General features: G+C 63.3%; 47 protein-coding genes (1 of these 47 only partly in view). 22 read left to right on the forward strand and 25 right to left on the reverse strand.

Translation table 11 applies throughout. The features are described from left to right. Positions 1-199: 199 nt before the first annotated feature. Both CXP40_RS13550 and CXP40_RS13555 read right to left on the reverse strand, forming a co-directional pair. The gene (locus CXP40_RS13550) at positions 200-1,387 is read right to left on the reverse strand and encodes an XdhC family protein (protein ID WP_106734160.1); all 1,188 of its coding nucleotides are present in this window, start codon (positions 1,385-1,387) and stop codon (positions 200-202) included. A gap of 71 nt (positions 1,388-1,458) precedes the next feature. After that, on the reverse strand, positions 1,459-2,433 hold the full coding sequence (locus CXP40_RS13555; RefSeq protein ID WP_106734161.1) for a LysR family transcriptional regulator: 975 nt from the start codon (positions 2,431-2,433) through the stop codon (positions 1,459-1,461). Positions 2,434-2,587: 154 nt separating this feature from the next. On the opposite strand from CXP40_RS13555, the gene CXP40_RS13560 reads away from it, so the two are divergent. Both CXP40_RS13560 and oadA read left to right on the forward strand, forming a co-directional pair. Then, positions 2,588-4,003 (forward strand): acetyl-CoA carboxylase biotin carboxylase subunit, encoded by a 1,416-nt coding sequence (locus CXP40_RS13560; RefSeq protein WP_106734162.1) that lies wholly within the window; start codon positions 2,588-2,590, stop codon positions 4,001-4,003. Between the two features lie 8 nt (positions 4,004-4,011). Next, entirely contained in the window at positions 4,012-5,823 is a 1,812-nt protein-coding gene (gene oadA, locus CXP40_RS13565; RefSeq protein ID WP_106734163.1) for a sodium-extruding oxaloacetate decarboxylase subunit alpha, read from the forward strand. Between the two features lie 250 nt (positions 5,824-6,073). Here oadA and CXP40_RS13570 read toward each other — a convergent pair whose 3' ends face one another. The 13 genes from CXP40_RS13570 to CXP40_RS13630 all read right to left on the reverse strand — a co-directional run bounded on the left by CXP40_RS13570 (position 6,074) and on the right by CXP40_RS13630 (position 21,356). Beyond that, on the reverse strand, positions 6,074-6,802 hold the full coding sequence (locus CXP40_RS13570; protein WP_099526789.1) for a carbonic anhydrase: 729 nt from the start codon (positions 6,800-6,802) through the stop codon (positions 6,074-6,076). 159 nt (positions 6,803-6,961) lie between these two features. Beyond that, entirely contained in the window at positions 6,962-8,626 is a 1,665-nt protein-coding gene (gene pgi / locus CXP40_RS13575) for a glucose-6-phosphate isomerase (protein ID WP_106734164.1), read from the reverse strand. Positions 8,627-8,638: 12 nt separating this feature from the next. Beyond that, the gene (locus tag CXP40_RS13580) at positions 8,639-9,592 is read right to left on the reverse strand and encodes a carbohydrate kinase (protein WP_106734165.1); all 954 of its coding nucleotides are present in this window, start codon (positions 9,590-9,592) and stop codon (positions 8,639-8,641) included. A gap of 29 nt (positions 9,593-9,621) precedes the next feature. Next, on the reverse strand, positions 9,622-11,121 hold the full coding sequence (xylB, locus tag CXP40_RS13585) for a xylulokinase (protein ID WP_106734166.1): 1,500 nt from the start codon (positions 11,119-11,121) through the stop codon (positions 9,622-9,624). 2 nt (positions 11,122-11,123) lie between these two features. Continuing rightward, on the reverse strand, positions 11,124-12,086 hold the full coding sequence (gene tal, locus CXP40_RS13590; protein ID WP_106734167.1) for a transaldolase: 963 nt from the start codon (positions 12,084-12,086) through the stop codon (positions 11,124-11,126). Between the two features lie 16 nt (positions 12,087-12,102). Next, positions 12,103-13,578, reverse strand: a complete 1,476-nt coding sequence (locus CXP40_RS13595) for a mannitol dehydrogenase family protein (RefSeq protein WP_106734168.1) — start codon at positions 13,576-13,578, stop codon at positions 12,103-12,105. Between the two features lie 26 nt (positions 13,579-13,604). Then, positions 13,605-14,708 (reverse strand): ABC transporter ATP-binding protein, encoded by a 1,104-nt coding sequence (locus tag CXP40_RS13600; RefSeq protein ID WP_106734169.1) that lies wholly within the window; start codon positions 14,706-14,708, stop codon positions 13,605-13,607. 15 nt (positions 14,709-14,723) lie between these two features. Next, positions 14,724-15,557 carry a carbohydrate ABC transporter permease gene (locus CXP40_RS13605; protein ID WP_106734170.1) on the reverse strand — a complete coding sequence of 278 codons (834 nt, stop codon included), beginning with the start codon at positions 15,555-15,557 and terminating at the stop codon, positions 14,724-14,726. A gap of 10 nt (positions 15,558-15,567) precedes the next feature. Beyond that, positions 15,568-16,500 carry a carbohydrate ABC transporter permease gene (locus CXP40_RS13610; RefSeq protein WP_106734171.1) on the reverse strand — a complete coding sequence of 311 codons (933 nt, stop codon included), beginning with the start codon at positions 16,498-16,500 and terminating at the stop codon, positions 15,568-15,570. A gap of 228 nt (positions 16,501-16,728) precedes the next feature. Beyond that, positions 16,729-18,039 carry a sugar ABC transporter substrate-binding protein gene (locus CXP40_RS13615; RefSeq protein WP_106734172.1) on the reverse strand — a complete coding sequence of 437 codons (1,311 nt, stop codon included), beginning with the start codon at positions 18,037-18,039 and terminating at the stop codon, positions 16,729-16,731. A gap of 227 nt (positions 18,040-18,266) precedes the next feature. Next, a complete protein-coding gene (locus CXP40_RS13620; protein WP_106734173.1) occupies positions 18,267-19,172 on the reverse strand; it encodes an AraC family transcriptional regulator in 906 nt (301 codons plus the stop codon). 60 nt (positions 19,173-19,232) lie between these two features. Further along, a complete protein-coding gene (locus tag CXP40_RS13625; RefSeq protein ID WP_106734174.1) occupies positions 19,233-20,294 on the reverse strand; it encodes a PA0069 family radical SAM protein in 1,062 nt (353 codons plus the stop codon). Between the two features lie 75 nt (positions 20,295-20,369). Then, positions 20,370-21,356: a bile acid:sodium symporter family protein gene (locus CXP40_RS13630; RefSeq protein ID WP_106734175.1), complete on the reverse strand. Its 987-nt coding sequence runs from the start codon at positions 21,354-21,356 to the stop codon at positions 20,370-20,372. Between the two features lie 81 nt (positions 21,357-21,437). On the opposite strand from CXP40_RS13630, the gene CXP40_RS13635 reads away from it, so the two are divergent. Beyond that, complete coding sequence (locus tag CXP40_RS13635) at positions 21,438-22,229, forward strand: helix-turn-helix domain-containing protein (protein WP_106734176.1); 792 nt, start codon at positions 21,438-21,440, stop codon at positions 22,227-22,229. 189 nt (positions 22,230-22,418) lie between these two features. Here CXP40_RS13635 and CXP40_RS13640 read toward each other — a convergent pair whose 3' ends face one another. Beyond that, positions 22,419-22,706 (reverse strand): YheV family putative zinc ribbon protein, encoded by a 288-nt coding sequence (locus tag CXP40_RS13640; RefSeq protein WP_106734177.1) that lies wholly within the window; start codon positions 22,704-22,706, stop codon positions 22,419-22,421. After that, positions 22,703-24,751 (reverse strand): oligopeptidase A, encoded by a 2,049-nt coding sequence (gene prlC, locus CXP40_RS13645; protein ID WP_106734178.1) that lies wholly within the window; start codon positions 24,749-24,751, stop codon positions 22,703-22,705. Before prlC ends, CXP40_RS13640 begins: the two co-directional genes overlap by 4 nt. 130 nt (positions 24,752-24,881) lie before the next feature. Here prlC and CXP40_RS13650 point away from each other — a divergent pair, with 130 nt between their 5' ends. The 4 genes from CXP40_RS13650 (at position 24,882) to CXP40_RS13665 (ending at position 27,754) form a co-directional block, all read left to right on the forward strand. After that, positions 24,882-25,424 (forward strand): gamma carbonic anhydrase family protein, encoded by a 543-nt coding sequence (locus CXP40_RS13650; protein WP_106734179.1) that lies wholly within the window; start codon positions 24,882-24,884, stop codon positions 25,422-25,424. After that, a complete protein-coding gene (locus tag CXP40_RS13655) occupies positions 25,421-25,921 on the forward strand; it encodes a GNAT family N-acetyltransferase (protein WP_177429665.1) in 501 nt (166 codons plus the stop codon). Before CXP40_RS13650 ends, CXP40_RS13655 begins: the two co-directional genes overlap by 4 nt. A 154-nt stretch (positions 25,922-26,075) precedes the next feature. After that, positions 26,076-27,047 (forward strand): hypothetical protein, encoded by a 972-nt coding sequence (locus tag CXP40_RS13660; RefSeq protein WP_106734180.1) that lies wholly within the window; start codon positions 26,076-26,078, stop codon positions 27,045-27,047. A gap of 59 nt (positions 27,048-27,106) precedes the next feature. Beyond that, positions 27,107-27,754 (forward strand): HAD family hydrolase, encoded by a 648-nt coding sequence (locus tag CXP40_RS13665; RefSeq protein ID WP_106734181.1) that lies wholly within the window; start codon positions 27,107-27,109, stop codon positions 27,752-27,754. Between the two features lie 73 nt (positions 27,755-27,827). On the opposite strand, the gene CXP40_RS13670 is transcribed toward CXP40_RS13665, so the two are convergent. Together CXP40_RS13670 and CXP40_RS13675 are read right to left on the reverse strand one after the other, a co-directional pair. After that, positions 27,828-28,058, reverse strand: coding sequence for a DUF1161 domain-containing protein (locus tag CXP40_RS13670; protein WP_106734182.1), 231 nt, complete (start codon positions 28,056-28,058; stop codon positions 27,828-27,830). Positions 28,059-28,122: 64 nt separating this feature from the next. Further along, positions 28,123-29,184: an aminopeptidase gene (locus tag CXP40_RS13675; RefSeq protein WP_106734183.1), complete on the reverse strand. Its 1,062-nt coding sequence runs from the start codon at positions 29,182-29,184 to the stop codon at positions 28,123-28,125. A 124-nt stretch (positions 29,185-29,308) separates the two neighbouring features. Between CXP40_RS13675 and CXP40_RS13680 the strand changes: the two genes are divergently transcribed. Then, entirely contained in the window at positions 29,309-29,731 is a 423-nt protein-coding gene (locus tag CXP40_RS13680) for a hypothetical protein (RefSeq protein WP_106734184.1), read from the forward strand. 59 nt (positions 29,732-29,790) lie between these two features. Here CXP40_RS13680 and CXP40_RS13685 read toward each other — a convergent pair whose 3' ends face one another. The 3 genes from CXP40_RS13685 to CXP40_RS13695 all read right to left on the reverse strand — a co-directional run bounded on the left by CXP40_RS13685 (position 29,791) and on the right by CXP40_RS13695 (position 32,665). Then, positions 29,791-30,216, reverse strand: a complete 426-nt coding sequence (locus tag CXP40_RS13685) for an OsmC family protein (protein ID WP_099526767.1) — start codon at positions 30,214-30,216, stop codon at positions 29,791-29,793. A gap of 226 nt (positions 30,217-30,442) precedes the next feature. Further along, positions 30,443-31,444, reverse strand: a complete 1,002-nt coding sequence (locus CXP40_RS13690; protein WP_106734185.1) for an LLM class flavin-dependent oxidoreductase — start codon at positions 31,442-31,444, stop codon at positions 30,443-30,445. A gap of 192 nt (positions 31,445-31,636) precedes the next feature. Then, positions 31,637-32,665: an AraC family transcriptional regulator gene (locus CXP40_RS13695; protein WP_106734186.1), complete on the reverse strand. Its 1,029-nt coding sequence runs from the start codon at positions 32,663-32,665 to the stop codon at positions 31,637-31,639. A gap of 171 nt (positions 32,666-32,836) precedes the next feature. Between CXP40_RS13695 and CXP40_RS13700 the strand changes: the two genes are divergently transcribed. From CXP40_RS13700 to CXP40_RS13710, 3 genes are all read left to right on the forward strand, one after another. Continuing rightward, on the forward strand, positions 32,837-33,808 hold the full coding sequence (locus CXP40_RS13700; protein WP_099526764.1) for a TAXI family TRAP transporter solute-binding subunit: 972 nt from the start codon (positions 32,837-32,839) through the stop codon (positions 33,806-33,808). Positions 33,809-33,957: 149 nt separating this feature from the next. Next, entirely contained in the window at positions 33,958-36,516 is a 2,559-nt protein-coding gene (locus tag CXP40_RS13705; RefSeq protein ID WP_106734187.1) for a TRAP transporter permease, read from the forward strand. Between the two features lie 114 nt (positions 36,517-36,630). Continuing rightward, positions 36,631-38,139, forward strand: a complete 1,509-nt coding sequence (locus CXP40_RS13710) for a uracil permease (protein WP_106734188.1) — start codon at positions 36,631-36,633, stop codon at positions 38,137-38,139. Between the two features lies 1 nt (position 38,140). Here the strand turns inward: CXP40_RS13710 and CXP40_RS13715 are convergent, their stop codons facing one another. Together CXP40_RS13715 and CXP40_RS13720 are read right to left on the reverse strand one after the other, a co-directional pair. Continuing rightward, positions 38,141-39,781 (reverse strand): Na/Pi cotransporter family protein, encoded by a 1,641-nt coding sequence (locus tag CXP40_RS13715; RefSeq protein WP_106734189.1) that lies wholly within the window; start codon positions 39,779-39,781, stop codon positions 38,141-38,143. A gap of 87 nt (positions 39,782-39,868) precedes the next feature. Next, positions 39,869-40,999, reverse strand: coding sequence for a PilT/PilU family type 4a pilus ATPase (locus CXP40_RS13720; protein ID WP_106734190.1), 1,131 nt, complete (start codon positions 40,997-40,999; stop codon positions 39,869-39,871). A 164-nt stretch (positions 41,000-41,163) separates the two neighbouring features. Here CXP40_RS13720 and CXP40_RS13725 point away from each other — a divergent pair, with 164 nt between their 5' ends. Beyond that, the gene (locus CXP40_RS13725) at positions 41,164-41,928 is read left to right on the forward strand and encodes an ABC transporter substrate-binding protein (RefSeq protein ID WP_256579432.1); all 765 of its coding nucleotides are present in this window, start codon (positions 41,164-41,166) and stop codon (positions 41,926-41,928) included. 16 nt (positions 41,929-41,944) lie between these two features. Here CXP40_RS13725 and CXP40_RS13730 read toward each other — a convergent pair whose 3' ends face one another. Continuing rightward, positions 41,945-42,811 (reverse strand): AEC family transporter, encoded by an 867-nt coding sequence (locus CXP40_RS13730; protein ID WP_256579442.1) that lies wholly within the window; start codon positions 42,809-42,811, stop codon positions 41,945-41,947. A gap of 107 nt (positions 42,812-42,918) precedes the next feature. Here CXP40_RS13730 and CXP40_RS13735 point away from each other — a divergent pair, with 107 nt between their 5' ends. From CXP40_RS13735 to CXP40_RS13780, 10 genes are all read left to right on the forward strand, one after another. After that, entirely contained in the window at positions 42,919-43,323 is a 405-nt protein-coding gene (locus CXP40_RS13735) for a GFA family protein (RefSeq protein ID WP_106734193.1), read from the forward strand. A gap of 237 nt (positions 43,324-43,560) precedes the next feature. Then, complete coding sequence (locus CXP40_RS13740; protein ID WP_106734194.1) at positions 43,561-44,901, forward strand: SrfA family protein; 1,341 nt, start codon at positions 43,561-43,563, stop codon at positions 44,899-44,901. 68 nt (positions 44,902-44,969) lie between these two features. Then, positions 44,970-47,951 carry a virulence factor SrfB gene (locus CXP40_RS13745; RefSeq protein WP_106734195.1) on the forward strand — a complete coding sequence of 994 codons (2,982 nt, stop codon included), beginning with the start codon at positions 44,970-44,972 and terminating at the stop codon, positions 47,949-47,951. Next, positions 47,948-50,662, forward strand: a complete 2,715-nt coding sequence (locus CXP40_RS13750; RefSeq protein WP_106734196.1) for a putative virulence factor — start codon at positions 47,948-47,950, stop codon at positions 50,660-50,662. Before CXP40_RS13745 ends, CXP40_RS13750 begins: the two co-directional genes overlap by 4 nt. 3 nt (positions 50,663-50,665) lie before the next feature. After that, positions 50,666-51,691 (forward strand): hypothetical protein, encoded by a 1,026-nt coding sequence (locus tag CXP40_RS13755; protein WP_106734197.1) that lies wholly within the window; start codon positions 50,666-50,668, stop codon positions 51,689-51,691. Further along, positions 51,688-53,676: a vWA domain-containing protein gene (locus tag CXP40_RS13760; protein WP_106734198.1), complete on the forward strand. Its 1,989-nt coding sequence runs from the start codon at positions 51,688-51,690 to the stop codon at positions 53,674-53,676. Before CXP40_RS13755 ends, CXP40_RS13760 begins: the two co-directional genes overlap by 4 nt. Before the next feature lie 10 nt (positions 53,677-53,686). After that, positions 53,687-54,400, forward strand: a complete 714-nt coding sequence (locus CXP40_RS13765; protein WP_106734199.1) for an ABC transporter ATP-binding protein — start codon at positions 53,687-53,689, stop codon at positions 54,398-54,400. After that, positions 54,387-55,613: an ABC transporter permease gene (locus CXP40_RS13770; protein ID WP_106734200.1), complete on the forward strand. Its 1,227-nt coding sequence runs from the start codon at positions 54,387-54,389 to the stop codon at positions 55,611-55,613. Before CXP40_RS13765 ends, CXP40_RS13770 begins: the two co-directional genes overlap by 14 nt. Beyond that, positions 55,603-57,159 carry an SUMF1/EgtB/PvdO family nonheme iron enzyme gene (locus CXP40_RS13775; RefSeq protein ID WP_177429669.1) on the forward strand — a complete coding sequence of 519 codons (1,557 nt, stop codon included), beginning with the start codon at positions 55,603-55,605 and terminating at the stop codon, positions 57,157-57,159. The genes CXP40_RS13770 and CXP40_RS13775 overlap by 11 nt, the downstream gene beginning before the upstream one ends. A 15-nt stretch (positions 57,160-57,174) precedes the next feature. Then, positions 57,175-57,671 carry the 5' portion of a hypothetical protein gene (locus tag CXP40_RS13780; RefSeq protein ID WP_106734220.1) on the forward strand. 226 nt of this gene lie beyond the right edge of the window, so the window shows 497 of its 723 coding nt (coding positions 1-497); the start codon lies at positions 57,175-57,177; its stop codon lies beyond the right edge, outside the window.

The raw sequence follows: 57,671 nt of genomic DNA on the forward strand, positions 1-57,671 counted from the left end.
ACACGACGCCCGGGCAATTGCCCGGGCGTTTTGGTTTGTGAAGGCGCGCTTCAGCGGCGAGATTGCTGCAACGGCGTCGCGGCTAAAGCCCCTCCCACGGGAGGAGAGGAAGGTGGTTCTTGTGTAGGAGGCGCTTCAGCGGCGAGCTTTGCGATGGATCGCGGCTGAAGCCGCTCCTACGGAGTCGTGTCGGGTGTGCTCAGAGGGCGGTCAGACGGAGTGCCGCTTCCAGCTCGCTTGCGCCCTGCGGCGTTGGCGTATGTATTGCTGCCTGGCGATGCTTGAGCATGCCGCCTGTGCGCTGGTTAATGGCGGCTGTCATCTCGGCGAGGATCGCCGTGGCCACACTCTCCGGCGTATCGCCGCCGATATCCAGGCCGATGGGGTAATGCAGGCGCTCCAGTGCCGGCAGGTGCGCACTGTGCTGGCGAATCTCGCCCAGCAGGCGTTCGGTGCGATCGCGTGGCCCCAGTTGGCCGATGTAGGCGGGCGAGCCCTGCAGCACGCTGCCCAGCCAATGGCGATCCTGGCTGTAGCTATGGGTCATGATCGCCACCATGGCGTCGTTGGTCAGTGTATGCAGGTCAAAGGGCGGCTGTGCATTGACCTGCAGCACGGCGTCGGCGTCGGGGAAGCGTTCGGCGCGGGCGAAATGGGCGCGGCCATCGACCACGGTGACGTGCCAGTCCAGCAGTTTTGCCATGTGCGTCAGCGGCTGCGCATCATGCCCGGCGCCGAAGATCACCAGGCGCCGTTGCGGCGCCAGGTATTCGCAGAACACCTCTATCTCGCCACGCGCATCACGGTAGCTGCGCAGTGAGGAGCGGCCATCGGTCAGGGTTCGCTGCAGATCGGCGCGAACCTCGGCGTCGAGTGCGGAATCGAGCAGGCGGCCGTTGTCGCTGAGCGATGGATGCAGGCACAGGCGATCGCCGACACGCACGCGGGCGTTGCGATAGCTGCCGATCACCGTGGCAACCGCCCCGGCCTGGCCGCTTTCGCGCACCTGGCGCAGCAACTCGAGCACGGCCAGCGGCTTTTCCGCGCTGTGGCGTTCGAGCAATACGTGCACGGTGCCGTTGCAGCCGAGGCCGAAGGTCAGCGCGGCGTCCTGATCGTCATCGTCGTCCTGGGTCGCGGTGCTGTAGCGGCGGATCACGGCTTCGCCGCTATCGGTCAGCCACCAGGCCTTCTTTGCTACCTCGGACTCCAGGCAGCCGCCGCTGATGGTGCCCACGGTACCGCCGTAGAGCGGGATCAGCATGCGCGCGCCGGGGCGGCGGTAGGCCGAGCCTTCGACCTTGACCACGGTGGCGAGCACGGCCTGGCCGTTATCGCGTTCGAGCGCGCGGATGGCGCCGAGCAGGGCGCTGATTCCCGACAGCATAGGTTTCTCCCAGGCAGGTTTTGGTGGAGCGATCCCAGGCTGCCAATGTCCCGTATGCCAGTTAAGAAGGGTTAGGCCGATCCTGCGAGATTCTTGCCCGATCCTGCGCTGCTGGCCTGAAAGCGTTCGGCCAGTTTGCCGATATGCGCGCGCTCGGTGCGGATGAAGTCGACGAACGCCTGTGCCACCGGGGACAGGCGCCGGCCGCGGATATTCACCACGCACCAGCTGCGTTGCAGTGGCAATTCGGCCACTGGCAGCTCGCGCAGCAGGCCGTACTGCAACTCCAAGCGTACGGCATGGCGCGGTAGCAGCGCGATGCCTAGTCCGGCCAGCACCGCTTCGCGCTGGGATTCCAGCGAGCCGATTTCCAACGTATGCGGGAAGTGTGCGCGTTTCTGGTGACAGTACTCCTCGCAGGCGCGGCGAGTGCCCGAGCCGCTTTCGCGGATCAGCAGCGGGTAGGTGGTGAGGTCCTGCAACTGCAGGCTGTCCGCCTCGCACAGCGGGTGATCGGGCGGCGCCACGGCGATGATCGTGTTGTTGAGGAAGGGCATGAAGTCCAGCGCCATGTCCTGCGGTACCTGACTCATGATCATCAGGTCGTCGCGGCTCTGGGTCAGGCGGCGCACCACCAGAGCGTGGTTGACCACCGTGAGGTTGAGGATGACATCCGGGTATTGGCGGCGAAATTCGGCGAACAGGTGGGGAATGAAGTACTTGGCGCTGGATTCGATGCACAGGTTGAGCTGCCCCTGCAGTGAGCCTTGCAGGTCTGACAGCTGCATATCCAGGCTTTCCAGGCGGCCGAAGATATCGCTGCTGGCCCGTTTGAGTGCCTCGGCTGCTTCGGTCAGGTAAAGCTTCTTGCCGACATAATCGAACAAGGGCTGGCCGACCAGCTCCTCCAGCTGACGAATCTGCAGGCTCACGGCCGGTTGGGTCAGTGACATGTCCTCGGCTGCGCGGCTGTAGGAGCCGTGTTCGCACACCGCCCGGAACACCTGAAGCTGGCGCAGCGTCATGCGCAGCAGGGTTTTACGCACGTTTTCGCCCTCGTTCGATCAATTCATAAGTAATTACTTATGCACGATCAAATAATTATTCATTTTTGTTAATTCGTACAGCCGGATAGGGTTTCACCACGTTTGCAACCAACTGTTGCTGCGGCCCTTGCAGCTCTGCGCTGAGGATTGGATCGTGATAAGAAAAATACTGATCGCCAACCGTGGTGAGATTGCCGTCCGCATCGTGCGAGCATGCGCCGAGATGGGTATCCGCTCGGTGGCGATCTACTCCGATGCGGACCGTCATGCGTTGCACGTCAAGCGTGCCGACGAAGCGCACAGCATTGGTGAAGACCCGCTGGCTGGCTATCTGAACCCGCGCAAGCTGGTCAATCTGGCCGTGGAAACCGGCTGCGATGCGCTGCACCCTGGTTACGGTTTTCTTTCTGAAAACGCCGAACTTGCAGAGATCTGCGCCGAACGTGGGATCAAATTCATAGGGCCGAGCGCGGAAGTCATCCGCCGCATGGGCGACAAGACCGAAGCCCGCCGCAGCATGATGGCCGCTGGCGTGCCCTGCACCCCCGGCACTGAAGGCAACGTCGCCGACCTGGCCGAAGCCCTGCGTGAAGCCGAGCGCATTGGCTACCCGGTAATGCTCAAGGCCACCTCCGGTGGCGGAGGTCGTGGTATCCGCCGCTGCAACAGCCGTGAGGAGCTGGAACAGGCCTACCCGCGGGTGATCTCCGAGGCGACCAAGGCCTTCGGCAGCGCCGAAGTCTTCCTGGAAAAATGCATCGTCAATCCGAAGCACATCGAGGCGCAGATCCTCGCCGACAGCTTTGGCAACACCGTGCATCTGTACGAGCGCGATTGCTCGATCCAGCGCCGTAACCAGAAGCTGATCGAAATCGCCCCGAGCCCGCAGCTCACTCCCGAGCAGCGCGCCTATATCGGCGACCTGGCCGTGCGCGCCGCGCAGGCGGTGGGCTACGAGAACGCCGGCACCGTGGAGTTCCTGCTCGCCGAAGGCGAGGTGTACTTCATGGAGATGAACACCCGGGTGCAGGTGGAGCACACCATCACCGAGGAAATCACCGGCATCGACATCGTTCGCGAGCAGATCCGCATCGCCAGCGGCCTGCCGTTGTCGGTCAAGCAGGAAGACATCATCCACCGTGGTTATGCCCTGCAGTTCCGTATCAACGCCGAGGACCCGAAGAACAATTTCCTGCCCTCGTTCGGCAAGATCACCCGTTACTACGCCCCCGGCGGCCCTGGCGTGCGCACCGACACGGCGATCTACACCGGTTACACCATTCCGCCCTATTACGACTCGATGTGCCTGAAGCTGATCGTCTGGGCGCTGACCTGGGAAGAGGCGATGGATCGTGGCCTGCGCGCACTGGACGACATGCGCGTGCAGGGCGTGCGCACCACCGCGCCTTATTACCAGGAAATCCTGCGTAACCCGGAATTCCGTAGCGGCCAGTTCAATACCAGCTTCGTCGAAAGCCACCCGGAACTGACCCAGTACTCGATCAAGCGCAACCCGTCGCACCTGGCCATCGCCATCGCCACCGCCATCGCTGCCCACGCGGGCCTGTAGGGGACATCATGAGCAAGAAGATCACCGTTACCGATACCGTCCTGCGCGATGCCCACCAGTCGCTGCTGGCCACGCGCATGCGCACCGAAGACATGCTGCCGATCTGCGACAAGCTCGACCGCGTCGGCTACTGGTCGCTGGAAGTCTGGGGCGGCGCCACCTTCGACTCGTGCGTGCGCTTCCTAAAGGAAGACCCGTGGGAGCGCCTGCGCCAGCTCAGGGCTGCGCTGCCCAACACCCGTCTGCAGATGCTCCTGCGCGGGCAGAACCTGCTCGGCTATCGCCACTACAGCGATGACGTGGTCAAGGCGTTCGTGGCCAAGGCTGCGGTCAACGGCATCGACGTGTTCCGCATCTTCGATGCGATGAACGACGTGCGTAACCTGCGCGTGGCCATCGAGGCGGTCAAGGCTGCCGGCAAGCACGCCCAGGGCACCATCGCCTACACCACCAGCCCGGTACACACCAACCAAGCCTTCGTCGCCCAGGCCAAGGCCATGCAGGCGATGGGCATCGACTCCATCGCCATCAAGGACATGGCCGGCCTGCTCACGCCGTACGCCACCTTCGAACTGGTCAAGGCGCTGAAGAGCGAAGTCGATCTGCCGGTGTTCATCCACAGCCACGACACCGCCGGTCTCGGCTCGATGTGCCAGCTCAAGGCCATCGAAGCGGGTGCCGACCATATCGACACCGCCATCTCCAGCCTGGCCTGGGGCACCAGCCATCCGGGCACCGAGTCGATGGTCGCCGCGCTCAAGGGCAGCGAGTTCGACACCGGCCTGGATCTGGAGCTGATCCAGGAAATCGGCATGTACTTCCATGCCGTGCGCAAGAAGTACCACCAGTTCGAGAGCGAGTTCACCGGCGTGGACACCCGCGTGCAGGTCAACCAGGTGCCGGGCGGGATGATCTCCAACCTGGCCAACCAGCTCAAGGAGCAGGGTGCGCTGAACCGCATGAACGAAGTGCTGGAAGAGATTCCGCGCGTGCGTGCCGACCTCGGCTTCCCGCCGCTGGTTACGCCGACTTCGCAGATCGTCGGTACCCAGGCGTTCTTCAACGTGCTGGCCGGCGAGCGCTACAAGACCATCACCAACGAAGTGAAGCTTTACCTGCAGGGTCGCTACGGCAAGGCACCGGGCAAGGTCGATGAGCAACTGCGCAAGCAGGCCATCGGCAGCGAAGAAGTGATCGATGTGCGCCCGGCCGACCTGCTCAAACCCGAGCTGGCGCGCCTGCGTGAAGAGATCGGCAGCCTGGCCAAGTCCGAAGAGGACGTGCTGACCTTCGCCATGTTCCCCGATATCGGGCGCAAGTTCCTCGAAGAGCGCGCGGCCGGCACCCTCAAGCCGGAAGAGCTGCTGCCCATGCCGAATGGTCAGGGCAAGGCGGCGCCGGTGGGCGGTGAAGGTGTGCCGACCGAGTTCGTGGTCGACGTGCATGGCGAAAGCTACCGCGTGGACATCACCGGTGTCGGCGTCAAGGGCGACGGCAAGCGTCACTTCTACCTGTCCATCGACGGCATGCCGGAAGAAGTGGTGTTCGAGCCGCTCAACGATTTCGTCGCTGGCAGCGCTGGCAAGCGCAAGCAGGCCGCTGCACCGGGCGATGTCTCCACCACCATGCCAGGCAACATCGTCGATGTGCTGGTCAAGGAAGGTGACACGGTCAAGGCGGGTCAGGCGGTACTGATCACCGAAGCAATGAAGATGGAAACCGAAGTGCAGGCGCCGATTGCCGGCACCGTCAAGGCCGTTCACGTGGCCAAGGGCGACCGCGTCAATCCGGGCGAAGTACTGGTGGAAATCGAAGGTTAACCTCTATGGAGCCCGGCCTGTTGGATGGGCAAGTTTGACGGGGCGTAACCCGGGCTCCTTTTTTATTCGCAGGCGCTTCGCATGAGGCGCCACAGGGTTTGAGACCCGGGAGCCGCAAGGCTCCTTTTTTACTGCAGTTCTCTGGTCATGCCCCAGGTGCGCAAGCACAGCGCAGGCGATCAGCACCGCTTGCGCGGGGCATGGCCTTTTCCCTTCAGCCGGCCGGAGCCTTGACTCCGGCCGGCGCGTTTCAGTCCTGCGGGAAGCGCGAGCGCGGTGTGGCCATCGGGATCTTGTCGCCGTCGAGCGGCAGGAAGCTGCCCAGCTCGGCATCGTAGGCCTTGATCTGGCTGGTTTCGATGTCGTACACCCAGCCATGGATGAACAACTGGCCGCGCGCCAGCTTGGCCGCTACCGACGGGTGCGTGCACAGGTGGTTGAGCTGCGCCACCACGTTTTCTTCGGTGAGCACTGCCAGGGTTTCCTTGTCGTCGCTGCAGTTGCAGTTCTCTGCCACTACGCTGCGTGCGACTTCGGCATGGCGCAACCAGGCTTTTACCGTGGGCATGGTTTCCAGCGATGCCGGGTTGAGCACGGCCTTCATCGCGCCGCAGTCGGAGTGGCCGCAGACGACGATGTGCTGTACGCCCAGGGCCATCACCGCGTATTCGATGGCGGTGGAGACGCCACCCATCATCTGCCCGTAGGCCGGCACCACGTTACCGACGTTGCGGTTGACGAACAGGTCGCCGGGCGAGCTTTGCGTGATCAGTTCCGGCACCACGCGCGAGTCGGCGCAAGTGATGAACATGGCGCGGGGGTTCTGGGCGGTGGCGAGCTTCTTGAACAGCTCTTCCTGCTGCGGGAAGACCTCGTTGCGAAAGCGTTTGAAGCCGTCGACGATGCTGTGCAGCGCCTGATCGGCGGTCTCGTTGCCCTCGTGGGTCTGAAGCGGAATCACCTGGTGTTTGTAAGGCATGCCCTGAACCTCTTCGTTATCGAAAATACGCTGCTAAAACGACAGCGGCAGCTGGGTGCGAGTCACACGCAAGTGTCGCCTTCGGCAAGCCGAGCGACAACTGGCAGATCTTTGCAATTGATGCACGGCGCTGGCGGCTGGGCCAGCCGCTGCTGTGGGTTAGCCGCGATGGTGACTGCGGAAGAAATTGATCAGACCTTGGGTGGAGGCGTCTTCGGCGCCGCTCGGGTCGCTGCCGACCATGCGCGAGTAGACGCCCTTGCCCAATTCCTTACCCAGCTCCACGCCCCACTGATCGAAGGCGTTGATCCCCCAGATCACGCTCTGCACGAAGACCTTGTGCTCGTAGAGGGCGATCAGTGCGCCCAGGCGACCGGGGCTGACCCGCTCCAGCACCAGGGTATTGCTGGGGCGGTTGCCTGGTACCACCTTGTGCGGCGCCAGGCGCTGCACCTCGTCTTCGCTCAGGCCCTGGGCGCGCAGCTCGGCTTCGGCCTCCGCGTGGCTCTTGCCGAGCATCAACGCCTGGCTTTGCGACAGGCAGTTGGCGAACAGCCACTGGTGATGGTCGGCCACCGGGTTGTAGCTGCTCACCGGAACGATGAAGTCCGCGGGGATCAGCTGCGTGCCCTGGTGCAGCAGCTGGTGGTAGGCGTGTTGGCCGTTGCAGCCGACGCCGCCCCAGATCACCGGCCCGCTGGCGATCTGCAGGGCGCTGCCGTCCTGGCGCACGCGTTTGCCGTTGGACTCCATATCCAGCTGCTGCAGGTGCTTGGTGATGTTTCGCAGGTAATGGTCGTACGGCAGGATGGCGTGGCTCTGCGCGCCCCAGAAGTTGCCGTACCAGACGCCGAGCAGGGCCAGCAGCACCGGCATGTTGCGTTCGAATGGCGCCTGCTGGAAGTGCAGGTCCATGCGATAGGCGCCAGTGAGCAGCTCCTTGAAATTGGAGATGCCGATGGACATGGCGATCGGCAGCCCGATGGCCGACCACAGCGAGTAGCGCCCGCCGACCCAGTCCCACATCGGCAGGATGTTTTCTTCGCGAATACCGAAGGCTTTGGCAGCCTCGACGTTGCTCGACACCGCCATGAAATGCCGGTGCAGTTCTTCCTCCGGGCCGCCTTGGGCCAGGTACCAGCCGCGCGCCGCTTGTGCGTTCTTCAGGGTTTCCAGGGTGCTGAAGGTTTTCGACGAGACGATGAACAGCGTGGTCTCGGCGCTCAGCTTGGCGGCCAGCTCCTGAAACGAGCTGCCGTCGATATTGGCCAGGTAGTGGCAGCGTACGCCGCGCTGGGCGAAGGGCAGCAGCGCCTCGGAGACCAGTTGCGGGCCGAGAAAGGAGCCGCCGATGCCGATATTGACCACATCGGTGATGGGCTTGTCGCTATAGCCGCGCCACAGGCCGTGATGCACGCGCCCGACCAGCTCGCTCATGCGTAGCAGGGCGCGGTGTACCTGGGGCATGACGTCCTCGCCATCGACCAGCACGCGGTCGCCCAACGGCCGGCGCAACGCCGTATGCAAGGCCGGGCGACGCTCCGAGGCATTGACCTGGGCACCCTCGAACAGCGCCGCGATGGCCTGCGTCAGGCCAGCGTCTCTGGCCAGGTCGACCAGCAGGCTGCGCGTGCGCTCGTCGATCAGGTTCTTCGAGTAATCGAGGAACAGGCCGCAGTCATCCAGGGAAAAGCGCTCGAAGCGTTGTGGGTCGTCAGCGAACGCCTGGCGTAGGTTGAAGCCGTCCAGCGCCTGGCGATGTTCGTTCAGTGCCTGCCAGCTGGGCAGTCGGGTGACGTCCTGGGAGGAGGGGGCGTAAGGCATTGGCAATCCTCTTCAGCGCGCTGCCAGGTGATGGCGGTCCAGCTCGTGCAGATAGGGCAGGTCAGGGCCGACTCGCGAGCAGGTCAGCGCGGCCGCCTCGATGGCCAGGCGCAGCATGTCGTTGATTTGCTCGCGGCTCAGCGTCGCCAGCGCCTCGGGAGTGTCCAGCGCGTGGCGGGCGAGGTAACTGAGCAGCGCGGCCTGGAAGGTATCGCCGGCGCCGACGGTGTCGCGGGTGTGTACCTCAACCGCCGGTGCCGACCAGTGCCCATGGCGGCTGTGGACGCTGGCGCCTTTGCTGCCGTGGGTGAGAAACACCAATTGGCAGCGTTCATTGAGCCAGCTTGCTGCGACCTGCTGCGGTTCGCGCTCGGGGTACAAGAGCTGCAGATCCTCTTCGCTGACCTTGATCAGATGCGCGTAGCGGGCGAAGGTCTCGACGCGCTCGCGCCAGTGGGCGATATCCGGCGCCGGGCCGAGGCGCACGTTGGGGTCGAGGCTGATCAGGCGTTGCTGATGTTCGCGCTGTACCAACTGCAGCAGGGTGTTGGCCACCGGCTCCACCACCAGGGAGAAAGACCCGAGATGCAGGCCGCGCACCCGGGCATCCAGTGTTGGCAGGTGCTCGGTGAGTAGCAGGCGGTCGGCGCAGCCCTCGCCGCGGAAGGAATAGTGCGGCGAGCCGGCGGCGTCTAGGCCGACCATCGCCAGGGTGGTCGGCGCATCGCTGGCGATCAGATAGGTATCGCTCACGCCCTCGTCGCGCAGTACCTGGCGCAGACGTTGGCCGAGGCTGTCCGAGGAAATCCCGGTGAACAGCGCCGAGTCGGCGCCCATCCGGCGCAAGCCCAGCGCCACGTTGAACGGCGAGCCACCGGCGATGGCCTTGAAGGCCAGCTCATTGCCACGTGCGCTGTCGCTCTGGATGAACACATCGAACAGCGCTTCGCCACAGACCAGGTACATGTGCGTCTCCGTCTAGAGTCGTGGCGCTCTCACGCCGGTTTGTTATCGGCAAGCAGGCTGACTTGCTCGCGGTAGCGTTGATAGACCATTTCGTACTGCGCCGTGCGTGCTGGGTCTGGCTGCGTCTGAGTGCTGGCATCCAGATGCACGCAACGCTCGCACAGCGCGTCCAGTTGCGCCTGGCGATCCGCGCCGGGCGTCAGGCACCAGGCGGCCTGGATGGCGGCGCCCAGTGCGGCGGCTTCGGTGTGCTGCGGGCAGACCAGCGGCGTGCCCATGATGTCGGCGATCACCTGGCGCCACACCGGGCTCTTCGCCGCGCCGCCGATCAGGCGGATGGTCTGGCTCTGCAGGCCGCTGGCGCGCAGCAGGTCGAGGCCGTAGCGCAGGCCGAAGCTGGTGCCTTCGACCACTGCCCGGCACAGATTGGCTCGGGTCAGGTTGTCGCTGTCCATGCCCAGCAGGCTGGCGCGCGAACTGGGCAATGCCGGCACCCGTTCGCCGTTGAAGAACGGCAGCATGAGCAGGCCTTCGGCGCCGATGGGCGATTGCTTGACCAGCGCGCCGAAGGCTTGTATGTCCAGCTCCAGCAATTGCTGGATCAGCCCGGTGGCGCTGGTCAGGTTCATGGTGCAGATCAGCGGTAGCCAGCCGCCGGATGACGAGCAGAAGGTCGCCACCTGCGCGTGCGGGCTGATCATCGCGTGGTCGCTGTAGGCGTAGAGGGTGCCGGAGGTGCCCAGGCTCATGGTGATCGCGCCCGGGCGGATGTTGCCGGTGCCGATGGCGCCCATCATGTTGTCGCCGCCGCCGCTGGCTACCACGGCATCCGGGTTCAGGCCCAGTTGCCGGGCGATCTGCGGGAGGATCTGGCCCACTGGCTGATCCGGCTCGATCAGCTCTGGCAGCGCGTTGCAAAGGCGCCCGCTGGGGTCGATGAGGTTCAGCAGCTCGCGGTCCCAACTGCGCGTACGCACGTCGAAATAGCCCGTACCGGAGGCGTCGCCGTACTCGCTGCAGGCCCGACCGGTGAGCCAGTAGTTGAGGTAGTCGTGCGGCAGCAGGATATGCGCGATGCGGGCGAACAGGTCAGGGTGCTGTTCTTTCGTCCAGAGCAGTTTGGACACCGTGTAACCGGGCGCGATGGCCACGCCCAGGCGTTGTAGCGAACCGTCCTCGCCACCCAGGTGATCGAGCAGGCGCCGGTTCTCCGGGGTCGATTCGGTGTCGCACCAGAGCTTGGCCGGGCGCAGCACCGCACCCTGTTCATCGAGCAGCACCAGGCCGTGCTGCTGGCCGGAGACGCCGATGCCGAGAATCTGTTCGCCGCTGATGCCGGCGGCCGCCAGCGCCTGTCGAGTGGCCTGTTCGAAGGCCTCCAGCCACTGCTGCGGCTGCTGCTCGCGTCGGCCATTGGCGCCGCTCTGCAGCGTATGGCTGGCGCTGCCGGCACCGAGCACCTGACCGCTGTCGGCATCCAGCACCAGGGCCTTGGTGCCCTGAGTACCGCAGTCGATACCGAGATACATGCTCAGAGCTCCCGCATGCGCTCGAGCAGCAGCGCTTCCAGGGCGAGCTGATCGGCATGGAACTGGCGAATACCTTCGGCCAGTTTCTCCGTGGCCATGGGGTCTTCGTTCATCTGCCAGCGAAATTGCGCTTCGTCGAGGCAGGTCGGCGCGAGTGTGCGGCGGCCGTCATCCGCCAATGCCGGTTGCAGCTCCCCGCTGCTTCGCTCCAGTTCGGCGAGCAGGGCAGGGCTGATGGTCAGGCGGTCACAACCGGCCAGGGCGAGCACTTCGCCGATGTTGCGAAAGCTCGCTGCCATCACCACCGTGGCGTAGTCATGCTGCTTGAAGAAGCGATAGACCTGGCGCACCGACAACACGCCGGGATCGTTCTCGGCGTCGAAGCTGATGTCCGGATTCTGCCGCTTGTGCCAGTCGAGAATGCGCCCGACGAAGGGCGACACCAGATAGATGCCGGCCTCGGCGCAGGCGCGTGCCTGGGCCAGGTTGAAGATCAGCGTTAGGTTGCAGTGAATACCTTCGTGCTCCAGTTGCCGCGCCGCCTGAATGCCTTCCCAGGTGGCAGCGATCTTCACCAGCACGCGCTCGCCGGGAATGCCCAACTGCAGGTAGCGCTGATGCAGCGAGCGTGCTCGTGCCAGCGTGGCCGCGGTGTCGAAGGACAGCGCCGCCGGCACTTCGGTGGAGACCTTGCCGCTGATCGCGGCGAGAATTTCCACACCCATGCTCACCTCCAGCCGGTCGCAGGCATCGGCAATGATCGCCGGGACCGAAATGCCGCTGGCCATTGCCTGGCGCAGCGCGTGGTCTACCTGGTGCTGGTACTGCCCGGCTTGCAGCGCCTTGAGGATGATCGATGGGTTGGTCGTGGCGTCCTCGGGCTGGAAACGATCGATGGCGGCCAGGTCGCCAGTATCGGCGACCACCACGCTGTGCTGCTTGAGTTGCGCGAGCAGGCTGGGCATATGCGTCTCCAGGGCCTCAGGCGTGCAACAGGTTGTGCAGGGTCTGGCTCACGCCCTGCTCGCGCAGGCTGGCCAGGCTGCGTTCGAAGGCGGCGACGAACTCGGCCGAACGCCCTGGTGCGCTGCCGAAGATCGCCTCCTCGCCGAGCACCCGTGCGGTGAGTTGCGCATCGTCGGCCACCAGTGCCTGGCAATGTTCGGCGCGCGGGTCGGGTATGCGGTAGCTGGCGCCGGTTTCGTCCACGCCCTTGAGGTACAACGCCCAGGCTGCGACCACCAGGGCCACGCGGTCCAGCGGTTTGCCGTCTTCAATCAGGCGATGCAGGGTGGGCACGATGAACTTGGGAAACTTCGACGAGCCATCGGAGCAGACCCGCTCCAGCTGGTCGGCGATGGCCTGGTTGGAGAAGCGCTCGATCAGCGTGTCCTTGTAGGTGCTCAGGTCGATGCCCGGCACCGGCGCCAGCTGCGGCGTCACGTCGAGGTCCATGAAGGTGCGGACGTACTGGCGCATCAGCGGGTCGTTCATGGTTTCGTGGACGAAGCGATAGCCTTTGAGAAAACCCAGGTAGGTCAGCGCCAGGTGGCTGCCGTTGAGCAGCTTGATCTTCATTTCCTCGTAGGGTGTGACGTCGTCGGTGAACTGCACGCCGACCGTCTCCCAGGCCGGGCGGCCGCTGACGAACTTGTCTTCCAGCACCCATTGCACGAAGGGCTCGCAGACCACCGGCCAGGCGTCGTCGACGCCGTGCTGCTCGGCCAGTTGCTGGCGATGGGCGGCGCTGGTCATCGGCGTGATGCGGTCGACCATCGCGTTGGGAAAACTCACGTGGTGGTCGATCCAGGTGGCCAGCTCATGGTCGGCCAGGTGGGCGAAGGCCAGCAGCGCCTTGCGCGTGACATCACCGTTGTGCGGCAGGTTATCGCAGGACATCAGGGTGAAGGCCGGGATGCCGGCGGCGCGGCGTTTGGCCAGGGCGGCGCAGAGAAAGCCGAACACGCTCTTTGGCGACTCGGGATGTTGCAGGTCGTGCTGAATGGCCGGCAGCTCGGCGAGAAATTCGCCGGTGCTGTCGTCGATGCAGTAACCACCCTCGGTGATGGTCAGCGAGACGATGCGAATCGCCGGGTCGGCCAGTTTGTCGATCAGCGCCTGCGGCGACTCTTCGGCCAGCAGCATGTCGTTGATTGCGCCGATCACCCGCACCGGCAGGTTCGGCTCGTCGCCCAGTTCGACCAGGGTGTAGAGGTAATCCTGGCTGGCCAGGGCGTCGCGCATGGCGCGGTCCTCACTGCGCACGCCGACCCCGCAGATACCCCAGTCGAGCGCCAGGCCCTGATTCATCAGGGCGTCGGTGTAGACCGCCTGGTGGGCGCGGTGAAAACCGCCGACGCCGAAATGGGCGATGCCGGTGCGGATCATGTCGGCGGTGTAGCTGGGCAGCGCGACGGCGCCGCCAAGCCGGGAAAGCTGCTGGCGATTGAGTTTCATCTGAAAAATCCCGTGGTGGAGCGGCGTCAGGCGGCCTGCTGCAGTGGTTTGGCGACGGCTTGGCCATCGGCGTCGAAGAGGTGGCAGTGCGCCGTGTCGAAGTCCAGTGTCAGGGTGTCGCCGTAGCGCGGCGCGAAGTCGCCACGCACGCGCACCGTGAGCATCTCGCCCGAGGCGCAGGACACATGGCAGAAGGTATCGCTGCCCAGGCGCTCGCTGACGTCGGCAGTCACCTGCATGCGGCCGTTGCCGGTGCTGACCACGTTGAGATGCTCCGGACGTACGCCCAGGGTTACCGTGCTGCCAACGCTGAGGCCGGCGGCGGACAGCGGCAGCGTCAGGTGCGTGCCGCACTCCAGTTGCACGTCGCAGTTGTCGGCCTCGAACCTGTTCAGGGTGCCGCGCAGAAAGCCCATCTTCGGTGTGCCGAGAAAGCCGGCGACGAACAGGTTGGCCGGATGGTGATACAGCTCCAGCGGCGAGCCGACCTGCTCGACACGCCCGCCATTGAGCACCACCACCTTGTCGGCCAGGGTCATGGCTTCGACCTGATCGTGGGTCACGTAGATCATGGTGGCCTGCAGGTCCTTGTGCAGCCGTGCCAGTTCCAGGCGGGTCTGCACGCGCAGGGCGGCGTCGAGGTTGGACAGCGGCTCGTCGAACAGGAAGATCTTCGGGTTGCGCACGATGGCGCGGCCGATGGCCACGCGCTGGCGCTGGCCACCGGAGAGCTGCTTGGGTTTACGTTCGAGCAGGGCGTCGAGCTGCAGGATGCGCGCGGCATTGGCGACCTTGGCCTCGATCTCCTGCTTGCCCACTCGGGCCAGGTCGAGGGCGAAGGACAGGTTCTTGCGCACGGTCATGTGCGGATACAGCGCATAGGTCTGGAACACCATGGCCAGGTCGCGGCGTGCCGGGGCCATGTCGGTGATGTCCTGGCCATCGAGTTCGATGTGACCGCTGCTGACTTCTTCGAGCCCGGCGATCAGGCGCAGCAGGGTGGATTTGCCGCAGCCCGAGGGGCCGACGAAAACCACGAACTCACGGTCGCGGATGTCCAGGTCGACGCCCTTGATGATCGCCGTGCCGTCGAAGCCTTTTTGCAGATTGCGGATCTTCAGATCAGCCATGTGGAAAGTCTCCCGTTATTTCACCGCGCCGAAGGACAGGCCGCGTACAAGTTGTTTTTGGCTGATCCAGCCGAAGATCAGGATGGGCGCACAGGCCAGGGTCGAAACGGCGGAAAGCTTGGCCCAGAACAGGCCCTCGGGGCTGGAGTAGGAGGCCACCAGGGCGGTCAGCGGGGCGGCGGCGGAACTGGTCAGGTTGAGCGACCAGAACGCCTCGTTCCAGCACAGGATCAGCGACAGCAACATGGTCGATGCCAGGCCGCCGCGAGCGATCGGCAGCAGTACGCGGACGATCTCCTGCCAGGTGGTGGCGCCATCCAGACGCGCCGCTTCGAGGATGTCCACGGGGATGTCCTTGAAGTAGGTGTAAACCATCCACACCACGATCGGCAGGTTGATCAGGGTGTAGATGATGATCAGTGCCAGGCGTGAATCGAGCAGACCGAACTGCTTGGCCAGCAGGTAGATCGGCACCAGCACGCCCACCGGCGGCAGCATCTTGGTCGACAGCATCCACAGCAGCGTGCGCTTGGTGTGGCGGGTTTCGAAGAAGGCCATGGAATAGGCCGCCGGTACGGCCAGGCACATGCACAGCAGCGTCGCCGAGACGGAGATCAGCACCGAGTTCCAGGCGAAGGCGAAGTAGTCGCTGCGCTCGTTGATGTGCAGGTAGTTCTCCAGCGTCGGGGTGAAGATGAACTGCGGTGGCGTGGCGAAGGCGTCGATCTCGGTCTTCAGGCTGGTCAGCACCATCCAGAAGATCGGGAAGAAGATCACCGCGGCGATTGCCCAGGCCAGGGCGCCGATGATCAGGCTCTGCAGGCGACGGGATTGTTTCAGCGTCAGCATCTCAGGGCCCTCACTGCTTGTCGGTCAGGTTCTTGCCGATCATGCGGATCAGCACGATGGCAGCGATGTTGGCGATCACCACCGCGATCAGCCCGCCGGCCGAAGCCATGCCGACGTCGAACTGCAGCAGCGCCTGGGTGTAGATCAGGTAGGCGAGGTTGGTCGACTCGTAACCTGGGCCGCCGCTGGTGGTGGTGTAGATCTCGGCGAATACCGAGAGCAGGAAGATGGTCTCGATCATCACCACCACGGCAATCGGCCGCGCCAGGTGCGGCAGGGTCAGGTGCCAGAAGATGGCGATGGGGCCAGCGCCGTCCAGGCGCGCGGCTTCTTTCTGCTCCTGATCCAGTGACTGCATGGCGGTCATCAGGATCAGGATGGCGAACGGCAGCCACTGCCAGGACACGATCATGATGATCGAGAACAGCGGATGGTGGGCCAGCCAGTCCACCGGCTGGGCGCCGAAGAACTGCCAGATGGCGGCGAGAATCCCCGATACCGGATGGAAGATCAGGTTCTTCCACAGCAGCGCGCTGACCGTGGGCATGATGAAGAACGGCGAAATCAGCAGCACCCGCACGATACCGCGGCCGAAGAACTCGCTGGCCTCCAGCAGCGCGGAGATCAGCACGCCGAGCACCACGCTGATCAACAGCACGCTGCCGACCAGCAGCAGGGTATTGCCGGCGCCGGACAGGAAGGCGGCGTCGGTGACGAAGTATTCGAAGTTCTCCAGGCCGACGAAATCGTTCTCGCCGGGGTAGAGCAGGTTGTAGCGGATCAGCGAGAAATAGACGGTCATGCCCAGCGGCACGATCATCCAGATCAGCAGCAAAGCGACCGAAGGGCTGACCAGAAACCAGCCGGGCGCCAGGCGCCGAGGCTTTTGCGCCACCGGCGTGCTGGCCTGCGCGGCGGGGGTATCGATGGCCGGAGAATTCATCATGCCTCCGAAGGCGGAATGGGTGAGGTATGGCGGATGGCGCATTACGTAGGGTGGGTTAGGCGCCCTGTCGAGCATCCCTGTCGCTGCGCGGTCAACATGGCGCCGCAACCCACCATCGACGCAACGCCGACTATCGCCTGGTGGGTTACGCGCCGCGCTTCATTTGCGGCGCCTTGACGGCTGTTGGATGGCGCCGCTAACCCACCCTACGGGACCGCAAGATGGCTACTTCGGATACCCGGCGCGTTTCATTTCTCGGGCCGTGCTCTGCTGGGCGGCCTGCAGCGCCTGCTCAGGCTGCATCTGCCCGGTCAGTGCGGCGGCGAACAGCTTGCCGACGCTGGTGCCGATGGCCTGGAACTCGGGAATGGTCACCAGCTGGATGCCTACGTAAGGCACCGGCTTGGCGCTGGGGTTGGCCGGGTCGGCCTTCTTCAGCGAATCCAGAGTGACCTTGGCGAACGGCGCAGCCTGCATGTAGGCATCGCTGTAGGTCGAGGCGCGGGTGCCTGGCGGTACGTTGGCCACGCCATCCTTCTCGGCGACCAGCTCGGCATAGGCCTTGGAGGTGGCCCAGGCGCTGAAAGTCTTGGCGGCGTCCTTGGACTTGGAACTGGTAGGAATCGCCAGCGCCCAGGAATAAAGCCAGGAGGCGCCTTTGTCGGTGACCTGGGTCGGCGCGAAGGTGAAACCGACCGAGTCGGCCACCTTGCTCTGCGAGGTGTCGGTGACGAAGGAGCCGGCGACGCTGGCATCGACCCACTGTGCGCACTTGCCGCTGTTGAACAGCGCCAGGTTCTCGTTGAAGCCATTGCTGGACGCGCCGGGCGGGCCGTACTTCTTCATGTTGTCGACGTAGAAGTTCAGCGCGTTCTTCCACTCGCTGCCGGTGAATTCCGGTTGCCACTGCTCGTCGAACCAGCGCGCACCGTAGGCGTTGGCCAGGGTGGTGATCAGTGCCATGTTCTCGCCCCAGCCGGCCTTGCCGCGCAGGCACAGGCCGTAGACGCCCTTGTCCGGCTGGTGCAGCTTGCCGGCGAATTCGGCCATCTGCTCCCAGGTCGGTTGCTCGGGCATTTCCAGGCCGGCCTGTTCGAACAGATCCTTGCGGTAATAGGTGATCGAGGCTTCGGCATAGAACGGCAGGGCGTACAGCTCGCCCTTGACGGACAGGCCTTCGCGCACCGAGGGGAAGACGTCGTCGAGGTCGTAGTCGGCCGGCAGCTCGGTCATCGGCTCCAGCCAGCCTTTCTCGCCCCACAACGCGGCTTCGTACATGCCGATGGTGAGCACGTCGAACTGGCCGCCCTGAGTGGCGATATCGGTGGTCAGGCGCTGGCGCAGCACGTTTTCCTCGAGCACCACCCATTTCAGGCGGACGTCGGGGTTCTGTTCTTCGAAGGTCTTGGCGAGCCGCTGCATGCGGATCATGTCGCTGTTGTTGACCGTGGCGATGGTCAGGGTTTCGGCACCCTGGGCGACCACGGTGAGGGACAGGCAGGAGGCTGCAACGAGTGCTTTGATCGAGTTGTTCATGTTTGTGAACTCCTCTCCCGCGCCAGCACGGCTACGGAAGAACGTTATTGTTTTTGTTTCGCTCGGGCCGGATTACACCCCCGCAAGCGCGTGCGGACAAATCCTTGAACGCACAGCTATCGATACTTTTTTGCACTCGAAGAGGAAGCGCAAACCAATCAGGCCGTCGGAGAAACTGCCTGGCATGAGGGTTTTGGACGATATTGGCGCAGAGTGCTGCTGCTGATTCAGTACAGGTTTTGCTCGGTCAGGCGCTGCACCGCGAGCTTGCGATAGCCCGATGGGGTCATGCCCTTGAGCTGCTGGAAACGGCGGTTGAAGTTGGAAATGTTGCTGAAGCCGGACTCGAAGCACACGTCGGTCACCGGCTTGTCGCTCTTGCTCAGCAGCTCGCAGGATTTGCTCACCCGCAGGCGATTGACGAACTCGACGAAGCCGCGGCCGGTGGCCTGCTTGAAGAAACGCGAGAAGTAGGTGGTGGTCATGCCCAGGTGTTCGGCGACTTCTTCCTGGCTGATGCCCTGCGCGTAGTGCTGGAAGATGTAGTCCACCGCCCGGTTGATGCGTTCGACATGCTGCTCGTCGCCCAGCTCCGACGAGGTCACGGCCGAGAGCAACTGGTAATCCTCGCTGCCGGCGAGCAGCTCCATGAGGATGAAGAAATGGCCGAGGCGAGTGATGCCACGGCCACTGGCGATCTTGCCCATCAGCACGCTGGCTTCGCGAATCATCTGTGGGTCACGGAACTCGATGCCGAACTGCGCGCGGGCCAGCAAGGGTTGCAAGACATTGAGCTCGGCGAACACGGCGGTACCGCTTTCCAGTACTTCATCGGTGAAGTTGACCAGCATGTCGCGTGTTTCCACCACCTCGCCTTCCTCGACCTGGCTGATCCAGTTGTGTGGCAGACCAGGGCCGGTGAGGAACAGGGTGTAGGGGGAGAAGTTGCCGATGTAGTCGCCGATGAATACCTTGCCGGAGCTGGCGACGATCAGGTGCAGCTCGTATTCCTTGTGAAAGTGCCAGCGCACCAGGGGCGAGGGAAAGCCGTGCTGACGGTAGATCAGCGAATGGCCTTCGTGGTCGTCCATCAGTTCGTAGGACGGGTCGGCTACGCGGGATGTGCGGTTCATGGTTGTCGTTGGCCAGTACCTCGATCACCACGTTTTAACATATCGAGACGGGCTGCCAAGTCAGAGCAGGCTCAATTGCGCACCCGGCGGGCAGAACTGCGAACAGTCCAGCATCACGCTGCCGCGCCGATCCAGGCCGAGCTTGCGTCGCGCCAGACGAAAACGCTGTTCCAGCAGATTGGCGAACTGGCCCTCGCCACGCATGCGGCTGCCGAAGCGGCTGTCGTAATTCTTGCCGCCGCGGCTCTGGCGAATCAGGCTCATCACGTGTGCGGCACGCTCCGGAAAGTGCACTTGCAGCCACTCCTCGAACAACCCGGCGATCTCCAGCGGCAGGCGCAGCAGCACGTAGCCGGCCGAGCGAGCACCGGCATCACGGGCGGCTTCGAGTAGCGCTTCCAGTTCCATGTCGTTGATCTGTGGAATCATCGGCGCGCACATCACGCTTACCGGAACACCTGCCTCGTGCAGCGTGCGCATGGCACGCAGGCGAGCTGCTGGAGCGGCGGTACGCGGCTCCATGATGCGTTTCAGCTCGTCATCCAGGGTTGTCAGGCTGAAGGCCACGCTGACCAGGTTGTGGTGGGCCAGCTCGCTGAGCAGGTCGAGGTCGCGCAGGATCAGCGAGCCCTTGGTGATCAGGTGCAGCGGGTGCTTGTAGCGCAGCAGGATTTCCAGGGTCTGGCGGGTCAGGCGCTGTTCACGCTCGATGGGCTGGTAGGCGTCGGTATTCATGCCAAGGGCAATCGGCTGGGGCACGTAGCCGGGTTTCTGCAACTGCTCTTCGAGGCGCTCGGCAAGATTGGTCTTGGCGATCAGGCGGGTTTCGAAGTCGATGCCGGGCGACATGTCCCAGTAGGCGTGAGTTGGCCTGGCGAAGCAGTAGATGCAGCCATGTTCACAGCCGCGGTAGGGGTTCACCGAGCGGTCGAAGCCGACGTCCGGCGAGTTGTTGCGAGTGATCGCTGTCTTCGCCTGCTCCTTGCGCACTTCGGTGGCGCGGCTTGGTGGTGTTTCGTCCTGATACCAGCCGTCGTCTTCCTGCTGCGAGCAGGTTGGCGCATAGCGGTTGTGCGGGTTGCTGGCGGTGCCACGGCCACGTGGCGGCAGGCTGACGGACATGCTCGGACTCCAAAATATACTGTATAAAAATACAGTTATTTCGAGCCCGAGCAAGTCCTTCTATCGCGGCGTCGATCAGACGGCCGCGGTCTGCGGTGCCTCCTCACGTTTGGCGTAACGCTGCGCCAGCACCGCGCAGACCATCAGCTGGATCTGGTGGAACAGCATCAGCGGCAGGATCAGCACGCCGATGGCGCTGCCGGCGAACAGCACCTGTGCCATCGGCACACCGGTGGCCAGGCTCTTTTTCGAGCCACAGAAGAGGATGGTGATGCGGTCTTCCAGGCTGAAGCCCAGCCATTTGCCCAGCAGGTGGGTCAGCACCAGGGCCAGCGCCAGCAACACGCAGCAGGCGGCAATCACCAGCAGCAGAGTGGCCAGCGGTACTTGTTGCCACAGGCCGCCAATCACCGCGGCGCTGAAGGCGGTGTAGACCACCAGCAGGATCGAGCTCTGGTCGACGTATTTCAGCCAGCTCTTGTTCTGGTTGACCCAGCCGCCGATCCAGCGCTGAGCGATCTGGCCGAGCACGAACGGCAGCAGCAACTGCAGGCTGATCTTGCCGATGGCGTCGAGGGTTGAGCCGTTGTCGCCGTGCACGCCCATCAGGAAGGCCACCAGCAGCGGAGTGAGGAAGATACCCAGCAGGCTGGAGGCGGCAGCGCTGCAGATCGCCGCCGGAATGTTGCCGCGCGCCAGAGAAGTGAAGGCGATGGCCGATTGCACGGTGGCCGGTAGGGCGCACAGGTAGAGCATGCCCAGGTACAGCTCTTTGCCCAGCAGCGGCTCCAGTGCTGGCCTGAGCGCCAGGCCGAGCAGCGGGAAGAGGATGAAGGTGCAGGCGAACACCAGCAGGTGCAGACGCCAGTGCCCGGCGCCAGCAAGAATCGCCTGGCGCGAAAGCTTGGCGCCGTGCATGAAGAACAGCAGGGCGATGGCCAGGTTGGTGATCCACTCGAAGATCGTGGCGATCTGGCCGCTGGCAGGCAGCAACGTGGCGGCGAGCACCACAGCGAGCAGGGTCAGGGTGAAATTATCGGGCAGCAGGCGGCGCAGGAACATGGCGAATCTCGGACTTGCGATACAGGAGGGCGCCAGACTATCGTCATCGAAAATTTCCGGCTAACGCTAAAGAGCCAGCAAGTGTCGACAAACAGACAGCTCGCTACCCTGCATCGCAGCCTGCCCGAGCTGCCGAGCCTGCCTCGGCCGCTCTATGGCCGCACCGAATCGCTGACCAACCGCGCCCTGACCTTTCGCCATACGCACCCCTGGGTGCAACTGTCCTACGCTATCGCCGGGGTACTCGAGGTGCAGACTCTTGGCGCGCGCTTCGTCGCTCCGCCACAGCGCGCGGTGTGGGTACCGGCAGGTGTCGAGCACCAGGTGTTCAGCTCGCCGCGTACCGAGATGCGCAGTCTGTACATCGACGGCAGCGCGGTGTCCTGGGGGCCGGCCGAATGTCGAGTGCTGGCGGTCAGCCCACTACTGCGCGAGCTGATTCGCGGCTTCAGTGCGTTACCGGCCGAGTATGACGAGCAGGGTGCACCTGGCAGGCTGGCTGCGGTGTTGCTGGACGAATTGCGCGCTGCACCGGACGTGGCGCTGATGCTGCCGCTGCCGCAAGACGCGCGGCTGCGTGAGGTGTGTCAGGGGCTGGAGGATGCGACGCTGCGTCAGCTGGGGCTGGCCGAATGGGGCGAGCGCCTGGGGGTGTCGGAAAAGACCCTGAGCCGGTTGTTCCTGCGTGAAACGGGCCTGAGCTTTCGCGTATGGCGCCAGCGCCAACGCCTGCTCGATGCGCTCACCCCGCTGGAGCAGGGCGAGCGTGTCACCGATGTGGCGCTGGCCTGCGGCTATGACTCGCTATCGGCGTTTATCGCTGCTTTTCGACGCCAGTTCGGTGCGACGCCCGGGGAGTTTTTCCGCGAGTAAAGTCATGCGGGTGCAACTCGCCTGCATCATCGGCGCAACACGATCCATCGCTTGGTGGATTACGTGGGGCGGCCATCCGAGCACGCGACCTCTATTGGTGCTTGCGAAATCGACGTTCTGCTCCGCTAACCCACCCTACAGAACTAACAAGCGGCCGTTGTGTAGCCCGGATTGCATCCGGGCTACGCGCTATTCCTTCGGCTTCTTCAGCTTCGGGTTGGGAAAGAACTGCACCGCCTGCACGTTGGGGTCGGGAGCCTTGGGCTTCAGGCCGCTGACGTTGACCCGCGTGGGAATCTCCTTGGGCACCGAGTTGCCGCGTGCGTCGAGGGTGTCGGCATAGCCGCACTTGACGCATTCACGGTGCGGCACGCCGTCGACGTTCCACATCTTGATGCTGTCGGTCTCGCTGCACGCCGGACACACGGCGCCGGCGATGAAGCGTTTTGGCGTGCTGTTCAGCGGGGCGTCGCTCATGCGGCCTCCTGGCTCAGGCCGAGGTGACGCAGCAGGGCGTCGATGCTCGGTTCACGACCGCGGAAGTCGACGAACAACACCATCGGCGCCTGCGAGCCGCCACGGGCGAGGATCGCTTCGCGGAAGGCGCGGCCGGTATCGGCGTTGAACACGCCTTCTTCCTCGAATTTCGAGAAGGCATCGGCGCTGAGCACTTCGGCCCATTTGTAGCTGTAGTAACCGGCCGCATAGCCACCGGCGAAGATGTGTGCGAAGCCGTTGGCGAAGCGGTTGTAGGCTGGCGGGCGCAGCACCGAGACTTCGCTGCGGATCGCCTCGATCACGTCCAGCGCGCTGCGGCCGTCGCCGTGGGTGGCGTGCAGCTCGAAGTCGAACAGGGAGAACTCCAGCTGGCGCACCATCATCAGCCCGGACTGGAAGTTCTTCGCCGCCAGCATCTTGTCCAGCATGGCCTGTGGCAGCGCCTCGCCGGTTTCATAGTGGCCGGAGATCAGCGCCAGGCCTTCCGGTTCCCAGCACCAGTTCTCCATGAACTGACTGGGCAGCTCGACCGCGTCCCAGGCCACGCCGTTGATGCCCGAGGCGCCGGCATGCTCGACGCGGGTCAGCAGGTGATGCAGGCCATGACCGAACTCGTGGAACAGCGTGGTGACCTCGTCGTGGGTCAGCAGCGCCGGTTTGCCGCCGACCGGCGGGGTGAAGTTGCACACCAGGTTGGCTACCGGGGCGATCAGTTGGCCGTCGGCAGTGCGGCGTTTGTCGCGTGCGCCGTCCATCCAGGCGCCGCCTCGCTTGTTGGCACGGGCGTAGAGATCGAAGAAGAAACGACCGACGTGCTGGCCGTTTTCCTGAATCTCAAACAGGCGCACGTCCGGGTGCCAGGTGTCGAAGCCTTTCAGCTCGCGAATCTCGATGCCGTAGAGCTTCTGCACGATGGCGAACAGGCCGGTGAGCACCTTGTCCACCGGGAACCAGGCGCGCACTTCTTCCTGGGAGATGCTGTAGCGCTGCTGGCGCAGGCGCTCGCTGTAGTAGCCGACGTCCCAGCTTTGCAGGTCATCCAGGCCCTGCTCGGTGGCGAAGGCTTTCAGCTCACTCAGATCCTGCTCGGCGAAGGGCTTGCTGCGTACCGCCAGATCGCGCAGGAAGCTCAGCACCTGATCGGTGTTCTCGGCCATCTTGCTGGCCAGGCTCAGTTCGCTGTAGTTGGCGAAGCCGAGCAGGCGCGCCAGTTCCTGACGCAGGTCGAGAATCTCGGCCATCAGCGGGCCGTTATCGTTCTGCCCGGCATTCGGGCCCTGGTCGGAGGCGCGGGTGCAGTAGGCGGCATACACCTCTTCGCGCAGCGCGCGGTCGTCGGCGTAGGTCATCACCGCGTAGTAGCTGGGGAATTCCAGGGTGATCAGCCAGCCGTCCAGGTTCTTGGCCTCGGCGGCCTGCTTCATCTGCGCCTTGGCCGAGTCGGTCAGGCCGTTCAGGCGCGCCTCGTCGGTGATGTGCTTGGTCCAGGCCTGGGTAGCGTCGAGCAACTGGTTGGAGAATTTGCTGGTCAGCTCGGACAGGCGCATCTGGATTTCGCCGTAGCGCTTCTGCTGCTCGGCCGGCAGGTCGATGCCGGACAGGCGGAAGTCACGCAGGGCGTGTTCGAGAATGGTCTGCTGCGCCACGTCGAAGCTGGCGGCAGCCGGGCTCTTGGCCAGCGCGTCATAGGCCTCGAACAGCGGCTTGTTCTGGCCCATTTCGGTCCAGTATTCCGACAGTTTGGGCAGGCAGGCCTCGTAGGCCGCACGCAGCTCGGCGCTGTTGCATACGGCGTTGAGGTGGCTCACCGGGCTCCAGGCACGGCCCAGGCGCGCGCCGAGTTCGTCCAGCGCCAGCACCAGGCCGTCCCAGCTCGGATTGGCCTGCTGCGCCTCGAGCAGTTTGGCGATGGCGGTGCGGCTGTCCGCCAGAATCTGGTCGACGGCGGGCTCGACGTGTTCCGGTTTGATTTGCGAGTAGGGCGGCAGGTCGAAGTCTTGCAGCAGGGGATTGTTCGCGGTCACGACGAGGCACCTGTGGCGAATGAATGTGGGGTTGCGGCGCAGAGCGGCAATTTTTCTGGCGCGATTACAACCGACATGGGGGTGATCTTAATTAGAATCAAGCTTTCCCGCAGCCCAGGAGATTTCTATCGTGGCGATTCGTACTTACCAACAAGCCACTCCACAGCTTGGCGAACGGGCTTTCGTCGATGCCAGCGCCGTGGTCATCGGTGACGTCGAACTGGGTGAGGACAGCTCGGTCTGGCCGATGACCGTGATCCGTGGCGACATGCACTGCATCCGCATCGGTGCGCGCACCAGCGTGCAGGACGGCAGCGTGCTGCACATCACCCACGCCGGGCCGTTCAACCCCGATGGTTACCCGCTGATCATCGGTGATGAAGTGACCGTCGGGCACAAGGTCACCCTGCATGGGTGCACCCTCGGCAACCGGATTCTGGTCGGCATGGGCAGCATCGTCATGGATGGCGCGGTTGTCGAGGACGAAGTGATCATCGGCGCAGGCTCACTGGTGCCGCCGGGCAAACGCCTGGAAAGCGGCTATCTCTACGTCGGCAGCCCGGTGAAACAGGCCCGCCCGCTGACTGACAAGGAACGCAACTTCTTCAGCTACACGGCCGGCAACTACGTGAAACTCAAGGATCTGCACCTGGCTGAAGGCTACGACCAGTGAGCGATGAACTGATCATCCGGCCCATCGAGGCAGCCGATTTCGACCAGGTCTGGCCGATCATCCGTGACGTGGTGCAGGCGCAGGAAACCTACGCCTTCGACCCGAACATGGATCGCGAAACAGCCTGGAAAACTTGGGTCGAACTGCCCCGCGCGACCTTCGTTGCCGAGCAGGGCGGGCAGGTTCTCGGTACCTACTACATCAAGGCTAATGCCGCTGGGCCGGGTGACCACGTATGCAACTGCGGCTACATGACCGCCCCGGCCGCCCGTGGCCGCGGCATCGCCAGCCGGCTCTGCGCTCATTCGCTGGACGTGGCACGTGAGCTGGGTTTCAGCGCCATGCAGTTCAACAGCGTGGTGGCCACCAACGAGGTCGCGGTGGCGCTGTGGCAGAAACACGGCTTCGCGATTGTCGGGACCTTGCCCAGGGCCTACCGCCACGCCCGGCATGGATTGGTGGATTGCCATGTGATGTTTCGTAGTTTGCTGGACTGATAAGCACGCGCTAGTAAGGCGGATGAGTAGCCAGGTGTCTGCATCGACTGCATCGACTGCAGCACGCAAACGGGCTTTTGCACTTTCCTGCGTCAACAAGGTAGTTATTCTCCGACTACCTCCAACGGACTGTTTCGACGACAAGGATCGCCCCATGACCGAACCCAATCCCTTCGCTCCCGAACCGCTCGCGCCGACATTGGGCGCAAGGCAACTGCCGGTGTTGCCGCTGCATCTGGTGGGTGTGGCGCTGCTGATAAGCGTGGTCAGCATTGCCGTCACGCTGATCGGGTGGCTGATGAACGATGTCGCCACCGATGCCATGTTCTGGCTGCGTTACGTCGCCAGCTACTGGCTAACCCATTTGCTGATGGCCGGGCTGGGTGTCTACTGGCTGGCCAATGTCTATATGGAGCGCCACTGCGTGGCGAGTTACCGGCAGCCGGCAGTGCTGTTGGTGAGCTATGGGGTGCTGTATCTGTTGCTGAGCTGGGGGCTGGGGTACGCCTCGGGGCATTTGTACATGTGGTTGTATGAGCAGACGGATACCTACGGCAGTGGGCGCCTGCTGATGGGCTTGGGCTGGTGGGGCGTCGGTTTGTTGACCTTTTGCCTCGAGGTGCTGCTACCGCTCTGGCTGCTGCTGCACCTGTTTCGACACCAGGCCGAAGTCGTCGCTGACGATTTGCAGGTGCCGGGGGCGACACTGGCCTGGTGCTTCGCGCTGGCCGTCGTGGTGGCTTCTTTGCAACTGGCCGGAATGACCACCCAGCTGCTGAGCGGCATGGCCTACGGGTACGAGCTGCAGGGCTGGGAGGCACTGGTCAATCTGGTGAATGCCGGGCTGTATCTGCTGGTCGCGTTCTTCACCGCACGTGCGGCACTGCCGGCGCAGGTGCGAGGATTTAATGGCGGACGGCTGGCCGCGGCGGTGGCGATCACCCTGTCAATGTGGATAGGCAGTGCGCTGCTTTGCGGCATTGTGCTGCTGGCGCTGCTTTGGCTTGGACTGGGCGACGCTCTCGTATTGATGCTGTTCTTCAGCCTGCTGCAACTGGCGCTGCTGTGGCCATTCACTCGCCTCGGGCTGCGTTGGGGCTACCGCGGGCAGGCCGCTCAGGCGTGAACCAGCAGGCAAAGGCGGGTATCCTTCGCGGCCGTTTCGATTGCGAATAGGCGCCCGCCATGCATCACTCCACCATTCTCTTCGACCTCGACGGCACCCTGACCGACCCGCGTGAGGGCATCACCCGTTCGGTGCAGTACGCGCTGGCCAAGCTGGGCATCGACGAGCCGGACCTGGCCGCGCTGGAGCATTTCATCGGCCCGCCCTTGTTGCAGTGCTTCATGGCCACCTACGCGCTGGATGAGACCACCGGCTGGCAGGCGGTCAATCACTACCGCGAGCGCTTCCGAGTGACCGGGCTGTACGAGAATCGTGTGTTCGATGGCGTAGAGACGCTGCTCGAGGCGCTGATAGCGCAGGGCCGTACGCTGTATATCGCGACCAGCAAGCCCACGGTGTTCGCCGAGGAAATCGCCCGGCACTTCGGCTTCGACCGCTACTTCAAGCGCATCTATGGCAGTGAGCTGGACGGCACCCGCACCAACAAGGTGGAACTGCTGGCGCATCTGCTGGAGTCGGAGCGATTGGCGCCCGGCTCGGCGCTGATGATCGGCGACCGCAAGCATGACCTGATCGGCGCGCGCAGCAATGGCTTGCAGGCGGTGGCGGTCGGTTACGGCTTCGGTAGTCGTGAGGAGTTGCTCGGCGAGGCGCCGGACTTTCACTTCGAGACGCTGGACGAGATGCGCCAGGCCTTCATCTGCTGAAACTGTAGGAGCGAGCTCTGCTCGCGAATGAACGTGAAAGCTTCGCGAGCAAGCTCGCTCCTAAAGGGGTGTATCAGCCGTTGCGCTGATAGACGATCTTCTTGGTGCCGCCGTCGCAGCTGCCGACGACCATGCTCTGATCCTGAACTTCGGCGTTGGGCACTATTTCCAGGGTGTAGCTGGGCACGTTGTTGGCCTGAATCTTCACTTCGATTTCCTGCTTGAGTTCTTCGCAGGGCTTGGGCGCGGCCAGCGCACCGCCAGCAAGGAGCATCAGGGCCAGGGCGGGAATCAGTCGTTGCATCGCTTGTACCTCCGGTGTTGGGCGAAAACCTGAGTAGGTTGGACTGGCAATGTGCCAATCAGTTCTAGTCGTCTTGCATCAGGCTTTCCAACGCGGCCCGACGATTTGCCTGCGGCAACCGACCGAGTGCTGCCACTGCGGCATAAAACGCTTGCCAGTCTCGGTCCTCCCGGGCGAATAGTGCTGCGAAAGCTGGCACCCATTGATCGTAGAGGCCAAAGGGCAGCAGCTTGGCGTTGTTCAGCGGGCTCTCGATCCAGGCGTCATAGCGACCCTGGCCGCCCCATTCGCGCTGGCGCAAGGCACGGTAGTCGCGGCGCAGGCGCTCGAACTCGGCCTGTTTGGCGATGCGCATGTCTGACTCCGGCAGGTCGCTGGCGTAGAGCTGTTGCAGGCGCTCGCGGCTGTTCAGCACCAGCTCGATGAACTGCTGGCGTTGGCGATCATCGCTGGCCGGCGGTGTTTCATTGCGGGCCGAATGCCACTGACGCAGCCCCTCGCGCTCGACGAAGGTGGCGAAGGACTCGTTGAAGGCCGTATCGCCTGGCAGGTAGTACTGCTGGTGCGCCAACTCGTGGAAGATCACCGCGATGAAGCGCTCGTCACTCCAGCGCAGCATGGTGTTGAGCAGTGGGTCATCGAACCAGCCGAGGGTGGAGTAGGCCTCGACGCCGCCGATGTAGGTGTCCAGGCCCTCTTGGCGCATTAGCGCGGCAGCACCGCGGGCGCGACCCTGCTGGTAGTAGCCGCGGTAGGCGACGCAACCGGCGATGGGGAAACAATGCAGTTCGGGGTCGAGGGAAAACTCCGGCGTGGCGAAGACATTCCACACCACGAAGGGACGCTCCAGGTCGGCGTACAGGCGATAGCTGCGGTTCTCGGGCAGTTGCAGCTGCGCGCTGGCAAAGTCCCGCGCCTGCTGGCTCAGCGTCAGGCGCCTGGCCAGATCGGGGTCTGTGGCAGGGTTGCTTACCAGCCGTTCGACCGGCTGGCGTGCTTGCAGCAAGTGCCATTGGCCCTGGCCAAGATGGGCGTAGTAATCGAGGGTCGAGCAGCCGCCCAGCAGCAGGGCGAGCAAGGGAACCGCGTAGCGGCGCAGTAGGTCTTTAGGGAAGGCGTTGGGCATGTCGTCACGCTAGCTGATCGCAGGGGTTGTCTCCAGCCCCACCGGTTCGAATACGCCCGTTTCGCCTCGGTTTTGCCTGCCTCCCGATGTAGGCTGGTGCATGAACCCTACCGTGGAGGTCGCCATGCGCGCCCTGTTTCTCGCTCCCGCCCTGATGATGCTCGGGGCCTGTGCTTCTCCCCTGCCCAAGCCGGACCCGCAGCAGGCCTGGGTCGAACTGTATTCCAGCGCCGATACCTTGCTGATGGCCGATCGCCTGGACGGCAAGCGCTGGCCGGATGGCCGCTACTTCCAGGTGACGCCCGGCAAGCATGAGCTGGAAACGCGCTTTCAGTTCGAGGTGCGTAGCGGTGGCTCGATAGGTATGCAGAGCGAACCATTGCGTATGACCTGCGAGATTCGCCTGCGCTACGACGACTTTGCGGCCGGCCAGCGCTACCGCGTCGAAGCACGCCAACAGCTGATGAAGGCGCAGGCGTGGCTGTATGACGAGCAGCGCAATGTGCTGGCGCGGGGTGAGGTAATGCGTTGTGGGACTGCCATCTAGGCCGGGGCTGTTGCGCACGGCGCACGCCGCTGATCATCGGGTGCGCCGCCGCTGCGAGGTCAGGCTTCGAGTATGCCTTCCAGGGTGATCGTGGCCTTCAGTACCTTGGAGACTGGGCAGCCGGTCTTGGCCGCTTCCACCGCTTTCTCGAAGGCAGCGCGATCTGCACCTGGAATTTTCGCGCGCAGCGTCAGGTGCACGGTACTGATTTCGAAGCCGCCTTCCACCTTCTCCAGGGTCACTTGCGCCTTGGTGTCGATGCTCTCGGCAGTCATGCCAGCGTCGCCCAGCTCTTTGGACAGTGCCATGGAAAAGCAGCCTGCATGAGCGGCGCCGATCAGCTCTTCGGGATTGGTGCCGGGCTTGTCCTCGAAGCGGGTGTTGAAGCCATAAGGCGATTCCTTGAGGGCACCACTTTCAGTGGAGATGGTGCCTTTGCCGTCCTTGATACCACCTTGCCAGTGGGCTGAAGCTGTCTTCTTCATGTGCGTCTCCCATCGTATGAACGGGGCCACCGGTCTGGCGGCCTGTTCTGATTCAGAGGGCGGCAACGCACACAAAGTTCGCACTTAGCAGGTCATTGAAAACTACCTGCGTTGCCATTGCGGCGTTAAAAGCAGGCTCAAAATGCTCATTTACAGCTCGTAAACTGCGCTTTTTCGCCTGCTTTTGCCTTGCACTGGCTGCCTCGCCTACGTTTTCAACGGCCTGCTAGCCGTTCTTCAGCTCGGCGAGGATATCGAAGGCGTGCAGGCGGTCGGCGAAGTCGTACATGTCGCAGGTGAAGATCAGCTCGTCCGCTTCGGTCTGCTCCAGCAACTGTTCCAGGCGCTGTCGCACGGTCTGCGGCCCACCGATGGTAGCCAGGCCGAAGAACTCGCCGACGGCCTGGCGCTCGTGCGGCAGCCATAGGCCGTCCATGCTTGGCACCGGCTTGCGCTGCACCAGGCTCTGGCCACGGATCAGCGCAAGGATGCGCTGGAACGCGGAGGTGGCCAGGTACTGCGCCTGCTCGTCGCTGTCGGCTGCCAGCAGCGGTACACCGAGCATCACGTAAGGTTTATCCAGCACCGCCGAGGGGCGGAAGTGGTTACGGTAGGTGCGCACTGCCTCATGCATGTAGCGCGGTGCGAAGTGCGAGGCGAAGGCATAGGGCAGGCCTTTCATGCCGGCCAGTTGAGCGCTGAACAGGCTGGAACCGAGCAACCAGATCGGCACGTTGGTCCCTGCGCCAGGCATGGCGATCACCCGCTGTCCTTCCTGACGCGGGCCGAGGTAGGCCTGTAGTTCTTCGACGTCAGTGGGGAAGTCGTCGGCGCTGCCATCACGGCTGCGGCGCAGGGCATGGGCGGTGTACTGATCGGCGCCGGGCGCGCGGCCCAAGCCCAACTCGATTCGTCCGGGGTAGAGCGTGGCCAGGGTGCCGAACTGTTCGGCGATCACCAGCGGCGCATGGTTGGGCAGCATCACCCCGCCAGAACCAAGGCGGATCTTCGAGGTGCCGGCGGCCAGGTAGCCGAGCAGCACGGAGGTGGCGGAGCTGGCGATGCCGTCCATGTTGTGGTGCTCGGCCACCCAGAATCTTTCGAAGCCGAGGCTCTCGACATGGCGGGCCAGCGCCAGCGAATTGTGCAGGGCTTGAGCGGCATCGCCATCGTCGCGAATCGGCGCCAGGTCGAGGGTGGAGAGCTTGATGGAGGCCAGTCGGCTCATAGGGAGTCTCCTCGTTGCGTGGCCGGCTACTCTAACCTCTCTGGTTCAGCCTGCGCACGCCAGGCGCAGGCATAGTCATCATCGACGCAGGTGATGCGCTGATACCGTGGCGACCGTTTACGGTCCGGGCTGCCTGGCCATGATGGGGCCACATGGCTCGCGCATAGCCGTGTTGGCGAACGAGCCTGCGACTCAGCCAGCGGCGTGCTGGGTGCGGTACTCGCCAGGCGTCAGGCCGGTCCATTGGCGGAAGGCACGGAAGAACACGCTGGGCTCGGAGTAGCCCAGCAGCAGGGCGATTTCCGCCGCTGGCAGGCGGCCGTCGCGCAGGTGTTGTTCGGCCAGTTGGCGACGTGTGTCGGCCAGCAGTTGCTGGTAGCTGCAACCCTCTTCGGCCAACCTTCGCTGCAGGGTGCGTTCGCTCAGATTCAGCGCGCGGGCCAGTTCGGCGCGGTCGGGCTCGCCATGCGCCAGTTGTTCGCCGAGCTGGCCGATGACCCGCGCGCTCAGGCTGGCACTGGGCAGGCGGGCGAGCAGGGTCTCGGCATGTTGACGCAGCAGTTGCTGCAGCGGCAGGTTGGCCTGCATAAGGGGCCTCTGGCACAGCGCGCGGGGCAGGGCGATGGCGTAATCGCTGCTGGCGAACTGCAGGGGGCAGGCGAATACATCTTGATAGGGCCCGAGGTCGTCCGGTGCATCGTGACGAAATTGCGCGCCGAGCAAATGGAAGCCGTCGAGCAGCGGCGTGGTCATCTGCACCCAGCAGGCCAGCATCGCCAGTACACGGATGCGGGTCGCCGGATGCTGCGGATGCAGCGGGCGGTACAGCAGCAACAGGCTGTCGTCGCGCGTCTCGATATGCAGCTCGCCGCCCTCGCCACCGAGACGTTGATAGCGCAGTGCGGCGTTCAGCGCATCGCCCAGAGTGGCACTGCTCTGCAGCAGATAGCTGAGCACGCTGAAGGGGCCGGGAGTCAGGTTACGTCCCAGCAGCAGGCCGGGTTCTGGATGCGGCAGGTGTAAATCCAGCTCATGCCATAGCGTCTGCTGGACGCTGAACGGGATGCGTGCGTCGGGGTCGGCCAGGTGCTCGTCAGTCAGGCCACAGGCACTGAGCAGCGCCTGACGGTCGAGGCCGAGGCGGCTGGCTGCATGCAGTACGGCCTGGGTCAGGCTGGCGCTGACCGAGGCCTGCGCGGATTCGTGAAGGGCGTTGGGCATTGGCCGATTCTGCCCAATGCCGGGAATGGGCGATAGCCCGCGCCTCACATAAGCGGTTACGACCGATTGGCCAACAAGGCGTGCATATTCGTCCTGAGCGGTTAGACTTCCCTCCCGGACGTCGCTCACAAGGCACGCTCGCTCAAAACAACAGAAAAAAGGAGATTTCCCATGAAAGGCAAATCCTTGGCATGGGTCCTGTCCGCTGCACTCGCGGGCACTGCCCTGAGTGGTACGGCACAGGCTGAAGAAAAATTCGTCACCATCGGCACCGGCGGCCAGACAGGCGTCTATTACGTTGCCGGCCAGTCCATCTGCCGTTTCCTCAACCGTGGCTCGGCTGAGCACGGTATCAAGTGCAACGCGCCAGCCAGTGGCGGCGGCGTGGCCAACGTCAATGGCATTCGCAGCGGCGAATTCAACTTCGGCATCATGCAGTCCGACCACCAGTTCAAGGCCCTTAACGGCGCTGCGCCGTTCGAAGCCGAAGGTGCAATGAGCGACATCCGCGCGGTGTTCTCGCTGCAGAGCGAAGTGTTCACCGTCCTCGCCCGTCGTAGCGCCAACATCACCAGCTTCGACGACCTCAAGGGCAAGCGCGTCAACGTCGGCAACCCGGGTTCCGGCCAGCGTGACACTCTGGAAGAGATCATGGCCGTCAAAGGCTGGGATCGTTCCGCCTTTGCCCTGGCTGCCGAGCTGAAGCCGGCTGAACAGGCCAGTGCTCTGGGCGACAACAATATCGACGCCATGACCTACTTCGTCGGTCATCCCAACGGCGCGATCCAGGAAGCCACCACCACCACCGACGCCGTCCTGGTTCCGGTGACCGGCGCCGAGATCGACAAGCTGCTGGCCGAGAAGACCTACTACACCAAGGCCGACATCCCTGGCGGTCTGTACAAGGGCAACGATCAGCCGACTCCGTCCATCGGCGGCAAGGCCGTGCTGTCCACCAGCGCCAAGGCTGACCCGGAAGTGGTCTACCAACTGGTCAAGTCGGTATTCGACAACATCGATCGCTTCAAGCGTCTGCACCCGGCCTTCGCTGACCTGAAGGAAGAGGACATGATCAAGGTCGGTCTGACTGCCCCGCTGCACGAGGGCGCCGAGCGTTATTACAAGGAACGCGGCTGGCTGTAAGCCCTCTGGCTCTGCCGGTCGATCCGCCAGGGCCATTAGTGATGCGTCGCCAGGCGCATCACTCGATTCGCTTCTAGTGTTAAACAAACCCGCAGGCGCAGGCCCGCGGGTTTTGCCGTTCTCCGATTACTCGAATGCAGGTTCGCCCCATGCATGACAAGCAACTTTCCACCGAGGAACTGATCGCCCAGGATGTCGGCGCGCGTATGCCCGTCGGCCCGATGGCTCAGGTGATCACCGGCCTTGCCTTGCTCTGGTCGCTGTTCCAATTGTGGATCGCCTCACCACTGCCGTTCATCTTCGGCGTTGGTGTACTTAACGATACCCAGACCCGCGCCATTCACCTGGCGTTCGCCCTGCTGCTGGCCTTCCTCGCCTATCCGGCATTCAAAAGATCGCCACGTGATCGCGTACCGCTGTTGGATATCGGCCTTGGCCTCGTGGCTGCAGCCACTGCCGCCTATCTGTTCATCTTCTACCAGCAGTTGGCCCTGCGCCCTGGCAGCCTGACCACGGGCGACCTGGTCACTGCCTGCATCGGTATCCCGCTGCTGCTGGAAGCCACGCGCCGTGCACTTGGCCCACCTCTGGCGATCATCGCCCTGGTGTTTCTCGTCTACAGTCTGGCCGGCCCCTACATGCCTGGCCTGCTGGCGCATCGCGGGGTCAGCTTCAACGCGCTGGCCAACCACCAGTGGATTACCACCGAGGGCGTGTTCGGTATCGCCCTGGGCGTATCCACCAGCTTCGTGTTCCTCTTCGTATTGTTCGGCGCGTTGCTCGAGCGAGCCGGCGCTGGCCATTACTTCATCCAACTGGCGTTCAGCCTGCTCGGCCACTTCCGTGGTGGCCCGGCCAAGGCAGCGGTGCTGGCTTCCGGCCTGACCGGGATGATCTCCGGCTCGTCGATTGCTAACGTGGTGACTACCGGCACCTTCACCATTCCGATGATGAAGCGCACCGGCTTCTCCTCGGAGAAGGCCGGCGCGGTCGAAGTGGCCTCCTCGGTCAACGGCCAGATCATGCCGCCGGTGATGGGGGCTGCGGCCTTCCTGATGGTCGAATACATCGGCATGCCCTATGTCGAGATCATCAAGCATGCCTTTCTGCCTGCCGCGATTTCCTACATCGCATTGCTCTACATCGTCCATCTCGAGGCGCTCAAGCTCGGCCTGCAACCCATTGGCGGCCATCAGCCCAAGCCCTGGCTGCGTCGCCTGACCGGCTTCGCCTTCGGTGCAGCGCTGATCAGTGGCCTGTCGCTGGCGGTCTATTACGGCCTCGGCTGGCTCAAGCCGGCGCTCGGCGAATATGCCCTGCCGGTGATCGGCGTTCTGCTCGCGGTGGTCTACCTGGCGCTGTTGAAAGTCGCCGCCAGCGTGCCGGTACTGCCGCCGGAAGACCCCAACGCGCCGCTGGAAGAACTGCCGCAGACCCGCGCGGTACTGCTCTCGGGCCTGCATTTCCTGCTGCCGGTGGTGGTGCTGGTCTGGTGCCTGATGATCGAGCGCCTGTCCCCCGGCCTGTCGGCCTTCTGGGGCAGCGTGATGCTGATCATCATCCTGCTCACCCAGCGCCCGCTGCTGAGCTGGATGCGCCGCGATGGCAGCCATGACCACGGCACCTTTATCGATGGCGTGGTCGACTTGCGCGAAGGCCTGATCGCTGGCGCCCGCAACATGATCGGCATCGGTATCGCCACGGCGGCGGCGGGTGTCATCGTCGGTGCGGTTTCGCAGACGGGTGTGGGCCTGGTGTTGGCCGACCTGGTCGAACTGCTGTCGATGGGCAACCTGCTGCTGATGCTGATCCTGGTGGCAGTGTTCAGCCTGATCCTCGGCATGGGCCTGCCGACCACCGCCAACTACATCGTGGTGTCCAGCTTGCTGGCGCCGGTGGTGGTGGCGCTGGGGCAGCAGAACGGCTTGATCGTGCCGCTGATCGCGGTGCACCTGTTCGTCTTCTACTTCGGCATCATGGCCGACGTGACCCCGCCGGTGGGGTTGGCCTCGTTCGCCGCGGCTGCGGTGTCCAAAGGCGACCCGATCAAGACCGGTATCGTGGCGTTCTTCTACAGCCTGCGCACCGCCGCGCTGCCGTTCCTGTTCATCTTCAACACCGACCTGCTGCTGATCGACGTGGACTTCTGGCATGGCGTGCTGATCTTCATCGTGGCGACCGTCGCCATGTTGATATTCGCTGCCGGCACCCAGGGTTTCTTCTTGGTGCGCAGCCGCCTGTACGAGAGCCTGCTGCTGCTGTTGGTGGCGTTCACCCTGTTCCGTCCCGGCTTCTGGATGGACATGCTGCACGATCCCTATCAGGAGGTGCCGCCGGCCGAGCTGGCGCAAGCGCTCGATGGGGTAGAGGACGGCAGCTCGCTGCGCCTGCGCATTCTTGGCGAGAACGCCGTGGGCGACCCGCGTGAGTTCACCGTGCTGCTGCCGGTGCCGGACGGCGCTTCGGGCCAGGCGCGCCTGGAGAAGCTCGGCCTGAACCTCTACGAGGAAGGCGACAAGGTGCTGGTGGACAGCGTCACCTTCGGCAGTATCGCAGCCGATGCAGGCCTCGAGTTCGACCAGCAGATCCTCAGCGTGCGGGCACCGACCGACCGCTGGATCAAGGAACTGATGTGGATTCCGGGCTTCCTGCTGTTCGGTCTGGTCGTGCTGCTTCAGCGCCGTCGTCTGGTCGCGCAGCGCACATAGCGCGCGTCTCGACCTCCAACAAGGCAGCTTCGGCTGCCTTGTTCGTTTATGCCCCGGCGACGGGTTGCTAGACTCGCCGACCTGATCATTCAGACAACAAGGACTCAGCCAGTCATGTCGACGCCACGCGTGCACTATCCCTGGTACAAGAAGGAAGACACCGACGCCTTTTTCGCCCTGTTCCAGAACAACATCGCCAACTTCGTGATCATCGCCATCAGCATGCTGGGCATGGGCTTTCCCGCCGAGATCGTGTTCGGTCAGGTGTTGCCTGGCGCGGCGGTGGCGGTGATGGCTGGCAACTTCTACTACGCCTTTAGTGCCGCGCGCCTGGCACGCAAGGAGAACCGTGCCGACGTCACTGCGCTGTCCTACGGCATCAGCACGCCGGTGATGTTCGTCTTCCTGTTCGGCGTGCTGCTGCCGGCGAAAAACCTCACTGGCGATGCAGAACTGGCGTGGAAGGTGGCGGTGGCTGCCTGCTTCATCAGTGGCCTGATCGAGGCAGCTATCAGCCTGATCGGCAACTGGGTGCAGCGTCATCTGCCGCGTGCGGCCATGCTCGGCGCGGTGGCCGGGGTGGCACTGACCTTCATCGCCGGGGAAATGCTGTTCAAGACCCTGGAAATTCCGGTGATCGGCCTGCTCGTACTGGCTATTACCATCGTCGGCCTGGTGGCGCGGGTGAGCATGCCGTTCCGCCTGCCTGCCTCGCTGTTCGCCATCGTCGTCGGCACCGCGCTGGCCTACCTGATCGGCGCGGCTGATAACGGCAAGTTCAGCGATGCCTTCACCCACCTGGGTTTCTACCCGCTGCTGCCCAACTTGGCCTGGTACGAAGGCCTGGGTCTGCTGTTCACCAGCCTGCTGGCGCTGATGACGGTAATCCTGCCGATCACCCTGTACAACGCCATCGAGACCATGAACAACGTCGAGGCCATGAGCGCCGCCGGTGACAGCTACAGCGTGCGCGAATGCCAGGCAGTAGATGGACTTGGCACCTCGCTCGGGGCACTGTTCGGCGGCGTGTTCCCGACCACCGTTTACATCGCCACCGTGGGTTCGAAGTGGATGGGTGCCGGGCGTGGTTACAGCCTGCTCAATGGCGCGGTGTACGGCTTGGCGACCATGTTCGGTCTGATCGCCTTCATCGCCGCGCTGATTCCGGTATCGGTGGTGGCGCCCATCCTGGTGTTCGTCGGCATGTCGATGATCGCCACTGCGTTCAACAGCAACCACGCCCGTTACTACCCGGCAGTGGCGCTGGCAATGCTGCCTTACTTCGCCAACTACCTGGCGACGCGCTTCAATCGTGGCGCACCCGAAGTGGTCGAGGGCATTTCCAGCGCCATCGGCGCGCTGGGGCAGGGCGCCATGTTCAGCGCCATCCTGCTGGGCGCGATGTGCGTGGCGGTGATCGATCGCCAGTTCCGCCAGGCCACCACCTTCGCTCTGGTGGCGGCGGCCATGGCCTTCGTTGGCCTGATGCACGCGCCGAAGCTGGCGTGGTACGCCGCGCCAGACTTCGTTCACGGCTACCTGTTGATGGCGCTGTTCTTCGCCTGGTACGCCTGGCGCGGCGTCGAGCCGGCCGAGCCCGAGCGCGTCACCGGCGCCGACTGAGTCACTCGCCGCCTTCGAGCTTGAGGGCGCCGGTCTCGCCGCCCTCGAGCACCACGTAGGCGCTGGCGCAGAACAGCGAGTTGAGCCGCTTCATGTCGGCGATCAGCTCCAGGTGCAGGGAGCTGGTTTCGATGCTCTGCACCACTTGACGCTGCAGGCGGCCGATATGGGCGTGGGCCAGGCGTCGCTCCTGCGCGCGGAAGCGGCGCTTCTCGCGCAGCAGCTGGCTGGCGCTGGCATGGTCGGCGCTGAGGAACACGTTCAGGCCCAGGCGCAGGTTGGCTGTCAGCTGCCCATGCAGACTACTCAGTTCCTCCAGCCCCTTCTCGGAGAAGGCCCGGCGTTGCGCGGTCTTCTCGCTCTGGATCTTGCCGAGCATGCGTTCGATCAGGTCGCCGGCTTGCTCCAGGTTCACCGCCAGTTCGAGAATCTCCGCCCAGCGCCGGCTGTCATGTTCGCTCAGTGCCTCTCGCGGGATCTGCGCCAGGTACAACTTGACCGCCCGGCACAGGCTGGCGACATCGTCATTGAGGCTGCGCAGCTCCTTGTTCAGCGCCGGTTGGTTCTGCTCCAGCACTGGTAGCAGACGGTTGAGCATGGCTTCGATCTTGTCGCCCACGCGCAGGGTTTCACGCACGGCATTGGCCAGCGCCAGGCTCGGTGTGGCCAACGCCGTTGGGTCGAGGTGGCGTGGCCGGGCGATGCCGCTATCGTCGGCTCGGTCCGGCAGCAGCCAGTTGCAGAAGCGCGCCATCAGTCCGACGCTGGGCAACATCAGCACCGCGCGCAGGCTGTTGTAGAGCAGGTGGAAAAAGATCACCAGCTCCGCCGGGCGCCAGTTCAGGCTGTCCAGCCAATCGGCCAGTGGTTGCAGCACGGGCAGTACCAGCAACAGCCCGATCAGCTTGTAGATCAGGCTGCCCAGTGCCACGCGGCGCCCGGCCGGGTTCTGCAGACTGCTGGTAAGAAAGGCCAGCAGGCCGCTGCCGATATTGGCGCCAATCACCAGCCCAATGGCCACCGGCAGGCTGATCAGCCCAGCGCCAGCCAGGGTCGCGGTGAGCAACACCGCTGCCAGGCTGGAATAGGTGAGCAGGGCGAACATCGCGCCGACCAGAGCATCGAGCAGCAGGTCGCCGGTCAACGATGCGAACAGCACGCGAATGCCACGTGCCTCGGTGATCGGCGTGGCGGCGGCAACGATCAACTCCAACGCCAGCAGCATCAGCCCGAGGCCTATGGCCACGCGGCCGAGTTGTCCTGCTCGGGTCTGCCGTCGCGAGAGAAAGAAGATCACCCCGAGGAAGATCAGCAGCGGGCTGAGCCAGCTTAGGTCGAGGGTCAGTACGCGTGCCATCAGCGCGGTGCCGACGTCGGCACCGAGCATGATCGCCAGCCCCGGCGCCAATGCCATCAGGCCCTGAGCGACGAAGGAGGTGACCAGCAGCGCGGTGGCGTTGCTGCTCTGCACCAGCGCCGTGACGCCGATGCCCGCGACGAACGCCAGCGGCCGACGACCGATGTTGTGACTGAGCACCTTGCGCAGTTGTGAACCAAACACGCGCAGGATGCCGGTACGTACGATGTGTGTGCCCCAGACCAACAGGGCAATGGCTGACAGCAAATGCAGCAGGGTCAGCATAAATCGGCCCCCTGAAAGACGGCCGATTAGACGTTATGGTTTCGGCCTGTATAGATGAGCATCGGCCGAAATCATTCAGAAAGCCAGTCAACCGTCGCGCAGCACCTTGAGTTCGGCGTCGTCGGCGGAAAAACCGCGCTCGAGTTTGAACTTGAGGCTGAGGTCGGTACGCGAGTCGGCGAACTTGAGCGCTTCGGCCAGGCTGATACGGCCGGCTTCGAGCAGGGCGAACAGATGCTGATCGAAGGTCTGCAAACCCTGCTCGGCGGCTCGTGCGATGGCCTCGCGCAATTCATCCAGCTCGTCGCGCTGGACCAGGTCGCGGATATAGGGCGTGCCCAGCATCAGCTCAATCGCCGCCACGCGCTTTTGCTCGACGCCCGGCACCAGGCGTTGGCCGATCACCGCGAGCAGGTTGTGCGCCACGTCGGCCAGTACCTGTTTGCGAGCGTCGTCGGGGAAGAAGCGGGCGATGCGTTCGATGGCGTGGCTGCTGCTGGTGGCATGCAGGGTGGCGACGCAGAGATGGCCTGTTTCGGCATAGTGCAGGGCGTGCTGCATGGTGGCGGCGTCGCGGATCTCGCCGAGCATGATCACGTCCGGTGCCTCTCGCAGCACGTTGCGCAGGGCGTCATCGAAGCTGTGGGTATCGAGGCCGACTTCACGCTGGTCGATGATCGAGCGTTGATGGCTGTGGAGAAACTCGATGGGGTCTTCGATGCAGACGATATGCCCGCTCTTGTGGCGATTGCGAAAATCCAGCATCGCCGCCAGGGTGGTGGACTTGCCCGAGCCGGCTGCGCCGGTGACCAGGATCAGCCCGCGGTCCTGCAGGGCCAGTTTCTCCAGCAGCTTGGGTAGACCCAGTGCTTCGAAGCCCGGTATCTCGCTCTTGATCAGCCGTACCACCATGGCCACCTCGCCGCGCTGGTAGTAGACGTTGACCCGATAACGCCCGGCGCCCTGCAGGCTGACGGCCAGATTCATCTCCAGGTCGCGTTCGAACTCGGCGATCTGCTTCTGCGTCATCAGTTGATAGGCCAGCTGCTGCACCTCACCGGCCTTCATGATGCGCTGGCCGACGGGCTGGCTATGCCCTTCGACCTTCATGTGCGGCGGCGCGCCGACGCTGAAGAACAGGTCTGAGCCGGCATGTTGATGCATCAGCTGCAGGTAGGGGAAAACATCGGGCTGGTCGTTGGCGCTGGTGTCATTCATCGGCGTGTCGCAGTCGGTTCGTGGTGCAGCAAGGATAGTCGTAGTCTTGCAATGCCTCTTGTTCCGTATCAAGAGAACCTGATGAATTGTCGCTCTATAACCGGGTTGCACTGGACAGCCTGGCTTGCGACAGCGAGAGTCAATGATCAGGGTTAGTAAGGCGCATGCACGCCAGTTATTGGAGCTTGATGGTGGGATTCTGGGGGGCGGCTCTGCTGGGCCTGCTGTTGTGCGCATCGGTGCGAGCGGAGGTGCTGCACCTGGCTACCGGCGACGACTACGCACCGTTCACCGGTAAGGCATTGCCCGGCCAAGGCATGCTTACCCAGGTGGTGCGTGCGGCATTGGCCGAGCAGGGCACGGCGATCACGCTCGACTGGCTGCCCTGGAGCCGCGGTTACCTGAAAGCCAAGCGCGGTGACTACGACGCCACCTTTCCCTACATCCGTTCTGCCGAGCGCGAGGCGGAGTTTCTCTACTCGGCGCCCATTTATGTGGCCGAACCATACATCTTCAGCCGGGCCGGTGATCACATCGAGCTCGATGATCTGCCCGCCATGATCGGCCGGCGACTCTGCTATCCGCTGGGCTGGCAGCCACCGGCGGCGATCCAGCAAATGGTCGAGCAGGGTGTGCTGCGCCGTCATTCTCCACTGGGTCTGCAGGAATGCGCACGGCTGCTGCTGCTCGAACGTGACGACCTGTTCATTGCCGACCGTAACCTGGGGGGTAGTGCTTTGCACAGTGCTGGCGCTGAACTGGCGCAGTTTCACCGGTCACGGGTGCCGTTTCAGAGCAGTACGTTGCACTTCATCGTCTCGCGGCAGCATCCGCGTGCTACCGAGTTGATCGAGCGCTTCAATCGTGGGCTCGAGGCGCTCAAGGCCCGCGGCGAATATCAGCGGCTGATCGAGAGCTACGTGGAGTAGCGCCCGTGCTGGCCAATCAGGCCAGGAACATCATGATCGCCACCAGACTGCCCGCTGCCAGCAACGTCTGCAGGGTGATTATGCCGGCCATCAACTGGCTGTCGCCACCGAGTTGGCGAGTCAGCACATAGGCCGTGGGGGCGGTGGGCAGAGCAAAGAACAGCACCAGAACCGCGCTCTCCATGGCCGGCAGGGCCAGTGCCCAGGCCACGCCCCAGGCCAGCAGCGGCATCGCCAGCAGGCGCAGGGCGCTGTTCCAGGTCAGTGCAGGAATTTCTCCGCCCAGTTGTTCCGGCTTGAGTGCCGCACCGACGCAGAGCAGGCCCAAAGGCAAGCTGGCGGCGGCGAGCAGGCTGAGCAGGCGGTCGGTGCCACCCGGCAGGCCGATGCCCGTGAGGTTGAACAGCGCACCGCCGAGGCAGGCGAGGATCAGCGGATTCTTGATGATCGGCAGCAGCAGGCTGCGCGCACTGATGCCGCGTTCGGCCGTCAGCGACCAGACCGACAACACGTTCACCGTCGGCACCATCAGGGCCAGCATCAGGGCAGCGAGCGTCAGGCCTTCCTGGCCGAACAGGCTGCCGACCGCAGCCAGGCCCAGGTAGGTGTTGAAGCGCAGAATGCCTTGAGTGAATGCGCCAAAACGCCCCGCTGGCCAGCCACGCAGGCGACGTACCAGCAGCAGCGTCAGCCAGGCGATGCCCAGACCGATTAGCACCGCCAGCGCCAGGCGCGGCAAGGCGGGGTTGTTCAACGGTGCACGAGCCAGGCTGGAGAACAGCAGGGCAGGGAACAGGATGAAGTAATTGAGGCGCTCGGCCCCCGGCCAGAAGGCCTCGCTCGGGAACTCACGCAGGCGCAGCCAGTAGCCGGCAACGATCATGGCGAACAGCGGCCACAAGGCCAGCAACAGGTCTATCACGGCAACCCCCGGTGGTGGTGAGCGCCTATCTTGGTCAGCGGCGCGGGGCAATGCAAGGCGGAGGCAGGATGAAGGCTGAACATCAGGGTGGCTGCCAGTGCGGTGCGCTGCGTTATCAGATCAATGCGCCGCTGGAGGACATCGCTCATTGCCACTGCTTGGTCTGCCGGCGGAGCACGGGCGGGATTCTCACCACCTGGGTCACCGTGCCCCGTGAGACGTTTCACTGGTTAAGCGGCACGCTGAAGGCTTTCAAGTTGTCGGCCAGTTGTACGCGTTATTTCTGTGCGGACTGCGGCGCACATCTGGCGCTGTTCACGTCGCTCAGCCCGCACACGCTGGACGTCACCGTCGCCACCTTGGACGAGCCGGAACAGGCTCCGGCGGACCGGCATATCTGGGTGGGCAGCCGGCTGCCTTGGTTGAGGGTTGATCCGCAATTGCCGGAGGAGTGGCAAGAAGAAATAGATTAGACCGCTCAACGTAGACGCTTAAACTGATGGGTTCAGAGTCAGTCGCAGATTGATTTTTGCGCCGAAAAGCATTCCCATGAAGCGATGTCTATGTCACATTTCGAAAAATTAAGTGCAGCTAACGTTTGAATACAAAAGGCTTTTTAGCCTTGCTGACTGACGCGATCTTCCAAAGTCATTAGGAATGAGCGCGCCGTAATTTCTATTTTCAGATGGCCAGGGAAAGGATGACCGCACATGCCAGGCGCATTGCTCCGCACGGGTAACCTCCAGGAATTCAAGGCGCTGGGGGTCGATGGTCAACCGGTCTACAGCGCCGCTCTGCAACTGCGCGAGGCCATTCGCCTGAAGATGGGGCGCGAAGCCTCCAGTTGCTTAGCCATTCCGCAGCCCAACGAAACCGGTGACCGTATCGATTGGTACGCGCCAGCAGAGGGCGACGTGATCCCTTGGTCGGCGGCCACGGTTGAAGAGCGCGCAGGTGCCTATGCTCAGCTCGAGGTGATGCACGCCAAACTGGGCGCTACCAGTGAAAGCATGCGTGCTGACGCGCAGAGCCGGGAAAAGCAGATATTCGGTCGCCTGCTGGAAAAAACCGTTCACTTTCCCGACAGCGACCATGTCTACCTGGTCGATGGCAAGCCCGTCATCACCTTCTGGGGGTTCACCGATCACGCGGGAACCTATGATCACGACCCGCTGTTGTGTCTGCGTCCGCCTGTGCCCAGCGCCGCGCCAGTAGCGCCGCTCGTGCCGCCCCCGCTGGCCGCCGCCGTGCCGGTTGAGGCGGTGAAGAAGTCTCGTTGGTGGCGCTGGCTGTGGCTGTTGCTCCTGCCATTGTTCCTACTGTTGTTGTTGTTCTTGCTGCGCGCCTGTGCGTCAACGGTCGAGTTGCCACTCGGCCTCGATCGTATCGATCTACCGGGATTGCCGGTGCATGAGCGTGATATTGGCCTGTTCGGTCGTGGTGGTTCGGTCGATGGTGCCGGATCGGGTGCTGCTATCGAAGGTCAACTGCCGGGCGGACAAGAGTCTCCCGCTGCCGAGCGGGAGGAGGGCGCTGCTGTACCCGACGAGTCCGAGGCTCCGGGCGAAGAACCGCCGCCGCCCGCGCCTGAGGATGCCGCCGCGGAGGAACCATCTGCCGAGCCGCCACAGGAGCAGCAGGCACCTCGCAAGCAACCGCCGGGTCGGGACGTACCACAAGACCTGAGCATTCCCCCGCAGGCACTGGAAACCGGCTCCACTGAGTTCCTCAACGGTAACTGGAAAGCGGGTGCCGGTATTCAGGATGCGCAGACCGGAAAGCCCATGCAGCTCGACTATGACTTCAAGGATGGCAAGGGGCAGGTCAAGGTGCGGCGTGGTGATGGTGTCGAGTGCTCGGGGGCGGTGAATGCCGCGATGCAGGGCGGCAAGCTGGCGATCAACAACCAGGGACAGGCTGCCTGCAACGATGGCAGTAGCTACAAGCTGCCGGAAGTCGTGTGCAGCCCCGACAGCCGTAGCGCCGCTGACTGCACGGGTAGTTATGAGAACAAGCAATTCCCCATGTCCATGAGGCAGGGCGTCCAGTAACTGGCCCTTGAAATTACAGGCGGTTACAACAGCCGCCACGACCCGAGAACAGGGCGGAAAAACGCATCATGTTTCCAGAAAAGACCGACTACGAAGATAAGATCACCCTGATCATGGGCAGCGGTGTCCAGTTCCTGGATTTTGCCGTGACCCTTGAGCTGCGCCGCGAACTACCTGGCGAGTTCGTACGCCAGCGCAACGATGGCCCGTTGGCGCGGCTGATGTTCGATGAACGCAGCAATAGCTTTTTCCATCCGGCAGCCCCGGGCAGTCCTGTGAGTCCGGCCTACAGCGTAGCGGTCGACCAGTCGGTGCGTCTGCTCAAGGGGCTCTGGCTACCCTTGCCATTCTTTCGCTTCAGCCCACCTCGGCGTTTCGACGATGGTCCGTCGAACTGGGCACGTATGCGCATCATCGAGCTCAAGGAGGGTGAGGATCCAGATGGTCATACTCACCGGGTGACCCTGGCCTTCGACACCAAGGTATTCGCCAGTCGCAGCGATACCGCTTATCTTGCGCCGACCAGTGACGACGTGCGCGCCGGCGCGGCGTTTGCCCTGGCGCACCAGGCCGACGAGATGGGCTGGTTCCTCGACCTGGCCTGGGTCGATGGCTGGCTACGCGAAGTGTTCACCGAGCAAGCACAACTGCCGCCGGTACGCATGCAGCTCGACGATATCGAAAACGAATGCCAGGAGCTCTACCACCAGGCCCACTACCTCAACCTGCTACACCTGCTCGGTACGGCGTTGCCGGTGCCGGAGCTCAAGGTGGTGTCCAACCGCGATAGCGACCTGCACAAGGCGATTCCTGTGGACATGGTGCTCGATGTCGGCAACTCGCGCACCTGTGGCATCCTGATCGAGGATCACCCGCAGGAGAACGATGGCCTGAGCAAGCGCTATGAGCTGGAACTGCGTGACCTAACCCAGCCCGAGTACGTTTACCCGGAACCATTCGAGAGCCGTATCGAGTTCGCTCAGGCGGTATTTGGCAAGGATCACTTTTCGGTGCAAAGTGGCCGTCGTGAGGCCTTCCAGTGGCCGACTATCGCCCGCATCGGTCGTGAGGCCGGACGTCTGGCGAGTCGCCGGCGTGGAACCGAAGGCTCGACCGGCCTGTCCAGCCCGAAGCGTTACCTGTGGGACGAGGACAACTACGAGCCGGGCTGGCGCTTCAACTGCGCTTACGTCAAATCCGAAAGCGAGCCGCACGCCACTGCTGCGCCAGTCGCCGGGTTGATCAACGAGAAAGGCCAGGCGCTCTACAGCCTGCCCTTCGACGAACGCATGCCGGTGTTCCACCCGCACTATTCGCGCAGTTCTTTGATGACTTTCATGCTCTGCGAAGTGCTCGGCCAGGCATTGATGCAGATAAACAGCCCGTCGCAGCGTCTGCGCATGAGCCATTCGCGCGTGCCGCGTCATTTGCGCTCAATTATCCTCACCGTGCCGCCTTCGATGCCCAAGCCCGAGCGCGAAATCTTCGCCAAGTGCATGGAGCAGGCCATCGGCCTGGTGTGGAAGAGCCTTGGCTGGCACCCGGAGGACGATCCGATCAACATCAAGGACGCCAAGAGCCGCGAGACCGCTTGGCCATTCCTGCCGGAAGTGCATGTGCAGTGGGACGAGGCCACCTGCGGCCAGGTCGTCTACCTGTTCAACGAAACGCAGAACAACTTCGCCGGTCGTCCGGAGGAGTTCTTCGCCACCATGGCGCGCCCGGATCAGCCGCACAAGGATCGTCTGACTATCGCCTCGATCGATATCGGAGGTGGTACCACCGATCTGGTAATCACCGAATATCGGCTCGATGATGGCGTGGGCAGCAACGTCTACATCACCCCGTCGCAGCGTTTTCGCGATGGTTTCAAGGTCGCCGGTGACGACATCCTGCTCGATGTGATCCGCCAGTTCGTCCTGCCGGCATTGGGCTCGGCGCTGCGCGATGCGGGTGTCGACAACCCTGATGCGCTGCTGTCCAAGCTGATCGGCAGCGAGCCCCTGGCCGTGCAGGACGCCGTGCTGCGTCAGCAACTGACTCTGCAGCTGTTCAGCCCTATCGGTTTGCGCCTGCTCAAGGCCTATGAACAGTATGACCCGCTGGATGCTGGCACCTTGGTTAGTGGCACTTTCGGCGAACTGCTTGGCGACGAGCGTCCCACCGACGATGTGCTCGACTATTTCAGCAGCGCCGTACGCCGCCAACTGGGTAACGGCAGCCAGCCGTTCGACCTGCTAGCGACAGCGCTCAATGTCAGTCTGCGGCGCATTCACGAGGCGTTCATCGGCGATCGCATGAACATCGGCAAGACCATTCAGGCGCTGTGCGAAGTTGTCCACAGCTACCCCTGCGATGTGCTCTTGCTCACTGGACGTCCGTCGCGCCTGCCTGGTGTGCAGGCGCTGTTTCGCAAGCTGCTGCCGTTGCCGCCGGGACGCATCCTGCCGCTCAACCAGTACCGCACCGGCGGCTGGTACCCGTTCAATAAGCTCGACCGTATCGAGGATCCAAAGACCACGGCCGCAGTCGGCGCCATGCTCTGTTTACTCAGCCGCAGCCTGCGGCTGCCCAACTTCTTCTTCCGTTCGGCAGCGTTCAAACCCTACTCGACGTTGAAGTTTCTTGGTCTGATCGACAATAACAACGTGATCAAGGACGGCAACGTCTACTTCCGCGATATCGATCTCGACGACCCCGAGTACGAGCTGCCCGAGCTAACCTTCGATATGCGCGGCACCATGCGCCTGGGCTTCCGCCAACTGGCCAACGAACGCTGGTCGGCAGCGCCGCTTTACATCCTCAGCATCGAGAACCAGAAGCTGCGCGAGCAGGTTGCTTCCCAGGGCTTGGTGCTCAAGGTGCGTCTGGGCATCAAGCCTTCGCGCAATCCAGCCGAAGGCAGCGAGAGCTTCGAATTTCTTGGTGCCGAGTCCAACAGTGGTTCGGTCAGCCGCTCGCACATTCGCCTGCGCCTCAACACCCTGTCCGACGCCGGGCTGGGTGAATCCCAATATTGGCTCGACAGCGGGAGCGTGTTTCGCAAATGAGTAACTCGCCTGAGCAACTGACTCGACACTGGGCTGCCATTCATACCGGTGCCGGTGAGGCGATCCGCTGGATCGGCGATGTGCGCCGCAGTGCACCACGCCTGGATAACGAAGCGGACGACCTGATCCTCAGCCTGCGTCGCGTGCGCAATACCGCCCGACGCCTGGGTGGTGTTTCCGGCCTGCCGATGACCGTGGGTTTCTTCGGCCTGTCCCAGGCCGGCAAGTCGTACCTGATCTCGACCTTGGCCGCCGGTACCAACGGCAAGCTGGAGACAGATTTCGGTGGCAGTCGTCTGGACTTCCTCACTCATGTCAATCCGCCCGGCGGAGGCAAGGAGGCCACCGGCCTGGTCACCCGTTTCAGTCGCACGGCGCGCCCTGGCCCGGCCGATTTCCCGCTGGAACTGAAGCTATTCGGTGAGGTGGAAGTGGCCAAGGTGCTGGCCAACTCCTTTTTCAATGACTTCAACACTGAGAAGGTGTCTTACCGCTTCGACGAAGCGGCTATCCGCCAACTGCTCAAGGATCTCGGCAAGCGCCGCCAGCTCAAGCCGGTGCCTGGAGTCAGCGAGGACGACGTGGTGGCCCTATGGGATTACCTGCAAGGCAGTTTCCCGGCGTCGCTGAGTGGTCTGGCTGGGTACTATTGGCCCGTTGCCGTGGAACTGGCGCCCTGGCTGGCGGTGGAGGATCGCACCCGGTTGTTCTCGATCTTCTGGGGCGAGATCAACGAGTTGAGCGAGGCCTACCAGAGCTTCGCCAGAACCCTGGGCAGCTTGGGTAACGCGGATCGCGTATTCGCTCCGCTCGATGCCCTGGTGCGGCAGACCGACAAGGGTCTGTCGCAGGCTGACAGCATCATGAACGTCGACATGCTCGAGCGCCTGGGCAAGGACAGTGACAAGCGTATCGGCGTGCGCCCGTTCATCGACGGCGAGCTGGGGGCGCCGGTCGAGCTGTCCCTGGCGCAACTGGCGGCACTCACCGTCGAGTTGGTGTTTCCGTTGGTTGAGCCTACTAGTGAGCCGCTGTTCGAGCAGGTCGACCTGCTCGATTTCCCCGGCTACCGCGGTCGCTTGTCGGTCGAGTCGCTGGACGACGTGCGTCGCGCGGTGAGCAGTGACGAAGCCAGCCCGGTGGCGCAGCTGATCCTGCGGGGCAAGGTTGCCTATTTGTTCGAGCGCTACACCGACAGCCAGGAAATGAACGTGCTGATCGTCTGTACGCCATCGAACAAGCAGTCCGACGTCACCGCTGTCGGTCCGGTACTGACCCGCTGGATCGACAAGACCCAGGGCGCCAAGCCTGAAGAGCGTGCTCTGCGTAAGCCGGGCCTGCTGTGGGCCATCACCATGTTCGACATGCGCATTGGTAGCGACTTGGACAAGGGCGAAGACCTGCTGCGCCTCGGTTGGGGTAGCGGCGGCATGATGAAGATGACCATGCTCGAACGCTTCGGCCAGTACACTTGGCTGCAGGAGTGGACGGCCGGTCAGCCCTTCGCTAACACCTTCCTGGTGCGCAAACCGCGCATGAAGGTGACCTTCCTCGACGTGCAGGCGGGTGAAGAGATCGGTATCAACGGCGCTGCCCAGGATTCGCTGGGGCTGATGCGCAGCACCTTTGTCGAGGACGAAACTGTACAGCGCCACATCAACCAGCCGCAGCTGGCCTGGGACGCGATGCTGGAGCTGAACGATGGCGGCATGGGCCGTATCAGCCAGTACCTGCGTGGCGTGGCGCTGTGCGAGGTCAAGCTGGGGCGTATTCGTGAACAGCTCGATGATGTATTACATCTGCTGGAAAACCGGCTTGGCCATTGGTATCAGGCAGAAGGCGCTGGCGAGCTGGAGAAGAAGCGCAAGATCGCCAAGCAGATCTTCGACGCGGTCTGGCCGCGCCGCATTCTGCTGGGTGAACTGTTGCAGAGAATGCAATTGCCAGACGATCTGGTTCGGGGTCTATACCTGCGCGCCGATGATGAAGAAGCTACTGCTTTGGTGAGCGATAGTGGAGGCAGCGGTGTTGTCAGCGGGGGGGCGCTCAACCTGGGGGATGACCTGGGTCACGACGATGGTTTTGATCTGTTCGGCGACAATGAGTCGGCACCTCTCTCGTCGAGCAATGCCTTACCGCTGCGCTCCAGTGGTAGCGATGCACGTTTCGCCCAGGCCGTACTGCGTGAGTGGATAAGCCACCTGCGCCACCTGCCTGAAGACATGCGCCTGATGACCTATCTGGGGTTCTCCAAACCTGCGGTCGAGGCTCTGGTTGATGAGCTCATCACCGGCGCCAGTCGCCTCGACCTGCAAACACGCCTGCTGCAGGCCATCGTCAGTACCGAGCAGATTGGTACCAAGCGCGAGCAACTGGCCGGACGCCAGGTACTCACCGCGAAAACCGTGCTGGGCGATTTCATCGGCTGGCTAGGGTTCATCGAGTCACCGCAGGAGCAGCGTCCCGACAGCCGCATCGAGCGTGGCGCCAAGCTATTCCAGGCGCCGCCGGTTATCTTCCCCGGCAAGTTGCCGGAACTGCCGGCGCAACCCCTGGAACACACGCGCAACTATGTCGGCGACTGGCTGGTGGCGTTGGCCAAGATCGCTGAAGACAATGCCGGTCACAGTGCCGGCCGAGAAATCACACCGGAGCAGAACGAGGCGCTGGGCAAGGTGCTCGCCACTCTGCATGCGGATCGGACGGAATAAGTCATGCTGAGAATCGAACTGAAGGCTGCGCAGAGCGGCCAACCGGGTCATGGAGAGCTGACCGTACATGGTTGGCAGGAGGGGAGTGACGCCCTCGAACTGACCGTGCAGCGCAATCAGGATGGCCGCTACCTCGGTGAAAACGGCGAATGGGATACGAGCCCATCCTGGCACGCGCTCGATGGCTTGCATCTGGTCGATGAAAAACTCAGTGGCGAGGTCGGCCCCTGGCTGATCGACCCACTGATGCTCGATCCTCAGATGGCCTACATGCTGCAACTGCGTAACGAGGACGGCAGCGACAAAGGGGTGCTGCGCATCCTTGGCACCATTCTGTCCTCCAAGGCCGCGGGCAACTCGACGCATGACGAGAAGAAGGTTGAGCGCAAGGCCGAGCCCGAGCAGGACATCGTACCGGTTGTTCCAGAAGTACTGCCCGAGCCACCTGCGCCTGCGTCTGAGGTGATTTCAGCACCCGTGTCCGAGCCCTTGGTTGTCGAAGCGCCGTCTGCTCCACCACCTCAGATCCCGGTGGCAAAGAAAGGCAGCAAGCTGCCACTGATCTTGGTCACCGTACTGCTCATCCTGGCCCTGGCAGTTGCGGCCTGGTGGTTCCTGCTGCGTGCGCCGTCGACCGATATCACCCCAAGCGACACGCCGGCTCCAGTGGTAGGGGCGATGGCCGGGTGCAGTGCGCAAGCCCTGTCTGATGCCAGGGAGGATTTATCTTTCATCCAGGCCTGCCTGAAGTCCAATCCATCCAGCGAACAGGTGCTGGAGGTGATTGCCGTTGCCAAGGATGCCAAGCGCTGTGGCGTGGTGCAGCGTCTGTATGCGCACAAGGCGCAGTCGGGCGATGCCGCCATTGCCTATGCCTATGCCCGCGAGTACGACCCGGCGCATTACTCCAGCGGTGGTTGCATCGAGGCGGCTGACGCTGAAACCGCGATGTATTGGTACGAGATTGCTGTGAACAACGATCCGGACAATCAGGATGCCAGCCAGCGGCTGGAGGAGCTGAAGAAATGACCATGCTCACCGCCCCAGGCGCCAAGCTGTTGTTTGCCGGCCTGCTGCTGAGCGCAGCAGCGCCACTGATGGCGGCAGACAAACCGCTGCTGCAGGAAGGCAAGAAGACCCTCTACCAGCGCGTGCTGACCACGCCGACCTGCCAGCTTGGCGATAGTGCTGGCGCTAGTGGCGGTAAGATGCAGCCAGCATTCACCCGCTTTTACGTATACCAGCGTGAGCAGGCCGGCAACGCCGAGTGGCTGAAGGTCGGCCCTGACAGCTATGGCAAGACCGTCGGCTGGATCAAGGGCGACTGCGCCGTACCGTGGAAAATGCAGATGACCCTGGCGCTGACCAACCCGGCTGGTCGTGATCCGCTGCTGTTCTTCCGTGACAAGGACAGCCTCGAACAGCTCTTTGCCAAGGACGACCCGGCGCCACTGCTCAAGCCGATTCTGGCCAACATGAAGGCCAAGGGCCGTGATCCGGCTGTGGTTGCCCGCGAGCCGGATTACGCGGTGGATCTGGCGAAGAGCTTCTATCTGTTGCCGGTGCTGGAAGCAGAGGAAACATTCACCGAGAAGGGTTTCCAGGTGCGCCTGCTCAACGTCGCTTCGGTGAGTGCGGCGGAGTCGGCCGACAAGCAGAGCGCGGACAAAAACGCCAAGGCCGATGCCAATACGCTCAAGGGGTTCAGCGCCGCCGTGGTGTTCGTCATCGACTCGACCATTTCCATGGGGCCGTACATCGACCGTACCCGTGAGGCGGTAAAGCGTATCTACGACCACGTCGAGCAGGAAAAGCTGCTGGATCAGGTCAAGTTCGGTTTAGTCGCCTACCGCTCCAGCACCAAGGAAGTGCCCAAGCTTGAATACGTCAGCAAGATGTACGTCGACCCGAGCACGGTCAAGGACGGTAAAGACTTCCTGGCCAAGGTCGCCGAGCTCAAACCGGCGACTGCGTCCAGCAGCAGTTACGACGAAGACACCTACGCCGGCGTGATGCAGGCGCTGGATCAGGTCAAATGGAATGAGTTCGGTGCACGCTACATCGTACTGGTTACCGATGCGGGCGCAGTCGATGGTGACAGCAAGCTGTCGTCCACTGGCCTGAACGCCGACCAGGTGCGCCTGGAGGCCAAGTACCGTGGCGTGGCGATCTACAGCCTGCACCTGAAGACCCCGAGCGGTTCGAAGAACCATGCTTCGGCCGAGGCGCAGTACACGGATTTGTCGACCAACGCTTTCCTCAATAAGCCGTTGTACTACCCGGTGGATGCCGGAAACGTCGAGAGCTTCGGCAAAATGGTCGACAGCCTTGGTGATGCCATCACTGCACAGGTCAAGGCGGCCTATCGCGGCGACATGGCGGCTGGTAGCGCGCTGGGTGCCGATGCGGAGTACGCCAAGGCGAAATCCGGCAAAGGTGGCGATGCCGCTTTGGCCGAGGATGCCGAGTTGCTCGGACACGCCATGCGTCTGGCCTACCTCGGCGAAAAGACCGGCGCCAGTGCGCCGCCGGTGTTTCAGGCGTGGATCAGTGACCGTGACTTCGTGCGTCAGGATGTACCCACTACCGACGTGCGTGTGCTGATGACCAAGAGCCAGCTCAGCGACCTTAGCGATGTGGTCAAGCAGATCGCCGATGCGGCTAACGAAGGCCTGATCTCGCCCAGCGACATGTTCGAGCGCCTGCGCTCGGTGGCCGCGACCATGGGCAAGGATCCCAACCAGCTCAAGGACAAGACCATCAAGGTCGCCGACATGGGCCTGATGGCCGAATACCTCGATGGCCTGCCATATCTCAGCGAGGTGCTCAGTCTCGACGAGGAAACCTGGAAAGGTATGGAGGGGCTCGAGCAGGAGAAATTCATTCGGCGCCTGAACACCAAGCTCAAGTACTACCAACGCTACAACGCCGATGCCGACCGCTGGGTATCCCTGGCGCCGGGCAGTGACCCACGCGAGCACGTTTACCCGGTGCCGCTGGAGGCTTTGCCTTAGGACTTGGGTCATGTTGCATATCGAGGACATGCGCATCCGCCGGGGTAGCGACTACCAGATCGTCTTGCCGCGCCTGATTCTTGGCCGTGGCGAGGTGGCGGCAATCACCGGCGCCAGTGGTTGTGGCAAGAGCACGCTGCTGGAAATGATTGGTCTGATCCTGCGTCCCGATGGGCTCGGCCAGTTCCGTCTGGGAGATGCCGATGGGCTGGATGTTGCCGCGCTACTACGCGATGACCGCCAGGCGCAATTGGCTGATATTCGCGCTCGGCGTTTGGGATTCGTGTTGCAGAGCGGCGGTCTGCTGCCGTTTCTCAGTGTGCGGCAGAATATCGAATTGCCCCGGCGCCTGCTTGGTCTACCTGGCAAGAGCGAGTTGGTCGACGAGGCCATCTCTCGTCTGTGCTTGCAACCCTTGCTGGGCAAGCTGCCGGCGCAACTGTCGATCGGCGAGCGCCAGCGCGTATCTTTCGTCCGCGCGATCGCCCATGAGCCCGACCTGCTGCTGGCCGACGAGCCGACCGCAGCGCTCGATCCTCTGCAGGCGCAACGCCTGTTCGAGCTGATCATCGAAATCGTCCAGCGTTTCCAGATCGCCGCGTTGTTGGTTACCCACGACTGGGATCTGGTGCGCGATTGTGCGATCCGCAACATCGTCGGCACGCTGCAGGGTAGCGCCGTCGATGCCAGCGCCGACGGCACGGTGTTCCATGACGCGGCCTGAGACTCGCCCCCGTCTGCGTTTGCTGATCGAGTTGGCCGCGCGTGACCTGTGGCACGACCGCAAGGTGTCGCTGTGCATCGTCGCCTCGCTGGTAGCGGTGATCGCGCCCCTGCTGTTGTTGTTCGGCCTCAAACATGGCGTGGTCTCGCAGCTCAATGACGAGCTGCTCAGCGATCCGCGCAACCTCGAAGTGCGCATGCTCGGCAACTATGACCTGGCCGGCGGCTGGTTCGAACGTTTGCGGGCCCAGCCCGGCGTAGGCTTCGTCATCCCGTTGACCCGTTCCCTGAACACCCAGGCCGACCTGCAGCGCGACAGTCAGCATTTTGTCGCCAATGCCGAAGTCATCCCGACAGCCAGTGGCGATCCGCTGATCGCCGCTTTGCCGTCGCCCGTGACCTTGGAGCAGGTACTGCTCAGCGCCAGTGCGGCGAGCCGACTCGGCGTGCAGGTCGGCGATACGTTGCGTCTGCTGGTGCTGCGCAAGCTCGATGGCAGCAACGAGCGTGGCGAACTGACGGTGACCGTGGGAGGGGTGCTGGAGAACAGCGCCTTTACTCGGCCGGCGGTGCTGGTGCACCTTGATCTGCTGGTGGCGATGGAAAATTTTCGCGATGGTTATGCTGTGCCGATGTTCGGCCTCCTCACCGGCGAGGTGGCGCCCGTGCGTGAGCGCTATGCTCGTGCGCGCATCTACGCTCGTGGCCTGGATGATGTGGCCAGCATTGCCAGTTGGCTTGATGGCGAGCGCATAGAGAGCAGCACGCGGGCGCGTGAGATCGAGTCGGTCAAGGCCATCAGCCATGTGCTCGGCCTGATTTTCGCGGTGATCGCCTGGACCGCGGTGATCGGTTGCGTGGCCTCGCTGGCGGGGGCCTTTCTCGCCAATATCGACCGCAAGCGCAAGGATCTGGCTCTGTTGCGTCTGCTTGGTTTTCAGCGTTCGGCTGCTGGCGCCTACGTGATGGTTCAGGCGGCGCTGCTCACCTGTTTGGCTTTTGCTTTGGGCTACGCTGCCTACCTGGTCGGCAGCCATGTGTTCAATACGGCGCTGGGCGCCAACCTGGCCGACGACGGCTTCGTCTGCAAGTTGGAAAACATTCATATTTTGCTGGCCTTCGCCAGCGCATTGCTGATCGCCATCGTCGTGGCGGCTGTAGGAGGGTTTCGTGCGATCCATATTCAACCGGCTGAAAGCCTGCGTGACCTCTGAGCAGGCCTTGCTGGCAGCGGCGACGTTGCTGGCACTGGGCAGTCTGCCGGCCCAGGCCGCTTGGGAGGAGAAGTACTACAACCCCAAACCGCTGGCCGATGACGTGATCCTGCCGATGCCGTGCGAGGGCTCGTTGGTGCTGCGTAAAGTACAGGTTCCAGTCGCCAGCCCGATCGGTGACTATGGCGTGACCCTCGGTCAGGACAGCGATGAGTGGGGCTACATCGAGCAGGCCCGCCCCAGCTATATCGCCGGTAGTTTCACGGTGCAGAAAACGGAACCGGGGCGCTATTACCTGCTGGCCAAGTACGAGTTGAGCGAGCTGCAATACCAGGCCGTGATGAACGATACCTGCCCAACGCCTTCGACCAAGCTGCGCCTGCCGCAGGTCGGCATCAGCTGGTTCGACGCCACTGCCTTTGCCGACAAATACAGTCTGTGGCTACGTAAGAATGCCGCTGCCAAGTTGCCTAAGGAGGACGGCGCAGCGGGCTTTCTGCGTCTGCCGACCGAGGCCGAGTGGGAGTTTGCCGCGCGTGGCGGCATGGCCGTCTCCCAGGCCGAGTTTCGCGATATTCGTTTCCCCATGCCGGATGGTGGGCTCGGTGCTTATGCGTGGTTCGCTGGTGCGCAGTCGGCCAATGGCAAGCTGCAACTGACCGGTTTGCTCAAACCAAATCCGCTGGGCCTGCATGACGTTCTGGGCAACGTCGATGAGATGCTCTTCGAGCCCTTCCGCTTGAACAAGCTCGATCGCCAGCACGGCCAGGCTGGTGGCTACATCGTGCGTGGCGGTAACTACCTGACGCCGCAGGCGGAGCTGCGTACCGCATTGCGTCAGGAACAGCCTTACTACGCCAGCGCTGGCGAGCAGAACAAGCTCAAGACCGGCGGTGTACGCCTGGCTCTGGTGGCGCCGGTGCTGACTTCGCGTGAGCGCATCAAGCAAGTCGAGCAGGACTGGAAGAAACTCGGTACTCCGGCGGCGAGCAAGGCCACAGGCAGCAAGGACAACAAGGATCCAGTCGCGGAAATCGCCAGCATCGCAAGCGGCGTGCAGGATGACGCGCTCAAGCAACAACTGGAAAAGCTGCGTGGCGATCTGCGTGCCAATACCCAGGCACGTGACGAGCAACGTGACCAGGCGATCCGCTCCGAACTGCAATTGGGCGCTTTCCTCTGCACCAAGCTCAAGGACGACGGCATGTTCCTCGATACACTGGAAGGCAACTACAAGCGTAGTTGTGGCGCGGGTGAAGATGACCCGATGAGCCGCTGCGATGCGCGCAAAGAGCAGCTCGAAGGTCATCGCAAGGTGCTCGACTTCATGCTCAACTACTATGCCGACACGGTGGTCAGTGGTGCGCTCAACTACACCCCGGCTACCGTCGAGCCGCAAGTCAGTGTGGTGGCTCAACAAATGGCGGCGCGCAGCAAAAGCAACCTGCGCAGTTACCTCGACACCCACTGGAAGAATCTGAATAGCTACATGAAAAGCGGCAAGGTGGCGCGCAGTCAGTGGCTGGAATCCTGTAAATCCATTTAAGCGAAGGGCATGGACATGAAAGCAGTAGCGTTGTTGGATCAACGGGTGAAATGGGTCGTTCTGGGTCTCGCTCTCGTATTGACTGGCTGTCAGACCACTGGCACGACGCCAGCTGCCAATCAGGCACCGGTCGACCCACGGCTGGCCAATAGCAGTTCGGCGCAGTTCTTCAGCAAGTCGGGCTGGCAAGCCTGTGCGGGTGGCGCGGTGGTTGGCATGCTCGCCTGTCAGCTGGGTAACCCGAGCAAGAAGGCTCAGTGCATGGTCGCTGCCGGGTTGGCTGGCTGTGGCGTGGGTATGGGCGCCAACTACTATCTGGATAACCAGCGCAGCCAGTATGCCAACGCGGAGGATCGCCTGGATGCGACTATTGCCGACGTGCGCAAGGATAATCAGGAACTGCAGATGCTCAGCGATACCGCGCGTAGCGTGATCGCCGATGACAAGCGCAAGATCGAGCAGATCAAGCAAGACATCGCCGCCAACAAGGTGCAGAGCGCCCAGGCGCAGAA

This window comes from Pseudomonas sp. YY-1 (assembly GCF_002843095.1).
Taxonomy (GTDB): Bacteria; Pseudomonadota; Gammaproteobacteria; order Pseudomonadales; family Pseudomonadaceae; genus Aquipseudomonas; species Aquipseudomonas sediminis_A.

What these genes read in the sequence shown, in the direction of transcription:
- CXP40_RS13550 (WP_106734160.1), bottom strand. Translation starts at nt 1,387, where the DNA reads ATGCTGTCGGGAATCAGCGCCCTGCTCGGCGCCATCCGCGCGCTCGAA.
- oadA (WP_106734163.1), top strand. Translation starts at nt 4,012, where the DNA reads ATGAGCAAGAAGATCACCGTTACCGATACCGTCCTGCGCGATGCCCAC.
- CXP40_RS13570 (WP_099526789.1), bottom strand. Translation starts at nt 6,802, where the DNA reads ATGCCTTACAAACACCAGGTGATTCCGCTTCAGACCCACGAGGGCAAC.
- pgi (WP_106734164.1), bottom strand. Translation starts at nt 8,626, where the DNA reads ATGCCTTACGCCCCCTCCTCCCAGGACGTCACCCGACTGCCCAGCTGG.
- CXP40_RS13580 (WP_106734165.1), bottom strand. Translation starts at nt 9,592, where the DNA reads ATGTACCTGGTCTGTGGCGAAGCGCTGTTCGATGTGTTCATCCAGAGC.
- xylB (WP_106734166.1), bottom strand. Translation starts at nt 11,121, where the DNA reads ATGTATCTCGGTATCGACTGCGGTACTCAGGGCACCAAGGCCCTGGTG.
- tal (WP_106734167.1), bottom strand. Translation starts at nt 12,086, where the DNA reads ATGCCCAGCCTGCTCGCGCAACTCAAGCAGCACAGCGTGGTGGTCGCC.
- CXP40_RS13595 (WP_106734168.1), bottom strand. Translation starts at nt 13,578, where the DNA reads ATGAAACTCAATCGCCAGCAGCTTTCCCGGCTTGGCGGCGCCGTCGCG.
- CXP40_RS13600 (WP_106734169.1), bottom strand. Translation starts at nt 14,708, where the DNA reads ATGGCTGATCTGAAGATCCGCAATCTGCAAAAAGGCTTCGACGGCACG.
- CXP40_RS13605 (WP_106734170.1), bottom strand. Translation starts at nt 15,557, where the DNA reads ATGCTGACGCTGAAACAATCCCGTCGCCTGCAGAGCCTGATCATCGGC.
- CXP40_RS13610 (WP_106734171.1), bottom strand. Translation starts at nt 16,500, where the DNA reads ATGAATTCTCCGGCCATCGATACCCCCGCCGCGCAGGCCAGCACGCCG.
- CXP40_RS13615 (WP_106734172.1), bottom strand. Translation starts at nt 18,039, where the DNA reads ATGAACAACTCGATCAAAGCACTCGTTGCAGCCTCCTGCCTGTCCCTC.
- CXP40_RS13620 (WP_106734173.1), bottom strand. Translation starts at nt 19,172, where the DNA reads ATGAACCGCACATCCCGCGTAGCCGACCCGTCCTACGAACTGATGGAC.
- CXP40_RS13625 (WP_106734174.1), bottom strand. Translation starts at nt 20,294, where the DNA reads ATGTCCGTCAGCCTGCCGCCACGTGGCCGTGGCACCGCCAGCAACCCG.
- CXP40_RS13630 (WP_106734175.1), bottom strand. Translation starts at nt 21,356, where the DNA reads ATGTTCCTGCGCCGCCTGCTGCCCGATAATTTCACCCTGACCCTGCTC.
- CXP40_RS13640 (WP_106734177.1), bottom strand. Translation starts at nt 22,706, where the DNA reads ATGAGCGACGCCCCGCTGAACAGCACGCCAAAACGCTTCATCGCCGGC.
- CXP40_RS13660 (WP_106734180.1), top strand. Translation starts at nt 26,076, where the DNA reads ATGACCGAACCCAATCCCTTCGCTCCCGAACCGCTCGCGCCGACATTG.
- CXP40_RS13665 (WP_106734181.1), top strand. Translation starts at nt 27,107, where the DNA reads ATGCATCACTCCACCATTCTCTTCGACCTCGACGGCACCCTGACCGAC.
- CXP40_RS13670 (WP_106734182.1), bottom strand. Translation starts at nt 28,058, where the DNA reads ATGCAACGACTGATTCCCGCCCTGGCCCTGATGCTCCTTGCTGGCGGT.
- CXP40_RS13675 (WP_106734183.1), bottom strand. Translation starts at nt 29,184, where the DNA reads ATGCCCAACGCCTTCCCTAAAGACCTACTGCGCCGCTACGCGGTTCCC.
- CXP40_RS13680 (WP_106734184.1), top strand. Translation starts at nt 29,309, where the DNA reads ATGCGCGCCCTGTTTCTCGCTCCCGCCCTGATGATGCTCGGGGCCTGT.
- CXP40_RS13685 (WP_099526767.1), bottom strand. Translation starts at nt 30,216, where the DNA reads ATGAAGAAGACAGCTTCAGCCCACTGGCAAGGTGGTATCAAGGACGGC.
- CXP40_RS13690 (WP_106734185.1), bottom strand. Translation starts at nt 31,444, where the DNA reads ATGAGCCGACTGGCCTCCATCAAGCTCTCCACCCTCGACCTGGCGCCG.
- CXP40_RS13695 (WP_106734186.1), bottom strand. Translation starts at nt 32,665, where the DNA reads ATGCCCAACGCCCTTCACGAATCCGCGCAGGCCTCGGTCAGCGCCAGC.
- CXP40_RS13700 (WP_099526764.1), top strand. Translation starts at nt 32,837, where the DNA reads ATGAAAGGCAAATCCTTGGCATGGGTCCTGTCCGCTGCACTCGCGGGC.
- CXP40_RS13705 (WP_106734187.1), top strand. Translation starts at nt 33,958, where the DNA reads ATGCATGACAAGCAACTTTCCACCGAGGAACTGATCGCCCAGGATGTC.
- CXP40_RS13710 (WP_106734188.1), top strand. Translation starts at nt 36,631, where the DNA reads ATGTCGACGCCACGCGTGCACTATCCCTGGTACAAGAAGGAAGACACC.
- CXP40_RS13715 (WP_106734189.1), bottom strand. Translation starts at nt 39,781, where the DNA reads ATGCTGACCCTGCTGCATTTGCTGTCAGCCATTGCCCTGTTGGTCTGG.
- CXP40_RS13720 (WP_106734190.1), bottom strand. Translation starts at nt 40,999, where the DNA reads ATGAATGACACCAGCGCCAACGACCAGCCCGATGTTTTCCCCTACCTG.
- CXP40_RS13725 (WP_256579432.1), top strand. Translation starts at nt 41,164, where the DNA reads ATGCACGCCAGTTATTGGAGCTTGATGGTGGGATTCTGGGGGGCGGCT.
- CXP40_RS13730 (WP_256579442.1), bottom strand. Translation starts at nt 42,811, where the DNA reads ATGATCGTTGCCGGCTACTGGCTGCGCCTGCGTGAGTTCCCGAGCGAG.
- CXP40_RS13735 (WP_106734193.1), top strand. Translation starts at nt 42,919, where the DNA reads ATGAAGGCTGAACATCAGGGTGGCTGCCAGTGCGGTGCGCTGCGTTAT.
- CXP40_RS13740 (WP_106734194.1), top strand. Translation starts at nt 43,561, where the DNA reads ATGCCAGGCGCATTGCTCCGCACGGGTAACCTCCAGGAATTCAAGGCG.
- CXP40_RS13745 (WP_106734195.1), top strand. Translation starts at nt 44,970, where the DNA reads ATGTTTCCAGAAAAGACCGACTACGAAGATAAGATCACCCTGATCATG.
- CXP40_RS13750 (WP_106734196.1), top strand. Translation starts at nt 47,948, where the DNA reads ATGAGTAACTCGCCTGAGCAACTGACTCGACACTGGGCTGCCATTCAT.
- CXP40_RS13755 (WP_106734197.1), top strand. Translation starts at nt 50,666, where the DNA reads ATGCTGAGAATCGAACTGAAGGCTGCGCAGAGCGGCCAACCGGGTCAT.
- CXP40_RS13760 (WP_106734198.1), top strand. Translation starts at nt 51,688, where the DNA reads ATGACCATGCTCACCGCCCCAGGCGCCAAGCTGTTGTTTGCCGGCCTG.
- CXP40_RS13765 (WP_106734199.1), top strand. Translation starts at nt 53,687, where the DNA reads ATGTTGCATATCGAGGACATGCGCATCCGCCGGGGTAGCGACTACCAG.
- CXP40_RS13770 (WP_106734200.1), top strand. Translation starts at nt 54,387, where the DNA reads ATGACGCGGCCTGAGACTCGCCCCCGTCTGCGTTTGCTGATCGAGTTG.